Raw genomic sequence first — 57,467 nt, 5'->3', positions numbered from 1 at the left:
GATTGACCGACGGGTGCGCGTGCCCGGTTTCTACTGTCGTTGCTGTCGCCACGACCGACATTATGTCGGTCGCTTATCTCGCCCTCACTCCGGGGGGTGCCGTTCGGAGTGTCTGGGGGGTGTGTCCAGCCCATATGGCCCAGCCGAGCCCTGCCCGAGGCCCGTCCGCGCCGTGCGCGAACCGGTGTTGACGGGGTGTCGGGAGGAGTAGGCTCCGCGCCAACGACGCCCGCTACAGACGCCCCATGACAACGAGGTCTCGGAGGAACGATGCAGTCGACCGCGACGGTTCTGGTCTACAGCGATGACGCGAACACCCGCGAGCAGGTCCGGCTCGCGACCGGACGCAGGCCCGCATCCGACGCCCCCGAGGTCCAGTTCGTCGAGTGCGCGACGCTCCCGGCGGTCCTCAAGGAGCTGGACCGGGGCGGGATCGACGTCTGCGTCCTGGACGGCGAGGCCGTTCCGGCCGGGGGCATGGGGGTGTGCCGGCAGATCAAGGACGAGATCTTCCGCTGCCCGCCGGTGCTGCTCCTCATCGGCCGCCCGCAGGACGCCTGGCTGGCCACGTGGAGCCGCGCGGACGCCGCGGTGACGCTTCCGGTCGAACCGGTCGAATTCGCGGACGCACTGGCCTCCCTGCTGCGTTCCCGGCTCGCCGTCGGGGCCTGACACGCGCCGACTCCCGTACGCCATCGGCGTACGGGAGTCGGAAGTCTCACACCCGGATCGTGCCCGGCGGGCTCAGAGCTCCGGGCTGAGCCGGGCCTGCTGCGCCGGATCGGCCGTCTCGGTGGCCGTCAGCGCGCTGCCCTTGCGCCATTCCTTCCAGCCGAGGTTCCAGTCGCCGAACCCGTTGCCGAACGGGTCCATGTCCTCGCCGTAGCTGTTGACGACCTTGACGATGTCGCCCTTGCGGAAGGTGTCGAAGAACCACTCGGCGTTGCCGGTGCTCATGCCGGTGCAGCCGTGGCTGACGTTCTCGTAGCCCTGGGAGCCGGTGGACCAGGGGGCGGCGTGCACGTACTCACCGCTCCAGGTGACGCGGGTCGCGTAGTAGACCGGCAGGTTGTACGAGTCCGAGGAGCCCTCGGAGATGCCGATGCTGGTGCCGCGCATCCGGACGTAGTACTCCTGGCCGAGGACCACCTTGGTGCCGTTGCGGGTCTCGAAGCCGGGCTTGCCGGTGGTGATCGGGATGGAGTTGATCTCCTGCCCGTTGCGGTAGACCGTCATCCAGTGCGAGCCGGCGTCGGTGACGGCCACCATCTTGTTGCCGGTGGTGATGGTCAGCGGCTTGGAGCTGCCGCCCCACAGCCGGTCCGTGACCTTGAGGCCCTCCAGGTTGCTGTGGGCCGTGATGGTGGCGTTGGCGGGCCAGTACTCCTTGGGCCGGTAGTGGAGTTCCTTGCTGTCCACCCAGTACCAGGAACCCTCCGCCGCCGCGGGCTTGGAGTCGACCTTCAGGGCGCGCTCGACGATGGCGCGGGCCTTCTTGTCCTTGACGGCCTTGTTGAGCGTGGCGACCACGGGCTGGCCCACGCCGTACTTGCCGCCCTCGGGCCCGAAGGTGACCTTGAGGGCCTTCTCCTTGCTCGGGTTGCCGGTCTCGAAGGTGAGGACCTTCAGGCCGGGCGCCCCGTCCTCGTCCTCGGTACTGACGCGGACCGTGTACTGGGCCTCTGCGGCCAGCGGAGCGGTGGAGTGCCATCTGCGTCCGTCCGCGGTGAGTTCGCCCGCGACGTAGCGGCCCACGGCGTCCGTGGCGGTCACGTCGGTGATGCGCGCCTCGTCGCCCTGTGAGGTGACTTCCAGCGGCTTGTCCGGATCCGCCTTCTTGGCTCCCACGGGCCCGCTGAAGGAGATCTGGCCCGCCGCGTCGTACGGCTTGGCGGAGAGCGGGTGCGAGGAGCTGCCGCAGGCCGTGAGGCCCGCACCGAGGGCCGACACCAGGAGGGTGCAGCCCAGAACCGTACGGGTGCGCGGTGAGTGGTTCATGAAGAGAACCGTATGAAGGTTCATCAGGTCCGGCGCGGTGAGTGGGCCGCACGGGGCATACGGGGATCCCCGCGCAGCCGCCGCGGGCATGCGGAAGGGCCCGGACGCTCCCTCAGGAGTGTCCGGGCCCTTGCCGTGCGGAAGTTCAGGACCTACTGGGTCTGGTTCTCACCGCGGTAGTACTCGAAGACCCAGCCCCACAGGCCGAACGCGATGATCGGCGCCGAGAAGTAGATCAGCCACCAGCCGAAGACGACGCCCAGGAAGGTGAGCGCGCCACCGACGGCGAGGGAGAGCGGCTGCCAGGAGTGCGGGCTGAAGAAGCCCACCTCACCGGCGTCGTCCGCGACGTCGGCCTCCTTGTTGTCCTGCGCACCGGTGTCGACACGCCGGGCCGTGAAGGCCAGGTAGTAGCCGATCATGATGCACAGGCCGAACGCCAGGAAGAGCGCCGTCGTACCGGCCGGCTCCTTCGACCACACGCCGTAGACACCGGCCATGATCAGGACGAAGAGGCTCAGCCAGATGAACATCTTGCCTTGGACCTTCACTTGCCGGCCTCCTTGCCGCCAGCGAGCGCCTTGGAGCCGTGGCTGGAGTTCTCCAGCTGGTCCAGGGCCGCGATCTCAGGGTGATGCAGATCGAACGCCGGCGATTCCGAGCGGATGCGCGGCAGGGTGAGGAAGTTGTGGCGCGGCGGCGGGCAGGAGGTCGCCCACTCGAGCGAACGGCCGTAGCCCCACGGGTCGTCGACCTCGATCTTCTTGCCGTACTTGGCGGTCTTCCAGACGTTGTAGAAGAACGGCAGGATCGACAGACCGAGCAGGAAGGAGGAGATCGTCGAGATCGTGTTCAGCGCGGTGAAACCGTCGGCCGCGAGGTAGTCCGCGTAACGACGCGGCATGCCCTCGACGCCCAGCCAGTGCTGCACCAGGAACGTGCCGTGGAAGCCGCAGAACAGCGTCCAGAACGTGATCTTGCCGAGGCGCTCGTCGAGCATCTTGCCGGTGAACTTCGGCCACCAGAAGTGGAAGCCGGCGAACATCGCGAAGACGACCGTACCGAAGACCACGTAGTGGAAGTGCGCCACCACGAAGTACGAGTCCGAGACGTGGAAGTCCAGCGGCGGGGCCGCCAGGATGACACCGGTCAGACCACCGAAGGTGAAGGTGATCAGGAAGCCGATCGTCCAGAGCATCGGTGTCTCGAAGGACAGCGAGCCCTTCCACATCGTTCCGATCCAGTTGAAGAACTTCACGCCGGTCGGTACGGCGATGAGGAACGTCATGAAGGAGAAGAACGGGAGCAGTACGCCACCGGTGACGTACATGTGGTGCGCCCACACGGTCACGGAGAGACCGGCGATGGCGATCGTCGCGCCGATGAGGCCCGAGTAGCCGAACATCGGCTTCCTCGAGAACACCGGAATGATCTCGGAAATGATTCCGAAGAATGGCAGCGCGATGATGTACACCTCTGGGTGCCCGAAGAACCAGAAGAGGTGTTGCCATAGGAGCGCGCCGCCATTTGCGGCATCGAACACATGGGCACCGAACTTGCGGTCCGCCTCCAGGGCGAACAGCGCGGCCGCGAGGACCGGGAAGGCCAGCAGGACCAGCACCGCGGTCAGCAGGACGTTCCACACGAAGATCGGCATACGGAACATCGTCATGCCGGGAGCGCGCATGCAGATGATCGTGGTGATGAAGTTGACCGCACCGAGGATCGTGCCGAAGCCGGAGAAGGCCAGACCCATGATCCACATGTCGGCGCCGATGCCCGGCGAGCGGACGGCGTCCGACAGCGGGCTGTAGGCGAACCAGCCGAAGTCGGCCGCGCCCTGCGGGGTGAGGAAGCCACCCACCGCGATCAGCGAGCCGAACAGGTACAGCCAGTAGGCGAACATGTTCAGTCGCGGGAACGCGACGTCGGGGGCGCCGATCTGGAGCGGCATGATCCAGTTCGTGAAGCCCGCGAACAGCGGCGTCGCGAACATCAGCAGCATGATCGTGCCGTGCATCGTGAACGCCTGGTTGAACTGCTCGTTCGACATGATCTGCGTGCCGGGACGGGCCAGTTCGGCGCGCATGAAGAGCGCCATCAGACCGCCGACGCAGAAGAACGCGAACGACGTGACCAGGTAGAGCGTACCGATGGTCTTGTGGTCCGTGGTGGTGAGCCACTTGATCACGGTGGCGCCGGGGCGCTTGGGCCGCACCGGCAGCTCGTTCTCGTAGGAGTCGTCAGCTGCGGCGGCACCCTGGGGTTCGTTGAGGATGCTCACGTTGTCTTCGTCTCCCGGTTCGCCTCGTGGTCCGTCTGCGCGATGCCGGACGGGACGTAACCGGTCTGCCCCTTCTTGGCGAGGTCCTTGAGGTGCTGCTCGTACTTCTCCGGAGAGACGACCTTCACGTTGAACAGCATGCGCGAGTGGTCGACGCCGCAGAGCTCGGCGCACTTTCCGAGGAAGGTGCCCTCCTTGTTGGGGGTCACCTCGAAGGCATTGGTGTGGCCCGGGATGACGTCCTGCTTCATGAGGAACGGCACCACCCAGAAGGAGTGGATGACGTCACGCGAAGTCAGAACGAAGCGGACCTTCTCGCCCTTGGGGAGCCAGAGGGTCGGACCGGGGTTGTTGGTCTGCGGGTTCCGCTCGCCGGGGGTACCGACCTCGTAGACACCGCCGGCGTTGGCCGGGAAGTCCTTCTTGAAGCGCTCGGGGATACCCGAGAGCTCCTTGGAGGTCTTCGCGTCGCCACTCACACCCGGCACGTTCTCGACGTAGTTGAAGCCCCAGCTCCACTGGTAGCCGACCACGTTGATGGTGTGCGCGGGCTTGTCGTCGAGCTTGAGGAGCTTCGACTCGTCACGCGCGGTGAAGTAGAAGAGGACCGAGACCACGATGAGCGGAACCACCGTGTACAGCGCCTCAAGAGGCATGTTGTACCGGGTCTGGGTCGGAACCTCGATCTTGGTGCGGCTGCGCCGGTGGAAGATGATGCTCCACAGGATCAGACCCCACACCAGCACGCCCGTGGCGAGCGCTGCCGCCCACGAGCCCTGCCAGAGGGAGAGGATCCGAGGACCTTCCTCCGTCACCGGAGTGGGCATACCAAGACGGGGGAAGTCCTTGTATGTGCAACCGGTAGCGGTTACCAGGATCAGGCCCGCAGTCAGCACCTGCGGCAGCTTCCGCCGCATCGGGCGCCGCGACGAGCGGTCGGAGCCGTTGGGACTCACGTAGCGCCTTCCCGAGAGTCTCGCCCGCGCTCTTTGGTTGGCTACGGCCGCCATCTCGCTGGTCGCTCGCCGCCCTGGCACACGGGCAGGGGTTTGGATGTTTATGCGGACCAAACCCTACTGGACGCTATTTGGGGTCGCGCGGGGAGGGTGCCTAACGCGCCGCGGGTCACTCCGAAGAGGGGATCTGCCTGCGTCCTGGGGTTTCTGACGGGGGGTTGGGTCGCCCACCGGGGTGGGGGGATTTGTCCGGTTGGCGGGTGCGGGTTCCGGCGGGGCCGAGGGCGCCCCTGGCGGTGCCGCACCTGCCCGGCGCTTTAGCCTCGCTGCGTGTCGTACTTCGATGTGGCCTCGTCCGCTCCCCTGCATCCCGTTGCCCGGCAGGCCCTTCAGGCCTCCCTCGACGAAGGGTGGGCCGATCCCTCTCGGTTGTACCGGGAAGGGCGACGGGCGCGGATGCTGCTTGACGCGGCCCGGGAGGCGGCCGCCGAGGCCGTGGGATGCCGGGCCGACGAGCTGGTGTTCACCTCGTCCGGCACGGCCGCCGTGCACTCCGGGGTCGCCGGCGCACTTGCCGCACGTCGGCGTGTCGGACGGCATCTGGTGGTATCGGCGGTGGAGCACTCGGCCGTGCTCCATTCGGCGGCGTCCCACGAGGGCGCCGGCGGTGCGGTGAGCGAGGTCGGCGTGGGGCGGGAGGGCGCGGTCCGCGTGGACGCGTTCCGGGACGCGCTGCGCGACGACACCGCCCTCGCCTGCCTGCAGTCCGCCAATCACGAGGTGGGCACCGTGCAGCCGGTCGAGGAGGTCGCCGAGGTCTGCCGGGCGGCCGGGGTGCCGCTGTTCGTGGACGCCGCGCAGTCGCTGACGTGGGGGCCTGTGGCTGGTGACTGGTCGCTGCTGGCGGGCAGCGCCCACAAGTGGGGCGGGCCCGCCGGGGTCGGGCTGCTCGTCGTGCGCAAGGGCGTACGGTTCGCGCCCCAAGGGCCCGCCGACGAGCGGGAGTCGGGGCGCGCGGCCGGGTTCGAGAACATCCCGGGCATCGTCGCCGCGGCCGCCTCGCTGCGGGCGGTGCGGGCCGAGGCCGACGCGGAGGCGGCGCGGCTGCGGGAGCTGACGGAGCGGATCCGGGTGCGGGTGCCACGGTTCGTGCCGGACGTGGAGGTGGTGGGCGACGCCGTGCGGCGGCTGCCCCATCTCGTCACGTTCTCCTGCCTGTACGTCGACGGGGAGAGCGTGCTGCACGGCCTCGACCGCGAGGGTTTTTCCGTTTCATCTGGTTCGTCCTGCACGAGCAGCACGCTGACGCCCAGCCATGTGCTGCGGGCCATGGGCGTGGTGAGCGAGGGAAACGTCCGCGTGTCGCTGCCGCTCGGGGTGCCCGAGGCGGAGGTGGAGCGGTTCCTTGAGGTGCTGCCCGGGGTCGTCGCCGAGGTGCGCGAGAAGCTGGGCGTGACGGGGGTGCCGGGCCCCGGAGACGCCGATGCCGTCACCGTGGACGCCCTGGGGATGACGTGCCCGCAGCCGGTGATCGAGCTGGCGCGGGCGATCGGGCGGGTCCGGGCCGGGGGGACGGTGACGGTGGTCGCCGATGACGAGGTCGCCGCCGTGGACATCCCCGCGTGGTGTTTCACGCAGGGGCACGAGTACGTGGGGGCGGTGCCGGGCGCGGACGGGGCCGTCGCCTACGAGGTGCGGCGAGCTGTTTAGGGGCGCGGGGAACCGCGCGACCGGCCACGCGGCGTTCGGTGCGTGCTCTCAGGGGGGCTCCCCGGCCGAAGGCTGGGGGCGTGCCGGGTGCAAGGCTGTGCCGATGGCCCGGACGTACTGGGCCTTACGCCCGGCGCGGCGTGAGGGCGTGCCAGGCGTCGCGGGGCGCGAAGGACTGTACGGACCCGGCCCAGGGACGCGAGGGACTGTACGGACCCGGCCCAGGGACGCGAGGGACTGTACGGACCCGGCCCAGGGACGCGAGGGACTGTACGGACACGACCCAGGGACGCGAGGGACTGTACGGACACGACCCAGGGACGCGAGGGACTGTGCGATCGCGGCTTTCGTCGTGGCCGGTCGCGCCCACGCGGCAAAGCCGCACATCGATACGGCCCCGCGCCCCTGGCGGGGCCGTACTCAGCCCAGGTAGGACTCCACCTCGGCCGCGGCCTCGTGGCCGTAGGCCTTGCGGAAGCGGTCCATGAACGGCGCGCGGCGCAGCTCGTACTCCTGGGTGCCGAGGGTCTCGATGACCAGGGTGGCGAGCATGCAGCCGACCTGGGCGGCGCGCTCCAGGGAGACGCCCCAGGAGAGCCCGGAGAGGAAACCGGCGCGGAAGGCGTCGCCGACGCCGGTCGGGTCGACCTTCGCGTTCTCCTCCGGGCAGCCGACCTCGATCGGGTCGTCGCCGACGCGCTCGATGCGCACGCCGCGCGAGCCGAGCGTGGTGACGCGGTGGCCGACCTTGGCGAGGATCTCGGCGTCGGTCCAGCCGGTCTTGGTCTCGATGAGGCCCTTCTCGTACTCGTTCGAGAAGAGGTACGTGGCGCCCTCCAGGAGGGTGCGGATCTCGTCGCCGTCCATGCGCGCGATCTGCTGCGAGAAGTCGGCGGCGAACGGGATGGAGCGGGTGCGGCACTCCTCGGTGTGGCGGAGCATGCCCTCCGGGTCGTCCGCGCCGATGAGCACCAGGTCGAGGCCGCCCACGCGGTCGGCGACGGTCTTCAGCTCGATCAGGCGGGCCTCGCTCATCGCGCCCGTGTAGAAGGAGCCGATCTGGTTGTGGTCGGCGTCCGTCGTGCAGACGAAGCGGGCGGTGTGCAGCGTCTCCGAGATACGGACCGAGGCGGTGTCCACACCGTGGCGGTCGAGCCAGGCGCGGTACTCGTCGAAGTCGAAGCCGGCCGAACCGACCAGGATCGGGCCCGTGCCGAGCTGGCCCATGCCGAAGGCGATGTTGGCGCCGACGCCGCCCCGGCGGACGTCGAGGTTGTCGACGAGGAAGGAGAGGGAGACCGTGTGCAGCTGGTCGGCGACGAACTGGTCGGCGAAGCGGCCGGGAAAGGTCATCAGGTGGTCGGTGGCGATGGAGCCGGTGACTGCGATACGCACGACGAGGTCACGCTTCCTGCGGGGAGGGGATTGACAGTTCACGCTACCCGGTCGACGCGCCCACCCTGAAGTGCGGAAACTACCTGATAGTAGGGCTTTTTTCGCCGGGCGTTCCCTGCATACGGTGCGGACATGACCTACGACGTGTCCTTCATGACGCAGGACGGGCTCGCGGCGCTGCGCGGCGACTGTGCCCGGATGGTTCCCCACTGGGTGCTGCCGCGCTCGCCCTGGGAGGTGGAGCGGCCGGTCGTGCAGGTCGGGGCGGCCGGGATCCACGGGGTCGTGGTGCCCGCCTCCGCCGCGCGTCTCATCGACTCCCTGGCCGGTTTCGAGGACTGACGGCGCCCAGGAGGGAACCGTGCGCTCCCCTGCCGCGTCCCATCGCTGTCCCCTTGGGCTCTCCCCCATAAAGGGGATGCGGGATACGACGCGGCAGGCGAAGGAGCGATGCGGTGAGCACCGAAGAGCAGACGCAGGATCGGCACCGGCGGCGGCGCACGCTGGCGGTCGCCTCGGCCCTTGCGGCTGTCCTCCTCGCCGGCGGTGGCGGCGCCTATCTGGCGACGAGCGCGTCCGGGGAGAAGTCCCCGGCGGAGCCCGGCGGTGGCGGCACTCCCCCGCCGCTCGCTCTGGACGGCTACGGCGAGGGCGGCACCCCGGGCGCGACGAACGGGATCGCACCGGGCGAGCCCGACCCGAACGGTTCGCGGTACGAGGCCAAGGGCTCGCTGCCCGACGGGCCGGACGCGGCACCGGTCTTCCGGGCGCAGGGCACGGTCACGGCCGACGAGGTCACGGCCCTGGGCAAGGCCCTCGATGTGAGCGGCACACCGCGGCTCCAGGGCGGCACCTGGCGGCTCGGCCCGACGCCGGACGGATCGGGCCCCTCGCTGCAGGTGAACGAGAAGGCGCCGGGCACCTGGACGTACGCACGGTACGCGCCCTCGGCGAGCGGCCAGAAGTGTCCGAGCGACACCAAGTGCGCGGACCCGGTGGGCAGCGGCAGCGAGCAGGACGCGGTGAGCGAGGCCGCAGCGAAGAAGGCCGCAGCGCCGGTCCTGAAGGCCCTCGGGCAGGACGACGCGAAGATCGACGCGAGTCAGCTCATGGGTGCCACGCGCGTGGTGAACGCCGATCCGAGGATCGGCGGGCTGCCGACGTACGGCTGGTCGACCGGGATCCAGGTCGGCCCCGACGGTCACGTGACGGGCGCCAGCGGGCCGTTGAAGGCGCCGGTCAAGGGCGACACGTATCCGACGATCGGCGCGCGGCGGACGCTGGACCGGATGAACAGCGCGGAGGCCGGCGGGCGGGTGCCCTCGTCCGACGCGTGCGCGAGCGCGGCGCCGCTGGACGGCGGTTCGCCCGCGGTGGCGGACGGTTCCGGGTGCACTGCGTCGTCGCCGCGGCCGCCCGCATCGTCGACCGTCGCGGTCACCGGCGCCACGTTCGGGCTCGCCGCGTACTACACCGGGGGCGAGCAGGCGCTCGTACCGTCGTGGCTGTTCGAGGTGAAGCCGGCCGGGGCCGACAAGGCGTTCACGGTGACGCACCCGGCGGTGGCACCCGAGTTCCTTGTGGCGCCCGGGAGTTCGACGGCGTCGCCAAAGCCGTCGGCGCCCAGTCCGCGGCCGAGCACGTCCGCACCGGGCGAGCCGGGCACGGAGATCCGTGACATGCGGGTGGAGGGCTACCGCGTGGACGCCTCGGGGAAGAAGCTGACCCTGCACTTCACCGGCGGGGTGTGCGCGAAGTACACGGCGTCGGCCGAGGAGTCGGGGAGCACGGTGACGGTGCGGGTCACCGGCGCCCAGAAGAAGGGCACGGTCTGCATCGAGCTGGCGAAGTTCTTCACGCTGCCGGTGACGCTGCACGATCCGCTGGACGGGCGGAAGGTCGTCGGCACGGACGGGAAGACGGTGCCGGTCGCGGAGCAGAACCGGCCCGGCGGGGGCAGCGGGACCGCGCCGCGGGACTGAGACCGCGGCGGCCCGGGAACGGAAAGGGCCGGGGCACCCCGAGAGGGGTGCCCCGGCCCTTCGCCGTGCTGCTTGCGCGGCTCAGCTGAACGAGTCGCCGCAGGCGCAGGAACCCGTCGCGTTGGGGTTGTCGATCGTGAAGCCCTGCTTCTCGATGGTGTCGACGAAGTCGATGGAGGCGCCGCCCAGGTACGGGGCCGACATGCGGTCGGTGACGACCTTCACGCCGCCGAAGTCCTTGACGACATCGCCGTCGAGCGAGCGCTCGTCGAAGAAGAGCTGGTAGCGCAGGCCGGAGCAGCCGCCCGGCTGAACGGCCACGCGCAGTGCCAGGTCGTCACGGCCTTCCTGGTCGAGCAGAGCCTTGACCTTGGCCGCGGCGGCGTCGCTCAGGATGATGCCGTCGCTGACGGTGGTGGTCTCGTCCGATACGGACATCTACATCTCTCCCGGGTTGTACGGAGACTGCTTGCCGACCATTGCAACCGGCAAAGGCCCGGATCCATTCCGGATGAGGCCAAAACAGTTGAGGGCTGCGCACTTCTTGCTTTTCATGCTCGCACACCGGGAGCCGGGCGGGCACGGGCCGTCCCACGCGGATTGCGTCACATCGACGACATCGGCATCGTCAAACTGACGTGAACCACGTATGATAGATAGCGTCATTTCGACGAGAAGTGTTCTGCAGAACTCAAGAAAGGGTGCGTGACGTGACCACGGCCCAGACCCCCCAGGCCCCTGTCGACCTGGATGTTTCGCCTACACCGCTGGCGCTGCTCCTGCTCGGCCGGGACGCCGACCCCAAGAGCGAGCGCGGTGTGGAGTGCCCCGGCGACCTGCCCTCCCCGTCCGACCCGGACCTGGTGGAGCGGGCCCGCGCGGCCAAGGAGAAGCTCGGCGACAAGGTGTTCGTGCTCGGGCACCACTACCAGCGCGACGAGGTCATCCAGTTCGCCGATGTCACCGGCGACTCCTTCAAGCTGGCGCGCGACGCCGCCGCACGGCCCGAGGCCGAGTACATCGTGTTCTGCGGTGTGCACTTCATGGCCGAGTCGGCCGACATCCTCACCGGTGACGACCAGAAGGTCGTGCTGCCGGACCTCGCGGCCGGCTGCTCCATGGCCGACATGGCCACCGCCGAGCAGGTCGCCGAGTGCTGGGACGTGCTGACGGAGGCCGGCGTCGCCGAGTCCGTCGTGCCCGTCTCGTACATGAACTCGTCGGCGGACATCAAGGCGTTCACCGGCAAGCACGGCGGCACGATCTGTACGTCGTCCAACGCCGAGCGGGCTCTCAACTGGGCCTTCGAGCAGGGTGACAAGGTGCTCTTCCTGCCGGACCAGCACCTCGGGCGCAACACCGCGGTGCGGGATCTGGGCATGTCGCTCGACGACTGCGTCGTCTACAACCCGCACAAGCCGGGTGGCGGGCTGACCGTCGAGCAGCTGCGCGACGCGAAGATGATCCTGTGGCGCGGGCACTGCTCGGTGCACGGGCGGTTCTCGCTGGACTCGGTCAACGACGTGCGGGAGCGGATACCGGGTGTGAACGTGCTGGTGCACCCCGAGTGCAAGCACGAGGTCGTGGCCGCGGCGGACTACGTCGGGTCGACGGAGTACATCATCAAGGCGCTGGAGGCCGCGCCGGCGGGCTCCAAGTGGGCCATCGGCACCGAGCTGAACCTGGTGCGGCGGCTTGCCCAGCGGTTCGCGCCGGAGGGCAAGGAGATCGTCTTCCTCGACAAGACGGTGTGCTTCTGCTCGACCATGAACCGGATCGATCTGCCGCATCTGGTGTGGACGCTGGAGTCGCTGGCCGACGGGCAGCTCGTGAACCGGATCGAGGTCGACCGCGAGACGGAGCAGTTCGCGAAGCTGGCGCTCGAGCGGATGCTGGCGCTGCCGTAGCGGTCTCTCTCTGCGGGGCCGGGGAATGCGCCCCGCCAGGGGCGCGGGGAACTGCGCGCAGCAGGACCACCGGGGCGAGGCCCGCGACGTACATGGCCCGGCAGATGCTTGCCGGGCCCGGCACCGGGGCGAGCGCGCGATGAAGCGCTCGCCCCGCGCCGGGGGCCGGCCCAAGGCAGGGTCAGACGCCTGCTGTCTCCGGTTCCTTGGACGTGCCCTGGGACGGGACGCCCTTCTTCGCCGCGCGCTTCGCCGCCCGGCGCTCCTTGCGGAGCTCCAGCATCGCGTAGAGCGTCGGGACCAGGAGAAGGGTCAGGAGCGTCGACGTGATCAGGCCGCCGATCACGACCACCGCGAGCGGCTGCGCGATGAAGCCGCCCTCGCCGGTGACGCCGAGCGCCATCGGGAGCAGGGCGAAGATGGTCGCCAGGGCCGTCATCAGGATCGGGCGGAGCCGGTGCCGGCCGCCCTCGACCACGGCCTCGACGACCCCCAGGCCCTGACTGCGGTACTGGTTGATCAGGTCGATCAGCACGATCGCGTTCGTGACCACGATGCCGATGAGCATCAGCATGCCGATCATCGCCGGGACGCCCATCGGGGTGCCCGTGGCGATCAGCAGACCGAGCGCGCCGGTCGCCGCGAACGGGATGGAGACCAGCAGGATCAGCGGCTGGGCCAGCGAGCGGAACGTGGCCACCAGCAGCATGAAGACGATCGCGATCGCCGCGAGCATCGCCAGGCCCAGGTTCTTGAACGCGTCGTCCTGGTCGGAGGTGACTCCGCCGATCGTCGCCGTGGCGCCCTTCGGCAGGTCCAGGGCCTTGATCTTCGACTGGAGCTTGGTGCTGACCGCGCCCGTGTTGTCCCCGGTCGGCTTCGCCGTGATGGTCGCCGCGCGGGCGCCGTCGATCCGGGTCATCGAGACCGGTCCTTCCACCAGCTTCACCGTGGCGATGTCGCCGAGGGTCAGACCGCGCGGGCCCATGGGGAGCTTCTTCAGCTCGGCCATGGTGGTGGCGGGCTTCGCCGACTTGATCACGATGTCGCGCTCGGTGTCGTCGAGCGTCGCCTTGCCGCTGGTCGTGCCGCGCACGGCCTGGGTGACGGCGGCACCGAGCGTCGTGTCGTTGAACCCGGCCGCGGCCGCCTCGGAGTTGGCACGGACCGAGATCCGCGGGACCGACTGCGACAGGTCGCTGGTGACGTCCGTGACGTCGTCGAGCGAGGCGACCGCGGCGCGGACCTGCTCCGAGGCCTTGTCGAGGACCGAGCCGTCCGCGGCCTTCACGACCACGCTCAGGTCCTGGCTGCCGAAGCCGTCACCGGCCGAGATCGTCGTCGTACCGATGCCGGACAGCTTGCCGAGCTCGCGCTCGATGCGGTCCTGCGTGTCCTCGTACGACGCCTTGTCCTTCAGGGTGACCGAGTACGAGGCCTGGTTGGTGTCGGTGCCGCCGCCGAAGGCCGCCATGAAGCCGGACGAGCCGACGGTGACCTGGTAGTCCTTGATCTCGTCGATGCCCTGGAGCACCTTCTCGATCTTCTGCGCCGAGGCGTCGGTCGCGGCCAGGCTGGTGCCGGGCTTCAACTCCTGCTTGATGGAGAGGACTTCCTGCTCGCCCTGGTCGAAGAAGTTGGTCTTCAGCAGCGGGGCCATGCCGAACGTGCCGACGAGGACGACCACCGCGATCAGCAGGCTGGTGACGCGGCGCCGGGTCGCGAACCGGAGCACCGGGACGTAGATCCGCTGCAGCCAGGAGCGCGCCTCCTTCTCCTCGGCCCTGCGGCGGGCCTCCTCCGGGTCGATGCCCTGGATGGCCTTCGGGGCGCGCAGGAACCAGTACGACAGCACCGGGACGACCGTGAGCGAGACGAGGAGGGAGGCGAGGAGCGCCGCCGTGACGGTGAGGGAGAACGAGCCGAACAGCTCGCCCACCATGCCGCCGACCAGGCCGATCGGCAGGAACACCGCGACCGTGGTGAGGGTCGAGGACGTGACCGCGCCCGCGACCTCGCGGACCGCCGCCAGGATCGCCTCCTTGCGTTCCTCGCCGTAGCCGAGGTGCCGCTTGATGTTCTCCAGGACGACGATGGAGTCGTCGACGACGCGGCCGATCGCGATGGTCAGCGCGCCGAGCGTGAGCATGTTCAGGGACAGGTCACGGGTCCACAGGACGATCAGCGCGAGGACCACGGACAGCGGGATGGAGACCGCCGTGACGAGGGTCGAGCGCAGCGACGCCAGGAAGACCAGGATGACGATGACCGCGAAGAGCAGGCCGAGCGCGCCCTCGGTGGTCAGGCCCGAGATGGACTTGGAGACCGCCGGGCCCTGGTCGCTCACCACGGTCAGCTTCGCGCCGGAGCCGAGGTCCTGACGCAGGCCCGGGAGCTTGTCCTCGACGGCCTTGGAGATGGAGACCGCGGAGCCGTCGTGGTCCATGGTCACCATGACGGCGAGGCTGGGCCGGCCGTCGGTGCGGGTGATGGAGTCGGCCGTGGACGGCTGCTGCCGCACGGTGGCGACGTCGGCCAGGCGTACGGGCTTCTTGACGCCCTCGCCCGTGACCATCAGGTCCTCGATCTGGCGGAGCGAGGTGAAGCCGCCGCCGACCTGGACGGTGCGGTTCTTGCCGCTCTCGTCGAAGGAGCCCGCGGGCAGGGTGGCGCCGCCGGCCTGGAGGGACTGGCTCAGCGCCTGGACGCCGACGCCCGCCGCGGCCATCTTCTTCTGGTCGGGCGTGACATTGATCTGGAGGTCGCGGACGCCGTCGACCGTGACCTGGCCGACGCCGTCGATGTCCTTGAGGGACGGTACGACGGTCCTGTCAAGCTGGTCGGCGAGCGCCTGCTGGTCCTTGTCGGAGGTGACCGCGAGGACGACGGTGGGGATGTCGTCGGTGGAGCCCGCGACGACCTGCGGGTCGACGTCGTCGGGCAGCTGGGCGCGGGCCCGGTTGACGGCCTGCTGGACGTCGGCGACGAGTTGCTTGGTGCCGTTGCCGTAGTCGAACGAGGCCATCACCACGGCGTTGCCCTCGCTCGCCGTCGAGGTGACGCCGGTGATCCCGTCGACCGCGTCGATGGAGTTCTCCAGCGGCTCGACGACCTGCTTCTCCACCACGTCCGGGGACGCGCCCTGGTACGGGGCGATCACGGAGACCATGGGCAGTTCGATGGTGGGCAGCAGCTGCTGCTTGAGCTGGGGGATCGCGATCGCGCCGAAGACGATCGCGATGATCGACATCAGCCCGATCAGGGCGCGTTGGGCGAGGCTGAATCTCGACAGCCAGGACATGGGGCAGCTCTCCTGGGACGTGAGCGGAGGACGGGGCACCCTGAAACAGCCGTGCCGACGCAGACGTGCTGACACAGATGTGCTGACACAGACGTGCTGACACGGACGTGCTGACGCGGACATGCGCAGGGCCGTCTACACCCTCGGCCACGGGCGTGACGCGAATCGTCGCTCCCAGGTCCCGTTCTCAGCCGGCGCCTACTGCACTCGCAGTACGCGCACCGGCGCGCTCACTCCACCCGTGGGCGTACCAGGCCCGATTCGTAGGCAATTACCACCAGTTGGGCCCGGTCGCGGGCGCCCAGTTTCGCCATGGCGCGGTTGACGTGGGTCTTCACGGTGAGCGGGCTGACCTCAAGGCGTTCGGCGATCTCGTCGTTCGAGTGACCGCCCGCGACCTGCACGAGGACCTCGCGCTCGCGCCCGGTGAGCGCGGCGAGCCGCTTTGCGTGGGATCCGGCGGCCGGGTCCCCGTCCTCGTAACTCTCGCCCTGCGCGAGGAACTTGGCGATCAGCCCCTTGGTCGCGGCGGGCGACAGAAGGGCGTCGCCGGCGGCCGCGATCCGGACGGCGCCGAGCAGTTCGTCCGGTTCCGCGCCCTTTCCGAGGAAGCCGGAGGCGCCGGCGCGCAGCGACTGGACGACGTACTCGTCGACCTCGAAGGTGGTGAGCATCACCACGCGCACCTGGGCGAGTTCGGGATCGGCGCTGATCTCGCGGGTCGCGGCGAGGCCGTCGGTGCCGGGCATCCGGATGTCCATCAGGACGACGTCGGGCCGCTCGGAGCGCGCGAGCCGGACGGCCTCCGCGCCGTCCGACGCCTCCCCCACCACCTCCATGTCGGGCTCCGAGTCGACGAGCACCCGGAAGGCGCTGCGCAGCAGGGCCTGGTCGTCGGCGAGGAGAACCCTGATCGGGTCGGTCATCTGGCGGCGTCCCCTGAACTAGTGGCGTGAAGTCGTGTCGGTGGCGCGGTCCTTGACGGGAAGGATCGCATGGACGCGGAAACCGCCGCCGTAGCGCGGTCCCGCGGTGAGGGTGCCGCCGAGCGCGGTGACGCGCTCGCGCATGCCGAGCAGTCCGTGCCCGCCGTTCTTGTCGGGGCGGGCGGACACGGCGGCGGCTCCCGGACCGTTGTCGAGCACGCTGACCTCGACGTTGGGTCCCACGCGCACCACGCTGACCTCGGCCTTGGCGTCGCGGCCCGCGTGCTTCTGTACGTTCGTCAGCGCTTCCTGCACGATCCGGAACGCAGCGAGGTCTACGGCCGCGGGCAGCGGCGGGGCGTCCTCGGCGCGGGCCACCTCCACGGGCAGGCCCGCGTGCCGGAAGGTGTCGACGAGGTCGTCGAGGCGGTCCAGGCCAGGGGCCGGTTCGGTGGGGGCCTCGGGGTCGCCGGACTGGCGCAACAGGCCGACGGTGGCGCGGAGTTCGTTGAGCGCGGAGCGGCTGGCCTCGCGGACGTGCGAGAGGGCTTCCTTGGCCTGGTCGGGGCGCTTGTCCATGACGTGCGCGGCGACCCCGGCCTGGACGTTGACCAGGGCGATGTGGTGGGCGACGACGTCGTGCAGATCGCGGGCGATGCGCAGCCGCTCCTCGGCGACGCGGCGGCGGGCCTCCTCCTCGCGGGTGCGTTCGGCCCGCTCCGCGCGCTCCCTTATGGCGTCGACGAAGGCACGGCGGGAGCGGACGGCGTCACCGGCGGCCGCGGCCATGCCGGTCCAGGCGAAGATGCCGAGGTTCTCCTGCGCGTACCAGGGCAGCGGTCCCGCGAGCATGGCGGAGCCGGTAAGCACGGCCATCGTGGCCAGGCCCACGCGCCAGGTGGTGGGGCGGTCCGTGGTGGCGGCGACCGTGTAGAGGGCGACGACCGCGGACATCACGACGGGGGCGCGGGGCTCGCCGGTGACCAGTTCGACGAGGGAGACGGTCGAGGTCGCGGCGAGTACGTACATGGGGGCGACACGCCGGAAGACCAGGGCGGCGGCGCCGAGCACCATCAGCAGCAGGCTCAGCGCGTCCGGGGTGCGGGCGCCCCACGCGTAGCCCTGCGGGCTGTGCGGGTCGACGAAGGAGCCGGCGATCATGGAGAGCAGGACGCCGAGGGCGACGATGGCGTCCAGGGCCAGGGGGTGCGTTCTGGCCCACCGTACGAGGGGGGTCACCGGGGTCACGGTACTGGCCCCTTTCCGGTGGCCCTGGGCCGGGCTCGAGCGGTCGCGCCACGGTGGCCGGTCGAGTGGAGCGCTCGCCCCGCGCCGGGGAGTCTCCCCCGGACTCGGTCCGGGGGTCCCCACCGACAGCTGCCTCAGCCCGGGATCAGGCCGTCGTCGCTGAGCATCTCGCGGACCTCTTCGAGGGTCGCGTCCGGGGCCGGGAGGATCAGCTCCGACGGCTCCAGGGAGTCGTCGGGGAGCGGTTCGCCGAGACGGCGCACGGCGTCGAGGAGCGCCCCGAGCGTGCGCCGGAAGCCCTCCTCGTCGCCGGACTCCATCTCCGCGAGGAGCTCGTCGTCCAGCTTGTCGAGTTCGGCGAGGTGTCCGTCGGACAGGCTCACCTGGCCCTCCCCCATGATCCGTACGATCACGTCGGCCTCCTCGGGGTTGCTACTGCTTGTCGAAGCGCGGGGTGTCCTGGGGCTGCTGCGCCTGCTGGGGCTGGCCCTGGCCGCCCTCGATCGCCTGCTGCGAGGCCGAGGAACCGCCGGCCAGCTCCTGCTTCATGCGCTGCAGCTCCAGCTCTACATCCGTACCACCGGAGAGCCGGTCCAGCTCGCTCTGGATGTCGTCCTTGGCGAGACCCGACGGGTCGTCGAGGGCGCCGGAGGCGAGCAGTTCGTCGATGGCGCCGGCCCGCGCCTGGAGCTGGGCCGTCTTGTCCTCGGCGCGCTGGATCGCCATGCCGACGTCGCCCATCTCCTCGGAGATGCCGGAGAACGCCTCACCGATGCGGGTCTGCGCCTGCGCCGCGGTGTAGGTGGCCTTGATGGTCTCCTTCTTCGTACGGAAGGCGTCGACCTTGGCCTGCAGCCGCTGGGCCGCGAGAGTGAGCTTCTCCTCCTCGCCCTGGAGCGTCTGGTGCTGCGTCTCCAGGTCCGTGACCTGCTGCTGGAGCGCGGCGCGGCGCGAGAGCGCCTCGCGGGCCAGGTCCTCGCGGCCCAGCGCGAGCGCCTTGCGGCCCTGGTCCTCCAGCTTGGAGGACTGGCCCTGGAGCTGGTTCAGCTGCAGTTCCAGGCGCTTGCGGCTGGTCGCGACGTCCGCGACGCCGCGGCGCACCTTCTGCAGCAGCTCCAGCTGCTTCTGGTACGAGTAATCGAGGGTTTCGCGCGGGTCCTCGGCCCGGTCAAGGGCCTTGTTCGCCTTCGCGCGGAAGATCATCCCCATACGCTTCATGACACCGCTCATGGGCTTCGCGCGCCCCCTTCTGACAGATCAAACCGGCGGTCCAGCTCCAGCACTGCGACACAACCCACAGTACGGGTCCTGCATCTATTACCGCACTGCCCGGACGCGGATGCGCTCATCCCCAAGGACGACTGCGTCCCGCTCCGCTCCGGCGTGAGGAGTAGATGAAGCCCTGACACTCTCTGCACAGGGACGCAGGGTGTTGTCGGATCGTTCCCCACGGGCCTGTGGTCCATGCCCGGCCACCACGTACCCTTGGCTTTTGTGTTCCGTAGCCGATCGAAGGACGACAAGGCGCCGGCCGACAAGGCCCCGGTGACCGCCACCGCTTCGTCCAAGCAGACCCGTGACCCGCAGGCGCCCAAGGGCCGCCCCACGCCCAAGCGCAGCGCGGCTCAGTCGCAGCGCCGCAGCGTGGCCAACACCAAGATGACGCCGAAGGAGGCCCGCTCCCGTCAGCGGGACGAACGTCGTGCCGCGATGGAGAAGCAGCGCGCCGCGCTCGCCAGCGGTGACGAGCGCTACCTGCCGGCCCGCGACAAGGGACCGGTGCGGCGTTACGCACGCGACTTCGTCGACTCGCGGTTCTCCATCGCGGAGTACTTCCTGCCGATGGCCGTGGTCATCCTCGTCCTGAGCATGGTCCGCGTCGGCTCGTTGCAGTCCATCGCGCTGCTGCTGTGGCTGTTCGTCATCGTCGCGATCGTGATCGACTCGGCGATCACCGGCTTCCGCCTGAAGAAGCACCTCGCGGAGAAGTTCCCGAACGAGCGCCGCAAGGGCGCCGTCGCGTACGCCCTGATGCGCACGCTCCAGATGAAGCGCCTGCGCCTGCCCAAGCCCCAGGTCAAGCGCGGAGAGCGGCCCTGAGCACCGAAGCCTTCGCCGGTGACGCGGTCCGGTCCTGGCTGGACAAGCTGGGCGGACTGCGCAATGTCGTACGGCAGGAACTGGTGGCCCGGCAGCTCGACGAGCAGATAGCCGGGCGCTTCCCCGTCGGGCAGCGGCTGCGCGTGCTCGACGTCGGGATGGGCCAGGGCACGCAGGCCCTGCGCCTGGCCCGGGCCGGTCACAGGGTGACCGGTGTCGACCAGGACCCCGCGATGCTCGCCGCCGCCCGCACCGCGCTCGCCGCGGAGCCCGCCGGTGTGCAGGAGCGGGTCCGGTTCGTCGAGGGCAGCGGGGTGGAGACGGGGGTCCACTTCCTGCCCGGCAGTTTCGACGTCGTGCTCTGTCACGGCGTTCTGATGTACGTCGAGGAGCCCGACTCGCTGCTCGCCGGACTCGCCCGGATGCTGGCGCCCGGGGGCCTGCTCTCCCTGCTCGTACGGAACGCGGACGCGCTGGCCATGCGGCCCGGCCTGGCCGGGGACTGGGTCACCGCGCTCGGCGCCTTCGACTCGCTGAAGTACACCAACCGGCTCGGGCTCGACGTCCGCGCCGACCGGCTCGACGCGCTGACCTCGACCCTCGCGGGGATCGGGGCGCCGCTGCACGCCTGGTACGGGGTGCGGGTCTTCTCCGACCAGGCCGGCGACGGCACGGCCGTGCCGGAGCGCGGGGAGTTGCAGACGCTGCTCGCCGCCGAGGAGCGGGCCGGCCGCACCGACCCGTACCGGCGGGTGGCCGCACTCCTGCACCTGTGCGGCGTGCGGGGCTGAACCCAGGACCGGGCCTGGCCTGGCCCCGGCCCGACCCGGGACCGACCCGGGACCGACCCGGGATCGACCTCGGAACCGGCCCAGGAACGACCTCGGACCGAACCAGGAACGATCCGGGACAGACTCCGGACCGGCCCCGGCCCCCGAAGCCGGCCAAGGAACGACCCCCGGCCGACCCGTCGCCGGGCCAAGAACGACCCGAGACCGGCCCAGGAACGACCCGGGGCCGAGTCCGGAACCGCCTGGACCGACCCAGGACCGGTCCGGATCGACCCGGGACGGAGGACGACCCCCGCCGCGGCGGGGGTCGTCCTCTGTTCGGCCGCTCAGCGGGCGCGCGCCACCCCGGCGAACGTGACAATCCGGGCATGGATGCTTCCTCTTCCCGTTCCCGGCCGGCCCGGCCCGCCCTGACCCGGGCCGCGCTGCCGACGGCCGCCGCCCTCTGCGCGGCGGCGCTCCTCGGCGGCTGCTCCGACTCCGGCTCCTCCGACTCCGGCTCCTCCGCCGCCTCGCCGTCGTCCTCCGGTTCCACCACGCAGGCCGCCGCGGCCTCCTCGGGGAACGCGCTGCAGACCGCGTACCAGGACGTGATCAAGGACGTGCTGCCGTCCGTCGTGCAGATCCAGGCCTCGTCCGACCTCGGCTCCGGTGTCGTCTACGACGACCAGGGGCACATCGTGACCAACGCCCATGTGGTCGGCGACGAGAAGACGTTCAAGGTGACGACGTCGACGAGCGAGGACGAGCTGACGGCGAAGCTCGTCGCCGCGTACCCGGAGCAGGACCTCGCCGTGGTGAAGCTGGAGAAGGTGCCGGACGGGCTGAAGGCGGCGAAGTTCGGGGACACCTCGAAGGTGGAGGTCGGGCTGATCACGCTGGCCATGGGGTCGCCGCTGGGGCTGTCGTCGAGCGTGACGCAGGGCATCGTGTCGGCGACCGGACGGACCGTGAGCGAGGGCCGCAGCGGGGGCGGCACCGGGGCGACGATCGCCAACATGGTGCAGACGTCCGCCGCGATCAACCCCGGCAACAGCGGGGGCGCCCTGGTCGACCTGGACAGCGAGGTCATCGGCATTCCGACGCTGGCGGCGACCGATCCCGACCTGGGCGGCAGCGCGGCGCCCGGCATCGGGTTCGCGATCCCCGCGTCGACGGTGACGAACATCGCCGACCAGATCATCAAGGACGGCAAGGTGACGGACTCCGGGCGGGCCGCGCTCGGGATCACCGGGCGCGGGGTCGTCGACGGGGATCTGCAGGCGGCCGGGGTCTCCGTGGTGTCCGTGACCGCCGGGGGCCCCGCCGCCGATGCCGGGCTCAGGGCCGGGGACGTCATCACGAAGCTCGGCGACACGGAGATCACGACGATGACGTCGTTGCAGGAGGCGCTCGCCGAGGACAAGCCCGGGCAGAAGGTTCAGGTGAGCTATACGCGGGACGGCGGCAAGAAGACCGCCGAGGTCACCCTCGGGGAGATGTAGCAAGCGCCCCGTCGGGGGCGCGGGGAACTGCGCGCGGCCACGAAGAAGCCGCAGTCGCGTCTGCTGATCGACCGAGCAGACGCGACTGCGGCTTTTCACGGGTTGCTCCCGCTCCGCGGCGCAGCCGCCGATCGACACAGCCCCGCACCCCTGGCGGGGCCGAGCTCAAGGCCCGCTCTAAGCGGACGCGTCCTCCGCGTGCAGGCTCATCGGGCCGTAGATCTCCGTCGTGTCCTCGAAGAGGGTGACCTGGTCCGCCCCGCCGTCCGCGAGCTGCTTCCAGTACTCGCCGATCCAGGACTCCGCGTCACCCTGCGTCGGGAACTCCTCGGGCTGGACCGCCGGGGACACCTCTGTCCCGTCGGACTTCTCGAACCGCCACGTCCATGCCGCCATGTCAGCCTCCCGGGATCGGATGTCCGATGCGCGCCGATACACAGTTGTCCCTGGAAGCCTAGCCGGGCGCGCGGCTCCGGAAGCCGCGCGGGAGGATCTTCCTTGTGGAACTGACACTGCTCGGCACCGGTGCCCCCGAAGGACTGCCCCGCCCCGACTGCCCCTGCGCCGCGTGCGCGGGCGCCCTGGGCGCGAACGCCCGTGCCGCGACGGCGCTGCTGATCGACAAGGCGCTGCTGCTCGACCTGACGCCCGGCGCCGCGTTCGCCGCCGCGCGCGCGGGGCACAGCCTGGGCGGCGTACAGCAGGTGCTGCTCTCGCATCCGCACGACGGGCCCGCCGTGGAGGTCCCGGCGGGGCTGCCGCGGCCGGTGCGGGTGCCGGACGGGCGGGAGCTGGCGCTGATCAGCGGACACCGGGTGCGGGCGCTCGCCCTCGACGCCCCCGGTACGGGGTACGAGGTGACGGGCCCGGACGGTGAGCGGGTGCTGTATCTGCCGCCGGGGGCCGCGCTCGCCGGGCTCGACGAGGCGCGGGCGCCGTACGAGCTGGTGCTGGCCGATGTCGTGGGGCGGCCCGACGCCCTGGCGCGGCTGCGGGCCGCCGGCGCCGTGGGCCCGACCACCGATGTCGTCGCCGTGCACCTCGATCACGACGTACCGCCCGGCGCCGAGCTCACGCGGCGGCTCGCGGCGGCCGGGGCGCGGGCGGTGCCCGACGGGACGACCCTGGACGTCGGCGCGTACGAGGACGTGCCCGACGTGCCGCGCAGGACCCTCGTGCTCGGCGGGGCCAGGTCCGGGAAGTCCGTCGAGGCCGAGCGGCGCCTGGAGGCCTTCCCCGACGTGCTGTACGTGGCGACCGGCGGGACGCGCGGCGGCGACAGCGAGTGGGCGCAGCGGGTCACCGCCCATCGGGAGCGGCGGCCCGGCTCGTGGCGGACCGTGGAGACGTGCGACCTCGTGCCGCTGCTGAGCGACGCCGACGACTCCGCCCCCCTGCTCGTCGACTGTCTCTCCCTGTGGCTGACCTACGCCATGGACGAGGTCGGGGCGTGGGACGACGCCGAGTGGGCGGACGGCGGCGAGAAGGCGCTGCGGGAGCGGGTCGCCGGGCTGGTCGCGGCGGTGCGGGCGACGCGGCGGACCGTCGTCGCCGTGTCGAACGAGGTCGGCTCGGGGATCGTGCCGGCGACCGCGTCCGGGCGGCGGTACCGCGATGAACTGGGCCGGTTGAACGCCGCGTTCGCCGCCGAGTGCGAGCACGTGCTGCTGGTCGTCGCAGGGCAGCCGCTCGCACTGCGCGGCTGACGCGGGCCGCGAGCGCCGGGGATCGCGAACTCCCCTTCCCTCGCGAACCCCCTTCGGGGGAAGGGAGTTCAGGTCCTGTCAGGGGAAGCCGGTTCAGGTCCTGTCCGGGTTGCGGCGGGCGATCACCCGGTACGCGTTGGAGAAGGCGGTGCGGCTGATCGCGGGCGCCAGCAGCCGGTCGGCGCCGTACGCGGCGGCGAAGGCCGGGGCCGACGCGTGCGTCAGCAGCCGGCGGACCCGGCGCTGGAGGCCGGTGGGCGCCTTGGTGCGCCACGGGTCGTCGGCGTCGGGGAGGCAGTGCCCGAGGAGGAGGGCGCAGGCCGCCGCGAGGTCGAGGGGGACGTGCGGTTCGCGCCGGTCCACGGCCACCACCGTGTAGCCGAGCGCGGCCAGTTCGGTGCGGAGGTTGGCGAGCGGGATGAAGTGCAGGTGCTGCGGCTGGAAGTAGGAGACCCACCACTTGCCGAGCAGTTTCGCGTAGCGGCACTCGGGGTCGGGCACCTCGATCATCAGGTGGCCGCCGGGGCGCAGGACGCGGTGGGCCGCCTTGAGTTCCTCGCGCGGGTCGAGGGAGTGCTCCAGGTGATGGAACATGCTCATCGCGTCGTAGCGGCCCGCCAGCCGGGGCGCGAGGTCGGTGAGCAGTCCCTGGTGGGCCTCCTCGATGTGGCCCGCCCTGCGGCCCTCCTCGACGCCGTCGCTGACGTCGAGGCCGTCGAACGCCGTGTAGGGCAGGACCTCCTTCGCCACCGACGGGAAGTGGGCGCGGCCCGTGCCGACGTCGAGCCAGCTCTCCGGCTCCAGGTGGCGGGCGAGGGCGCGGGCCCGGGCCCGGTGGCGCTGCGGAGACGTCCGGGCGCCGAAGACCTTCTCGGCCCGGTCGGCGTGGAGGCCGTCGTAGAAGTCGCGGTAGTAGAAGTCCAGGCCCTCGGGGGTCAGCCGCGGGTTCTGGAACGAGTGGCCACAGGAGCGGCACTGGTCGATGACGAACGTGCCCGGCTTGCGCTGGAGCAGGTCCGTGGTGCGCAGTCGGGTGCGCAGCCCGGTGCGGCCGCACCAGGGACAGTCGGGGCGGCGCGGCTCGTGGAAGCGTTCGGTGCCCCGGGCGAGTTCGGTGAGGTAGGCGGGCCGGCGCTCGGCCACGGCCTGGGCTGTGGGGGTCATGATTCTGCGTCGGCTCCTGTCGCGTTCGGTGCTCCACCGCTGCGGTACGACAATCTGCTACAAACGCGAACGTAAGGGATCATCAGAATCCTGGCAATGACTCTCCGGAGCCCATGCATCGCATGGCGTAACTGTCCGTCAGGAGCCGTTCCCGGCCCGCCGCGGCGACGGGCGGGACGCCTGGACCCGTGCACCGGGACGGCCGGTACTGTTCGGCGAATGAGCTCGCTGAATCTCGACGACTTCACCGACCTGATCGAGCGCCCGGACGGCGGGATGCGCCGTGACGCCGAGGAGCGCAGGGCGCGCTTCGCCGTGCCGCCCGGCGCGCTCGGCCGCCTCGACGAGCTGGGCGAGTGGCTCTCGGCCGCCCAGGGCGCCGTGCCCGTGCGGCCCGTCGCGCAGCCGCGCGTGATCGTCTTCGCGGGCGATCACGGGGTGGCGAAGCTCGGCGTGTCGAAGCGGGACGTCGGCACCGCCGCGGACCTGGTGCGCGAGGCCGTCGAGGGCGGTTCCACCGGCGCGGTGCTCGCCCGCCGGCTCGGCATCGGCGTGCGGATCGTCGACGTGTCCCTGGACTGCGAGCCGGACGCGCTGCCGGAGTCGGTGGACAGCCGGCGGGTGCGGCGCGGTTCGGGGTGCATCGACGGCGAGGACGCGCTGACCCTGGAGGAGGCCGAGGAGGCGTTCCGCGTCGGCATGGCGATCGCCGACGAGGAGGCCGACTCCGGTACGGATCTGGTGGTGCTCGGCGATCTCAGCGTCGGCGGCACGACGGCGGCGAGCACGTTGATCGCCGCGCTGTGCGGCACGGACGCCTCCGTCGTCACCGGGCGCGGCGGCGACCCCATCGACGACCTGGCCTGGATGCGCAAGTGCGCGGCGATCCGCGACGCGCTGCGCCGGGCGCGCCCGGTCCTCGGTGACCAGCTCCAGCTGCTCGCCACGGCGGGCGGCGCCGATCTCGCGGCCGCGACCGGCTTCCTGCTGCAGTGCGCGGTGCGCCGCACGCCGGTGATCCTGGACGGTGTCGTCTCGGCGGCCTGCGCCCTGGTCGGCCAGCGCGTCGCGTTCCGCGCGCCCGACTGGTGGCTGGCCGCCCACGTCAGCGGCGAGCCCGCGCAGGCCAAGGCCCTGGACCGGATGGCGATGGAGCCGCTCCTCGACCAGGGCGTGCGGGTGGGCGGCGCGACGGGCGGCCTGCTGGCCCTGCCGCTGGTGCAGGCGGCGGCCGCGCTCGCCGCGGAGTTGCCGGAAGCCCCGTAGGGGCGCGACCAGCCACAACGCGAGCCGTGGCCGCGTCCGCTCACCGACCGGGCGGACGCGGCCACGGCTTTTCCGCAGCAGGCCGCGCCCTTCAACAGGACCCGAACAAATCACCCATAAGCTCCCGGCATGGGACCCGCACGGACAAGTACCGCCACCTCACGCCGCGCCGCAGCCTTCACCGTCTGGTACCTGCGCATCGTCACGTGCATCAATCTGCTGAGCGCCGTGTGGGTCTCCTTCGGCAACGATCTGCGCCGCCACAACTCCGAGAACTACTTCACCCCTTACCTGCTCGCCGCGGGCTTCTCGTCGGCGGTCGTCGCCTGGTTCCTGGCCATCACGATGCGCCGCCGCAAGCGCGCGGCCTGGATTCTCAACCTCGTCCTGAGCGGCCTGTTCTTCCTGCTGTTCGTCTTCGTGATGGTCTTCCCCGAGATCCGGCAGCACGCGCAGAACTGGATCTCGCTCGTCCTCACCGCCGCCTTCGTCGCGGCGCTGCTGCTGGGCCGCCGCGAGTTCTACGCGAGGGGCGACCGCTCCAACCCGCGGCTGGCGGCGGCCGTCGCGGTCGGCGGCCTGCTCGTGACGTCCCTGTTCGCGACGTTCCTGGTGACGGTCACCAACCAGGCGCACGACGCACACCGCTCCTCGTTCCTGGAGCGCTGGCGCTACGGCACGCTGCGGCTGATCTCGGTCGCCACCGACGACTCCCGCTTCCCGGGCATCTCCACCCCGAACTGGGTCAACGTCGTCATCAACATCCTCTCCACGGCCCTGCTGATCGCCGTCGTCTACGCCGCGTTCCGCTCCCGCCGCGCCGTCGACCCCCTCACCCCCGAGGACGACGCGAAGCTGCGGGCACTGCTCGACAAGGAGGGCGAGCGCGACTCGCTCGGCTACTTCGCGCTGCGCCGCGAGAAGAGCGTCGTGTGGTCCCCGACGGGCAAGGCCGCGGTGACGTACCGGGTCATCGGCGGGGTCTCGCTCGCCTCCGGCGACCCGATCGGCGATCCCGAGGCCTGGCCCGGCGCCATCGAGCCCTGGCTCGCCGAGGCGCGGGTGCACGGCTGGCTGCCCGCGGTGATGGGCGCGAGCGAGGAGGCGGGCACGATCTACGCCCGGCACGGCCTCGACGCCCTCGAACTCGGCGACGAAGCCGTCGTCGAGACAGGGGACTTCACGCTCGAAGGGCGGGCGATGCGCACCGTCCGCCAGGCCTACAACCGCGTCAGGCGCGCGGGCTACACGGTCCGCGTACGCCGCCACGAGGACATCCCGGCCGACGAGATGACGTACCTCCTCCAGCGCGCCGACGACTGGCGCGACGGCGCCACCGAACGCGGCTTCTCGATGGCGCTCGGCCGCCTCGGCGACCCGGCCGACGGACGGTGCATGATGCTCGAATGCACCGACTCCACCGGGGAGTTGAGGGCGCTGCTCTCGTTCGTGCCGTGGGGCCCGCACGGGCTGTCCCTCGATCTGATGCGCCGTGACCGGGACGCCGAGAACGGGCTGATGGAGTTCATGGTCATCGAACTCCTCCAGCGGGCCCCCGAGATCAAGGTCACTCAGGTCTCACTCAACTTCGCCATGTTCCGGTCCGTCTTCGAACGCGGTTCGCGACTCGGCGCGGGCCCGGTGCTGCGCCTGTGGCGCTCGCTGCTCAGCTTCTTCTCCCGGTGGTGGCAGATCGAATCGCTGTATCGGGCCAACGCCAAGTACCGGCCCATCTGGGAACCGCGCTTCCTGCTCTTCGAGAAGAGCGCCGACCTGCCGCGCATCGGCATCGCCTCGGCGCGCGCCGAGGGCTTCCTGGAGGTGCCGGGCCTGCCGAAGTGGCTGCGCCGCAGACGCCTGGAGCACCGATGAGGGAAGCGGCCCGCAGGGAGTGGGGGCCGCTGTACACCGCCGTACGGGACGGGCTCGCCGCCCGCCGGCTGCGCGCGATCCCGATGACGCTCGCCGCGGTGTGCCTCACGGCGGCCCTGCAGTACGTGCAGAACCAGTCCTGGGGTTACGGGTTCGTCCAGGACCTGGGCGCGGTACGGGCCGTCGACCCGATGTGGCTGGCCCTGCTGCGCACCCCGCTGTCGCTGTTCGTCCCGGCGCTCGACCTGCCGGTGTGGGGCGCGCTCGCGCAGATCCTGATCGTGTTCGGGATCGCGGAGATCTGCCTGGGCCGGTGGCGCACCCTGTGCGTCGCGTACGTGGCCACGCTCGGCGGCACCCTGTACGCGCGCCTCGCCATCGCCGCCGGCTGGCTGCCCGCCTCGGAGGCGTACGTCGTCGACACCGGCCCCTCCGCCGCGGTGGTCGGGCTCGCGGTGTACGTGTGCTGGCGCTACCGCGCCCGGTTCACCGGGGCCCTCGTCGTCGTCACGATGATCGCCGAGTGCGTCGTCAAGCCGAACCTCGCGGGCTGGGAGCACCTGGCCGCGATCGCCGCCGTGCTCATCGCGTGCGGGGCGCGCTCTGCGGTTCGCGGAATCCGCCGACCAGATCCTGGAAGCGCCGGCTGATCCGCAGCCAGCGCCGGTCGTGCCGGTAGGCCCGCAGCGTGGAGCGGGCCCGCGCCCGGTGCCGGTGACCGTAGCAGCGGCGGGCCCAGGACGAGCCGGGCCGGGCGAGCCGGACCGCGCCGAACCAGGCGACGAACGGCACCAGGACGCCGACGAGCGCCATCCGCGGTTTGCCCTTGAGCATCGTCAGGACGACGAGCAGGAAGTTCAGCACGAGCGTGACGATCAGGACGGTACGGTCCTGCTGCTCGTCCTGCGTCATGTCGTTGACGCCCAGCGGCGAGAACCCGCACACCACCAGACCGCCGAGCGCCGCCGCGAGCACCACCACCTCCACGCTCTGCCGGCCCTGGTCGGTCCAGTACACGTCGTCCAGGTGCAGCACCAGCGCGAACTCGTCGAGGACCAGCCCCACGCCGACGCCGAACAGGACGGCGAAGACGCACGCGCCGACGCCGCGGCGCTCGCTGCCCACCGCCCCGAACCCGCCGACGACCATCAGCACGATGCCGGGCACCACGTGGTGGATGTGCAGCCCGCCCGAGGTGACGTTGCGGAACGGGCCGCGGCCCGCCCGGATCAGCCGGGTCACCGTACGTGTGATCAGGAACGTGGCGATGAAGGACAGCAGCGCGAGCAGCACGGGCAGCTTGCCCGGCTCCGTGATGTTGCGGTACCACCAGTCGCCCATGGGGCCATCCTGCGGGCGGCGGGCGGGCACCGCCCGTCCGGTGGTCCGCCCCGGGTAACCTCCCCCGGTGCCCGCTACGAACTCCCGCGCCTCCCTCGCCGACGGCATACGTTTCGCCTTCGGCACCCTGACCGTCCTGCCCGTCACCGTCAGCCGCTGGGACCGGGACGCCGCCCGCGCCGGCATGCTCTGCGCGCCGCTCGCGGGCCTGGTCGTGGGCCTCGCCGCCGCGGCGCTCGGCGGAGCCCTGTCGTTCCTGGGCGCGGGCGCCCTGCTGTGCGCGGTCGCCTCGGTCGCCGTGCCCGCCGCGCTCACCCGGGGCCTGCACCTGGACGGGCTCGCGGACGTCGCGGACGGCCTGGGCAGCGGCAAGCCCGCCGAGGACGCGCTGCGGATCATGAAGCAGTCGGACATCGGCCCGTTCGGCGTCGTCACGCTGGTGCTCGCGCTCCTCGCCCAAGTGGCCGTCCTCGCCCAGCTCTACGCCGACTCGTGGACGCGCGGCGCCGTGGCGGCCGCGCTGTGCGGGATCACGTCCCGGCTCGCCCTGACCTTCGCGTCCCGGACTGGGGTGCCGGCGGCCCGCCCGGAGGGGCTCGGGGCCGCGGTCGCCGAGACCGTGCCGGTGCGCCGGGCCCTCGCGGCGGGCGTCCTGCTCGTCGCCGCGGCCGCCGCCCTCTCGGTACAGAGCGCGCTGGCCGTCGTACTGGCGTGCGGCGCGGGCGAGTTGATGCTGCGGCGGTGCGTGACGCGGTTCGGCGGGGTGACCGGCGATGTGTTCGGGGCGGTGGCCGAGGTGACCGGGACGGCGGCGCTCGTCGTGCTCGCGCTGGGCTGACCGCGCTCGCCCGGTGCCTCCTCGGGGCGTACCTCGACGGCGCGTTCCCGCTGACCCGGCGTAGGCTCGCTCAGGGGCCACACACCCCATGGGCCCCGGCAAAGAAGCCAGCCCCACCGATGAAAGAGGAACCTCACCACCGTGACTGCTCTGACTCTCAGCACCGCCGCGGCCACCGGCCTGCGGGCCGACGCGGTCGTCGTCGGCGTCGCCAAGGGCGCCCAGGGCCCGGTCGTCGCGCCGGGCGCCGAGGCCGTGGACAAGGCGTTCGACGGCAACCTCGCCTCCGTCCTGGAGACCCTCGGGGCCAGTGGCGCCGAGGGCGAGGTGACCAAGCTCCCCGCCCCCTCCGGGTTCAAGGCTCCGGTCGTGCTGGCGGTCGGTCTCGGCGGCGAGCCCGAGAAGGACGAGATCTTCGACGCCGACACGCTGCGCCGCGCCGCCGGTGCCGCCGCCCGTGCGCTCGCCGGTGCCAAGAAGGCCGCGTTCGCGCTGCCGATCGCGGACGCCGAGGACGCCGGTGCGATCGCCGAGGGCGTGCTGCTCGGCGCGTACTCCTTCGACGCCTACAAGGAGGTCGCTTCCTCGGGCAAGAACGCCAAGGGCCCGCTCGCCGAGGCCGCGCTCCTCGGCGGCAAGCCGCGCGACAAGGCCTACAAGGCCGAGATCGAGCGCGCCCTCGCCCTGGGCGAGGAGCTCAACCGCGCCCGCGACCTGATCAACACCCCGCCGAACGACCTGAACCCGGAGTCCTTCGCCGCCGTCGCCACGGCCGCGGCCAAGGAGCACGGCCTCAAGGTCCAGGTGCTCGACGTGAAGGCGCTGGAGAAGGGCGGCTACGGCGGCATCCTCGGCGTCGGCGCCGGTTCCGCCGCCGGCCCCCGCCTGGTGAAGATCGCCTACTCGGCCGGCCGCGGCAAGAAGCACCTCGCCTTCGTCGGCAAGGGCATCACGTACGACTCGGGCGGCATCTCCCTGAAGCCGGCCGGCCACAACGAGACGATGAAGTGCGACATGGCCGGCGCCGCCGCCGTGTTCGCCGCCGTCGTCACCGCGGCCCGCCTCAAGCTCGACGTCAACGTGACCGGCTGGCTGGCGCTCGCCGAGAACATGCCGTCCGGCTCGGCCACCCGCCCGGGTGACGTGCTGCGCATGTACTCCGGCAAGACCGTCGAGGTCCTCAACACGGACGCCGAGGGCCGGCTGGTGCTGGCCGACGCGATCGCCAAGGCCTCCGAGGAGAAGCCGGACGCGATCGTCGACGTCGCCACGCTGACCGGCGCCATGGTCCTCGCGCTGGGCAGCCGCACGTTCGGCATCATGGCCAACGACGACGCCTTCCGCGCCTCGATCCACGAGGTCGCCGAGGAGTCCGGCGAGCCGTCCTGGCCGATGCCGCTCCCGACGCACCTGCGCAAGGGCATGGACTCCCCCACCGCCGACATCGCCAACATGGGTGAGCGGATGGGCGGCGGCCTGGTCGCCGGTCTGTTCCTGCAGGAGTTCGTCGGCGAGGGCATCACCTGGGCCCACCTCGACATCGCGGGCCCGGCCTTCAACGAGGGCGCCCCGTTCGGGTACACGCCGAAGGGCGGCACGGGTTCGGCCGTCCGTACGCTGGTCCGCCTCGCGGAGCGCACCGCCGCGGGCGACCTCGGCTGAGGCCGTAGCCACCAGGAGCCGCTGATGACAGCCCCGGGGCACTGCTCCGGGGCTGTTCGCTTTCGACGAAATCCGCAGGTTCTGTCGCGGATGTCACTCCTGATTCCGGTGTAACAGCCGTCTCACCCCCCGGCCCGACGTCCCGCATGCCTTCGACAAGTGCGAGGATGGGGGGCGGCAGGACAGGGCCCCACCCGAGGGCCGAATCATCGAGCGGCCGAACACCAGCCGCCGCCCGGTCAGTGCAGACCGGCGTACGGCGCACATGCATGGAGGACGTGACGTGGCGAACGACGCCAGCACCGTTTTCGACCTAGTGATCCTCGGCGGTGGCAGTGGCGGTTACGCCGCGGCCCTGCGCGGAGCGCAGCTGGGCCTGGACGTCGCCCTGATCGAGAAGAACAAGGTCGGCGGCACCTGCCTGCACGTCGGTTGCATCCCCACCAAGGCGTTGCTGCACGCCGGTGAGATCGCCGACCAGGCCCGCGAGTCCGAGCAGTTCGGCGTGAAGGCCACCTTCGAGGGCATCGACATGCCCGCCGTCCAGAAGTACAAGGACGAGGTCATCTCCGGCCTGTACAAGGGCCTGCAGGGGCTGATCGCCTCCCGCAAGGTGACCTACATCGAGGGTGAGGGCACGCTCTCCTCCCCGACCTCCGTGGACGTCAACGGCCAGCGCATCCAGGGCCGCCACGTCCTCCTCGCGACCGGCTCCGTGCCGAAGTCGCTGCCGGGCCTGGAGATCGACGGCAACCGCGTCATCTCCTCGGACCACGCGCTGAAGCTGGACCGCGTCCCGCAGTCCGCGATCATCCTGGGCGGCGGCGTCATCGGCGTCGAGTTCGCCTCGGCGTGGAAGTCCTTCGGCACCGACGTCACCATCGTCGAGGGCCTCAAGCACCTCGCCCCGCTCGAGGACGAGAACAGCTCCAAGCTTCTTGAGCGCGCGTTCCGCAAGCGCGGCATCAAGTTCAACCTCGGCACGTTCTTCGAGAAGGCCGAGTACACGCAGGACGGCGTCCGCGTGACCCTCGCCGACGGCAAGACCTTCGAGGCCGAGCTCCTCCTGGTCGCCATCGGCCGCGGCCCGGTCTCCCAGGGCCTGGGCTACGAGGAGCAGGGCGTCGCGATGGACCGCGGCTACGTCCTGGTCGACGAGTACATGCAGACCAACGTGCCGACCATCTCGGCCGTCGGTGACCTCGTCCCGACGCTCCAGCTCGCGCACGTCGGCTTCGCCGAGGGCATCCTGGTCGCGGAGCGTCTGGCCGGTCTGAACCCGGTTCCGATCGACTACGACGGTGTGCCGCGTGTGACCTACTGCCACCCGGAGGTCGCCTCCGTCGGTATCACCGAGGCCAAGGCCAAGGAGATCTACGGTGCGGACAAGGTCGTCGCTCTGAAGTACAACCTGGCGGGCAACGGCAAGTCCAAGATCCTGAAGACCGCGGGCGAGATCAAGCTCGTGCAGGTCAAGGACGGTGCCGTGGTCGGCGTCCACATGGTCGGCGACCGCATGGGCGAGCAGGTCGGCGAAGCCCAGCTGATCTACAACTGGGAAGCGCTGCCGGCCGAGGTCGCCCAGCTCATCCACGCCCACCCGACGCAGAACGAGGCGCTCGGCGAGGCCCACCTGGCGCTGGCGGGCAAGCCGCTGCACTCGCACGACTGAGCCACGCCTGGCCGCGCCACTGTCGCAACTGGGCGCGACGACCGACCACACAGACTTCCGCACTGCGTTGCCGCGCACTGCACATCGTTAAGGAGCAACAGAAACCATGGCGGTTTCCGTATCCCTTCCGGCGCTCGGCGAGAGCGTCACCGAGGGCACTGTCACCCGATGGCTGAAGGCCGAGGGCGAGCGCGTCGAGGTCGACGAGCCGCTGCTCGAGGTCTCCACCGACAAGGTCGACACCGAGATCCCCTCCCCGGCCGCCGGCATCCTGGCCTCCATCAAGGTCGCCGAGGACGAGACGGTCGAGGTCGGCGCCGAGCTGGCCGTCATCGACGACGGCACGGGCGCCCCCGCCCCGGCCGCGGCTCCGGCCGCCACCGAGGCTCCGGCCGCCCCGGCCGCCCCGGCTCAGGAGGCTCCGGCCCCCGCCGCCGAGCCCGCTCCCGCCGCGCCCGCCGCCCCGGCCGGTGGCGCCTCCGGCACCGACGTCACGCTGCCCGCGCTGGGCGAGTCGGTCACCGAGGGCACCGTCACCCGCTGGCTGAAGGAGGTCGGCGAGGAGGTCGCGGAGGACGAGCCGCTGCTCGAGGTCTCCACCGACAAGGTCGACACCGAGATCCCCTCCCCCGTCGCCGGCGTTCTCCTGGAGATCGTCGTCGCCGAGGACGAGACCGCCGAGGTCGGCGCCAAGCTCGCCGTCATCGGTGCCCCGGGTGCCGCCCCTGCCGCCGCCGCTCCGGCTGCCCCGGCCGCCCCGGCCGCTGCCCCGGCCCCGGCTGCTCCGGCCGCCCCCGCCCCGGCTGCTCCGGCCGCCCCGGCTCCGGCTCCGGCCGCCCCGGCTCCGGCTGCTCCGGCTCCGGCCCCCGCGCCGGCCGCTCCGGCCGCCCCCGCGGCCCCGGCCAAGCCCGCCCCGGTCACCCCGGTGGACGACGGCGCCTACGTCACCCCGCTGGTGCGCAAGCTCGCCACCGAGCAGGGCGTGGACCTGTCCACCGTCAAGGGCTCCGGTGTCGGCGGCCGTATCCGCAAGCAGGACGTCATCGCCGCCGCCGAGGCCGCCAAGGCCCCGGCTCCGGCCGCTGCCGCCCCGGCCGCCGCGCCGAAGGCTCCGTCGCTGGAGGCCTCGCCGCTGCGCGGCCAGACGGTCAAGCTGCCGCGCATCCGCAAGGCGATCGCCGACAACATGACCAAGGCGCTGCACGAGCAGGCGCAGCTGTCCTCGGTCATCGAGGTCGACATCACCAAGCTGATGAAGCTGCGCAACAAGGCCAAGGACGGCTTCGCCGCCCGCGAGGGCGTCAAGCTCTCCCCGATGCCGTTCTTCGTCAAGGCCGCCGTCCAGGCGCTGAAGGCCCACCCGGTCATCAACGCCCGCCTGAACTACGACGAGGGCACCATCACCTACTTCGACTCCGAGAACGTCGGCATCGCCGTCGACTCGGAGAAGGGCCTGATGACCCCGGTCATCAAGGGTGCCGGTGACCTGAACATCGCGGGCATCGCCAAGAAGACCGCCGAGCTGGCCAACAAGGTCCGCACGAACAAGATCGCCCCGGACGACCTGTCGGGCGCCACCTTCACGATCTCCAACACGGGTTCGCGCGGTGCGCTCTTCGACACGGTCATCGTCCCGCCGAACCAGGTCGCGATCCTGGGCATCGGTGCCACGGTCAAGCGCCCGGTCGTCGTCTCCGACCCGGAGCTCGGTGACACGATCGCCGTCCGTGACATGACGTACGTGACGCTCTCCTACGACCACCGTCTGGTGGACGGCGCGGACGCCGCCCGCTACCTGACCACGGTCAAGCAGCTCCTGGAGGCCGGCGAGTTCTCCGCCGAGCTGGGTCTGTAACCAGGCGCGTCGGGTATCAGCGGCGGAGCCCCCGTCCGGAGTTCTTCTCCGGACGGGGGCTCCTTCGCGTTCCGGGCACCGCCGCGCCGGGCACGTACGACTCTGTAACCGGCATCACCCGTGGCAACAGCTGCCGTGCCCCTTCTGTCCTGGGGCTCGGCCGTATTGTCTAAGGGTCCCGCCGACCCACCGGGTCCGCACAGCCAAGGAGCCCACATGACCGCGCCCGTCATCCACTCGCTGCGCGAACAGATCCGCGAGCACATCGTGGAGGGGATCGTCAGCGGCCGCTGGAAGCCGGGCGAGCGGATCGTGGAGCGCCGGATCGCCACCGAGCTGGAGGTCTCCCAGACGCCCGTACGGGAGGCGCTGCGCGAGCTGGAGTCGCTGCGGCTGATCGAGTCCGCGCCGAACAAGGGCGTGCGCGTACGGAACCTCTCCGCGGCGGATCTGGAGGAGTCCTACCCGGTGCGAGCGGGCCTGGAGGCCATCGCCGCCGAGCTGGCCGCCGACCGGCTCGCCGAGGACTGCTCGGCCCTGGAGCCGCACGTCGCGGCGCTGTACGTGGCCGACCGGGAGGCCGACGGGACCGCCCAGGTGCGGCACACCGTGGGTTTTCACCGGGAGATGGTGCGGGCCGCGGGCAACTCCGTGCTGCTGCACACCTGGGAGGGGCTCGGCATCGAGGTCTTCACCGCGCTGTCCATCCGGTGGCTGGGGACCGTTCAGCAGTCCTATGCGGAGGAGCACGCCGATCTGGTCGCGGCCTTCCAGCGGCGGGATCCGGACATCGCCGCGCTGGTGAAGGCGCATGTTCTCGGGTGCGCCCCGCGGGCGTGATCCCGGTCTCACCCACCCGTGACCGTAGGTCGCGAAGTGCGGACCGAGCGTGGTCGCCCGCGCCGTTCCCCGCGTCCCTGAAGGGGCACTCCGTGCCCCTGTCAGTGGCACCTTGTGCCTACTTTCTCGATCTGAAGAGGTTTTGCCCTTCAACCCTTTGATCGATCATCGATCAGGGAGTTACAGTCGCCGACGGGTCCCCACCGGGACCTCGCCCTGTCCTGCCAAAGACAAAGGGCACCCCCAACCCCACCCCCTTCGACTCAGGAAGGCGTGCGGCGACTATGACCGACCCCATGCGCATCCAGCCGAGCGAGCTCGACCAGCTCCCGGACCGCGACCCGGAGGAGACCGCCGAATGGCAGGCCTCCCTGGACGCCGTTACCCAGGCGGCCGGGCCGCACCGTGCCGCGCAGCTGATGCGGCGCACGCTGGAGCGCGGCGAGGCCGGCGGCCTGCCGCTGCCCAAGCTCCTGTCGACCGACTACCTCAACACCATCCCCACCTCCGCGGAGCCGGACTTCCCCGGTGACGAGGAGATGGAAGCGAAGATCACCGCGTACAACCGGTGGAACGCCGCGGCGATGGTGACCCGTGGCTCGAAGCACGGCGTCGGCGGCCACATCGCCACCTTCGCCTCGGCCGCGTGGCTCTACGAGACCGGCTTCAACCACTTCTTCCGCGGGAAGGAGGGCGACGGCTCCGGCGACCAGCTGTACATCCAGGGCCACGCCTCCCCGGGCATCTACGCCCGTGCCTTCCTCGACGGCCGCCTCAGCGAGCAGCAGCTCGACAACTTCCGCCGCGAGGCGGGGGGCAACGGTCTGCCGTCGTACCCGCACCCGCGCCGCCTGCCGTGGCTGTGGGAGTTCCCGACCGTGTCCATGGGCCTCGGCCCGCTGTCGGCGATCTACCAGGCGCGGTTCAACCGCTACCTGACCGCCCGCAACATCAAGGACACGTCCAACTCCCACGTCTGGGCCTTCCTCGGCGACGGCGAGATGGACGAGCCCGAGTCGACCTCGGCGCTCACGCTCGCCGCCCGCGAGGGTCTCGACAACCTGACCTTCGTCATCAACTGCAACCTGCAGCGCCTGGACGGCCCGGTCCGTCCGAACTTCCGCGTGGTGCAGGAGCTGGAGGCGCAGTTCCGCGGCTCCGGCTGGAACGTCATCAAGTCGATGTGGGGCAACGCCTGGGACGAGCTGTTCCAGCTCGACACCACCGGCGCGCTCCTGGAGCGGCTCCGCGAGGTCCCGGACGCCCAGTTCCAGACGTACCAGACGCGCGACGTCGCCTACATCCGCGAGAACTTCTTCGGCACCAGCCCGGCGCTGATCGAGCTCGCCAAGGTCCTGTCCGACGACAAGATCTCCGAGTGCTTCCACGTCTCGCGCGGCGGCCACGAGCCCCGCAAGGTGTACGCGGCGTACAAGGCGGCCGTCGAGCACAAGGGCGCGCCGACGGTCATCCTGACCCAGACCGTCAAGGGCTTCACGCTCGGCAAGGGCTTCGAGTCCAAGAACGCCAACCACCAGATGAAGAAGCTGACGATCGACGAGTTCAAGGACATGCGTGACCTCCTTGACCTGCCGATCCCGGACAGCCGCTTCGAGGACGGTGTCGTTCCGTACGCGCGTCCCGCCGAGGGCTCCCCCGAGCTGCGCTACCTCGCCGAGCGCCGTGCCGCCCTGGGCGGTCCCGCGCCGGCCCGCCGCACGCAGCCGCTCGCGCCGCTGCCCGCCCCCGCCGACAAGGCGTTCGCCTCGTTCGACAAGGGCTCCGGCTCCCAGTCCGTCGCCTCGACGATGGCGCTCGTACGGCTCCTGAAGGACCTCGTACGGGACAAGACGTCCGGCAAGCGCTGGGTGCCGATCATCCCCGACGAGGCGCGCACCTTCGGTATGGAGTCGCTGTTCCCGTCGCTCGGTCTGTACTCGCCCAAGGGCCAGACGTACGACCCGGTCGACCGCGACCAGCTCATGTACTACAAGGAGTCGCAGTCCGGCCAGATCCTCAACGAGGGGATCAACGAGGCCGGCGCGCTCGCCGACTTCATCGCCGCCGCCACGTCGTACTCGACGCACGGCGAGCAGATGATCCCGCTGTACATCTTCTACTCGATGTTCGGCTGGCAGCGCACGGGCGACCAGTTCTGGCAGCTTGCCGACCAGATGGGCCGCGGCTTCGTCATCGGCGCCACCGCCGGCCGCACGACGCTGACCGGTGAGGGTCTGCAGCACGCGGACGGCCACTCGCCGATGATCGCGGCGACCAACCCGGCGGCCCTGACGTACGACCCGGCCTTCGCCTACGAGATCGCCACGATCATGAAGGAGGGCCTGCGCCGTATGTACGGCGAGGCCAAGCCGGGCGAGGACCAGGACGTCTTCTACTACCTGACCGTCTACAACGAGCCGATGCCGCAGCCGGCGAAGCCGTCGGTGGCCGGTCTGGACGAGGCCATCATCAAGGGCCTCTACCGCTTCAACACGGCGGAGACCGCGGGTCTGAACGTGGCGGCCGCGAACGCCCCGCGCATCAACCTGATCGGTTCCGGTACGGCCATCCACTGGACCCTCAAGGCGCAGCAGCTGCTCGCCGAGGAGTGGGGCGTCGCCGCGGACGTCTGGTCGGCCACCTCGTGGACCGAGCTGCGCCGTGACGCCCTGGAGGCCGACGAGGCGCTGCTCAAGGGCGAGGAGCGGACCCCGTACGTGCGTCAGGCGCTCGCCGGCGCGCAGGGCCCGGTGCTTGCCGTCTCCGACTACATGCGCCAGGTCCCGGACCAGATCGCGCAGTGGGTCGAGCAGGACTACACCTCGCTCGGTGCGGACGGCTTCGGTCTGTCCGACACCCGTGAGGATGCCCGCCGCCACTTCGGCGTCGACGCCGAGTCGATCGTCGTCGCGGCCCTCGCCCAGCTCGCCCGCCGCGGCGAGGTCAAGGCGACGGCCGTGAAGGAGGCGCGCGAGCGCTACGGCCTGTAGGCAGCCTGCCGACCATGCCCCCGCCGGTGACGGCGGGGGCGTTGTCGTACCCGGGTTGCATGATGGACGGCATGCGCGCTGCCCGACTGATCAAGATGGTGCTGTTGCTCCAGTCCCGGCCGTCCATGACCGCGGCCGAGCTGGCGCGCGAGCTGGAGGTCTCCGAGCGGACCATCACGCGGGACGCGCAGGCGCTGAGCGAGGCGGGCGTGCCGGTGTACGCGGACCGCGGCCGGGCGGGCGGCTACCGCCTCATCGGCGGGTACCGCACGCGGCTCACGGGCCTCGCGCGCACGGAGGCGGAGGCGCTGTTCCTGTCCGGGGTGCCGGGCGCGCTGCGCGAGATGGGCCTGGACGACGTGGCGTCGGCGGCCCGCCTGAAGGTGTCGGCGGCGCTGCTGCCGTCGCTGCGGGACGCGTCGCAGACGGCGGCGCAGCGGTTCCATCTGGACGCGCCCGGCTGGTTCCAGGAGCCGCAGACCCCGGAGCTGCTGCCGCCGGTCGCCGAGGCGGTGTGGGACGACCGGGTGCTGCGGGTCGGGTACCGGCGCGGGGACACGGTCGTGGAGCGGGAGCTGGAGCCGTACGGGCTCGTGCTCAAGGCGGGGGTCTGGTACCTGGCGGCGCGGGTGCGCGACGGGGGTGACAGGGGTGGCAGGGGTGACGGGGGTGACAGGGGTGACGCGGCAGGCGGGGGTTTCCGGGTGTACCGCATCGACCGGTTCACGAAGGTGGCGGCGGGCGAGCGGCCCGAGGACCGCTTCGTGCGGGACGAGAGCTTCGAGCTGCCCGCCTTCTGGGACGAGCGGGCCGAGCAGTTCGCGCGGGCGCTGTTGCGGGCCGAGGTCGTGGTGCGGCTGACGGCGGCGGGCGTACGACAGCTGCCGTATGTCGTCGAGCCGGTGTCCGCGCGGGAGGCCCTGGCGACGGTGGGGCCGCCGGACGCCGCGGGGCGGGTGGTGGTGACCGTGCCGGTCGAGTCGGAGGACGTCGCGTTCACGCAGCTCATGGCGCTCGGGCCGGAGGCGGAGGTGGTGGCTCCGGACGGGCTGCGGCAGCGGTTCGCGCGGGCGGCGCGGCGGATGAGCGGATGGTACGCGTGAGCTCGGGGCGGAGGGCGCGTGCCGTGCGCCGGGTGCCCTGGGCATGTGCATGCGTAACGAAGTGACGTTCCTCGTCCGCTCGGCGTGCGCCCCCAGGATCCAGGACCGATGCTTGTCCCGTGATGGACGAGACCGAGTTCTGGGAGATCGTGGACAGCACCCGCGAGGCCGCCGGGGGCGACCCCGAGGACCATGCCGAGCTGCTCGTCGAGAGACTGCTGCAGTCCGATCCCGATGCCGTGCTCGACTTCGCCCGTCACTTCGAGGCCCGCTACAACCGGGCGTACCGGTGGGATCTGTGGGGCGCCGCGTGGGTGCTGCTCGGCGGGGCCAGTGACGACTCCTTCGACTTCTTCCGGTGCTGGCTGATCGGGCAGGGCCGCGAGGTGTTCGAGGGGGCGCTGCACGATCCGGACTCACTGGCGGAGCTGCTCGACGGGTTCGACGACGAGGTGGACGGGGACGGGGAGGAGCTCGGGTACGCCGCGGACGAGGCCTACGAGGAGCTGACCGGCACGGTCATGTCGGACCTGGGCCTGCCGCCGGCCCCGCCGGAGCCCGAGGGGGCGCCGGTGGACTTCGAGGACGGCGGGGTCATGACGCGGCTGTATCCGCGGTTGACGGAGCGGTTCGGTTGACGTCCTCACCGCCCCGAGGGGCGGTGATTCCGGTCCGCACCGCTTCGGGTTCCTGCTTCATCGGCCGCTGCCCTCCCTTCCGGGAGTGGTCTTGCAGGGATTCCACGGGCTTGACGCCCCGCCCGTCCGGAGGGCCTTCACCTCCACCCCGAAGGGTGGGGCACTGGCCAGGCGTTCGGTAGCGGCGCCCCGCACGGCGAGCTCCGCTCGCCCGGGGCGCCGCCTCACGCAGCCCCGATGGCCTGCTCAAGTCCGGGGAACGTGAACTCGAAGCCCGACTCCAGCAGGCGCGTCGGGACTGCGCGGGTCGAGCCCAGGACGTCGCCCGCCATTTCACCGAGGACCACCCGGAGCACCGGCGCGGGGGCCGGGAACAGGGCCGGGCGGCGCAGGACGTGGGCCATCGCGGCCGTCACCTCGCGGTTGGTCGCCGGGTGCGGCGCCGTCAGATTCACCGGCCCGGAGACCGACTCCGTGTCCAGGAGGTGCCGCAGCGCGGCGACATGGTCGTGCAGCGCGATGTACGACCAGTACTGGCTCCCGTCGCCGAGGCGTCCGCCGAGTCCGGCCCGGAACAGCGGGAAGAGCTTGCCCCAGGCTCCGCCGTCCCGGGAGACGACCAGGCCGGTGCGGGCCAGGACGGTACGGATGCCGGCCTGGTGCGCGGGCGCGGTGGCCGCCTCCCACTCGACGCAGACCGAGGGCAGGAACCCGTCCCCGGCCGGCGCGCTCTCGTCGACGGCCCGCGCCCCGGTGTCGCCGTAGTAGCCGACGGCGCTGCCGTTGAGGAAGACGCGGGGCGGGGTGGGCAGCGCGGCCGCCGCCTCGGCGAGGACCGTGGTGCCCAGGACCCGGCTGTCGCGGATCTCCTGCTTGTACGCCGCCGTCCAGCGGTGGTCGCCGACCCCGGCCCCGGCGAGGTTGACGATCGCGTCGACGCCGGTGAGCCGGTCCGCGTCGACGTGACCGCCCTTGGGGTCCCAGCGGACCTCTTCGGCCGACCGGGGGTCCCGCCGCACCAGGCGCAGCACTTCGTGTCCGTCGTCGGCGAGGGAACGGACGAGAGCCGAGCCGATGAGTCCTGAGGCGCCCGCCACCGCGATACGTGTCATGCACCCCATCTTGCCGCGGGCCCGCCGGTCGTACAGTGACCCGCATGTCGCTGCCACAGCCCCGGATACGTTTCGCGGAACCGGAGGACGCCGAGATCCTCGGCAGCCTCGACCGCGCCACCTGGTCCCCTCTGCACGCCGTGAAGCCACAGGACCGCGAGCCCTACGCACCGTTCTTCACGGAGCGGTTCGGGCCGCGCGACCACATCGTCGCCGAGCTCGACGGCGGCCTCGTGGGCTTCGTACGCCTGGGGTACCCCACCCCGCTCGTCGCGAACGCGCACGTCCGGCAGATCCTGGGACTCGCCGTCGCCGACACGGCACGCGGCCGGGGCGTGGGCCGGGCGCTGGTGCGGGCGGCGGTCGGCCAGGCCAGGCGGCAGGGCGCCCGGCGGATCACCCTGCGGGTGCTCGGGCACAACACACCGGCCCGCAGACTGTACGAGGCCGAGGGCTTCGTCGTCGAGGGCGTGCTGCCGCAGGAGTTCCTGCTGGACGGCGAGTACGTGGACGACGTCCTCATGGGACAGGCCCTCTGAGGCTCGGAGCCGGTAACCGGGGTGCCGGTGATGCCCGGTGAGTCGGAAGATGTGAACGTAGAGGCCATGAAGCACCTGGGACCCCCGCGCCGCCCGGCGCACCGGCGCGCCACCGCCACCGCCTCCGTACTGCTGCTGCCGCTCGCGCTGTCGGTGCTGACCGCCTGCTCGGACGACGACGACACGGCCACGCCGCCGGTGGCCTCGCCCGCGGCGACGGCGAGCGGGGCGCGCTGCGACACGGATCCGATCGTGCCGGCCACGGACGGGGCCGCGGCCGCGCGGCCCGCGGCGACCGGGGCGTACACGCTGGACAGCGGCGCGAGCACGGCGCCGCGCAAGAAGGCGTTCAAGGCGACGGTGACCGACGAGTCGGCGGCTCTGGTGTCCGGCTCGGGGAAGCTGTCCACCCACGACTCCAAGGTGACGAAGAGCGGCGACACGTCGTCCCTTGAGGAGTCGGACGGCCGGGGCCTCAACGCGGCTCTGCTGGCCCGTGACGGCGGCGAACTCGACGTGTCCGGCGGCACGTTCACCACCGACGGCAAGGGTGCGACGGGCGTCGCCGCGGTGGGCGAGGACGCGCGGGCCGTGCTGAGCGCGGGCGAAATCACGGCGCAGGGCGTGTCCGCGCACGGGGTACTGGCGTCGTACGGCGGCGCACTCGATCTGACCTACGTCGAGATCGACACGGCGGGCGCCCAGTCCGCCCCGATCGCGACCGGGCCCGGCGGCGCGCAGGTGACGGTGTCCGGCGGCACGATGACCTCGGCGGGCTGCGGTTCGCCGGGGGTGCAGACGTCCGGCGACGTGTCGCTCTCCGGCACGCTCTTCGACCTCGCGAACTCGGAGGCGTTCACGGTGGAGGCCGGGGGCTCGCTGTCCCTGAAGAACGTACGGGCGTCGGCCGCGGCCGGCGGTGTGGTGCTGCGCGGCGACGGCGCGACGTCGTACTCCATGGACGCCGGGGCGCTGCAGGCCACGGACGGCGATGTGTTCAACGTCCGGCGGACCACGGCGAAGGTGGAGCTGACGGGCGGCGCGGAGGTCAGGACCAAGGACGGGAAGCTGCTGCGCGTCAAGGACGGGGGCGACGTGACGTTCACGGCGGACGGCGAGAAGCTGCAGGGTGACGTCACCGTGGCGGACGGTTCGAAGGCGGCCCTGGACCTGAAGGGCTCGACCAAGCTCGACGGGGCGGTGACCGGGGCGTCCTTGAAGCTCGCGGGCAGCGCGCGCTGGACGGTGTCCGGGGACTCGTCGCTCAAGGGCCTGTCGTTCGACGACGACACGGACGTGGCGAGGGAGATCGCCCGGGTGATCGACGGCAACGGCCACTCGGTGACGTACGACGCGGCGGCCAGCCCGGACCTGGGCGGGAAGTCGTACAAGCTGGACGGCGGCGGAACGCTGAAGCCCGCGTGAGCCCCGGGGCGTGTGGCGAAAGTCCCTCCCCCCGCCACCGCTGGGAGGTGCCCCGGCCCTTCGGGCGGACGACGGGACTTTCGAAACACGCCCTAACCGCGCCCCTGCAGCCGCGCCGCCCGCTCCCTGATCGACGGCAGCTCGGCCATCAGCGCGAGCCCGGGGCAGAACGTCTCGTACCCGTCCCGGTGCCCGGAGACCGCCAGGAAGTCGGCCCCGGTGCCCGCCTTGAAGCGGCTCTGGCTGTTGCTGGAGACGAGCCGCACGGTGGAGCGCGGGTCCACCCCGGCCAGGCCGAGCTTCCACGCGGCGACGGCGGCGATCGCGTCGGTCATGGCGCGCGGCACCGGCGTGCCCTCGGTGAACGTACCGATCGCGGCGATCCCGGCGGTGCCCTGGTTGAAGCCCTGGGTGTGCGCGCCGACGACGGGCCGCTCGACGCCGCCCGCCCGGCCCTCGTACACCGTGCCGCAGCGGTCGACGAGGAAGTTGTAGCCGATGTCGTCCCACGCCTTGCCGCCCGCCTGGCCCGCGTACAGGTAGCGGATGATGCGCGGTGTGTCGGCGCAGTCGTAGCCGTTGGGCGAGTCGGTGTGGTGGATGAAGACGGCCCGGACGCGGTCGGCGTACCGGATCGGGTCGCGGTGGTAGGTCTCGGCATCCGCGAGCCAGCGCTCGCGCGGCACGATCAGCGGCCGGATCCCGGCGTGCGGCCCGGCGGAGGCCGCATGGCCCTGCACGGGGAGCGCGGCGGCCGGCATCACGGCGCGCGCCGACACGGCCAGGGGCGGCGCGGGCCCGCCGCGGTCGATCCCGACGGAGCACAGCACGAGCAGCCCGAGGGCCAGGGCGCCGGGCACGCAGCACAGGGTCGTTCGCAGGGCACGCACGTCTCCACTGTCGGGCCCCGCGCGCTGTGCGGTCGGCCACTGTCTGCCAGTTGGCGGAACCACTGACGGGTCCACGGTCGTTTGTTACCGATATGGACCTGCACATACTCGACGTGGCGCTGATCGTGGTGGCACTGGCCTACGCGGCTTCCGGTTACCGCCGCGGCCTGCTCGCGGGCTGCGTGTCGCTGGCCGGCTTCGTCGGCGGCGCGGTCGTCGGGGTGTGGCTGCTGCCGTTCCTGATGAAGTCGGTGACGCCGGGGACGTCGACGGCCACGGTCGTCGCCGTCCTCACGGTGCTGCTGCCCGCGATCATCGGCCATGCCCTCGCGGGGCAGCTGGCGCTGCGGGTGCGCGGCGGCATGGACCGGGCACCGGGCCCGCTGCGGGTGGCGGACGGGATCGGCGGGGCGGCGGCCAGCACGGTCGCCGTCCTGGTGGTGGCGTGGGTGGCGGGCAGCGTCCTCGTGGCGTCGTCGTCGACGTCCCTGAACCAGGCGATCCGCGGCTCGTCGGTGCTCGGCGCGGTGCAGGACACGATGCCGTCGACGACCCCGGCGTGGTTCGCGCGGGCGACGGGCGCGCTCACCTCCGCCGGGTTCCCGCAGGTCTTCGACCCGTTCTCCAGCGAGCCCTCGGCCGAGGTGGCGAAGCCCTCCGGGGACAGCGTGACCAGGGCGGCGACCCGCGCGGCGACGCGCAGCACCGTCAAGGTGGAGGGTTCCGCGGGCACCCAGGGCCGCGAGGGCAGCGGTTTCCTGTACGCGTCCGAGCACGTGATGACCAACGCGCACGTGGTCGCGGGCATCGACGACCCGACGGTCCGGGTGGGCGGGGTCGGCCGCGCGTACCAGGCGCGGGTGGTGCTCTTCGACCCGGACAAGGACGTGGCGGTGCTGTACGTTCCCGGGCTCGACGCGCCCCCTCTGAAGTTCGACACCGGGGCCGCGCGGGGCGACGCCGCGGTCGTCGCCGGGTATCCGCAGGACGGCGGGCTCGATCTGCAGGCGGCGACGGTCGCCGACACGATCAGCGCGAACGGGCAGGACATCTACGGGGGCGGGACCGTCACCCGGGAGATCTACTCGATCCGCTCGACGGTGCGGCCGGGGAACTCGGGCGGTCCCCTGCTGACCACCTCCGGTGAGGTGTACGGGGTGGTCTTCGCCCGGTCGACGACGGACTCGGGGACGGGGTACGTGCTGACCGCCGACGAGGTGTCCGGGGACGCGGCGCGGGGCGCTTCGCTGACGTCGGCGGTCGACACGGGGGCGTTGGTGTCGTCGTAGGGGTGCTCCTGGCGGGCGGGCGCGGCTTTCGTCGTGGCTGGTCGCGCAGTTCCCCGCGCCCCTGAAGGCATGCGGCTCCGCCGCGCCTTCAGGGGCGCGCGGCGCGACCAGCGCCGGCGAGCAGGCGGGGCACCCCTCAGTAGTGCGTACCGCCGTCGATGCGCACCTCGGTGCCGGTGATGAACTTCCCGTCGTCCGACGCCAGCATCGCCACGACCCCGGCGACCGCCTCGGGCCCGGCGAAGCCCTGGCCCAGCGCGGGCGACAGCTTCGCGAAGAGGCTCCAGTCGGTGTCCTCGGGCAGGCCGGGGCCCTGGCTCTGCCTGCTCTCGCCGGAGCCGTCGGTCATGCCGGAGGAGATGGAGCCGGGCTGCACGGCGGTGAACCGTATGCCCTGCTTGCCGTACTCGGCGGCGAGTGCGTGCGTCATGGACTGGATGCCGCCCTTGCTCGCCGCGTAGGCCGCCATGTACGGGTGGGCGAACATCGCGGACGTCGAGCTGAAGTTCACGACGGCCGGCGCGTCGCCCTCCAGGAGCGCCGGGATCGACTCGCGGATCATCAGGAACGTCCCCGTGAGGTTCACCGTGAGCACCGCGGTGAAGTCGGCGAGGGACGTCTCGTGGGTGTGCGAGGAGCGCAGGATGCCGGCCGCGTTGACCAGCACGTCCAGGCCGCCGAGGGCCTCGACGCCGGCGGCGACACCCGCGCGCACGGACGCCTCGTCGGCGATGTTCACCACGACCGTGGTCAGCCGCGCGGCGTCCGCGCCCGCCTTGCCGACGGTGTCGCGCAGGCCCGCCTCGCTGACGTCGGCGGCGACGACCGTGCCGCCCTCCGCCAGCATGCGCAGCACGGTGGCCTGGCCGATGCCCGAGCCACCGCCGGTGATCAGCGCGCGGCGGCCTTCGTAGCGGTTCATGTCGACTCCCTGAGGTGTTCATTCGGTGATGCGGGATTCACCGTACGCCCAAGTGGCACGTTTTGCCACAGTGGCGTATTACGCCTACCTGGCGTTGCTCCGGCTACGCTTTCTCGGGTGAGCCGACCCGAGAACCAGCCCCTTTCGCTGACCGAGCGCCGCAAGGCGGCGACCCAGCTCGACATCGCGCACGCCGCGGCCGAACTCTTCACCGAGCGGGGCCCCGACGGCACGACGGCGGAGGAGATCGCGGGCCGCGCCGGGGTCGCCCTGCGCACCTTCTACCGGTACTTCCGCAACAAGCAGGACGCCGTGGGGCCGCTGCTCTCCGCCGGTGGCGCCGACTGGCGCGAGCTGCTGGCCGCGACGGAGCCCGGCACCCCGCTCCCCCGGGCCCTGGAGGCGGCGGCGGTGGCCACGCTGTCCCGGCCCGGCGAGGCCGCGGCGGAGGCGCTGCGCTGGACCCGCGGCCTGCTGCGGGCGGCGCAGGACGACCCGGCCCTGCGCGCGGTCTGGTACCGGGTCAACCAGGAGTCCGAGGAACAGCTGCTGCCCGTCGTGGCCCAGCTGGTCGGCCCGGACGCGGACGACCTGGAGGCCCGGCTGATCGCCGCCGCGGCGACGGACGCGATCCGGATCTCCCTGGAGGTGTGGGCGGCCTCCGACGCGGACGTCTCCGGCCCGGGCTCCCCGGCGGACCTGGTGGTGCGCGCTCTCAGGGGCGCGAGGACGGGGCACGGGGCCGCGGGCGCGCCGACCGAGTGATCCCGGCGACCCCGCGGGCCCGCGGGGCGCACCCGGCGGGCCCCGCGTGCGCCCGTGCCGCCCCGATGCGCGGACCCTCCTTTGCCTGAACCCCACCTACCCTCGACCCGAACTCAGGTATTCCGGGGCCGAGTCGGGGGCATAGGCCCCCCGCCAGCAGCCGCGCAACCTCGGGGAGGCGTACGTGCTTGAGCCCGCACACGCAGCAGCAGAGGCCGTCGTCATCGTGGGGGGCGGGGTCGCCGGCCTCTCGGCGGCCCAGCACCTGACCAGGGCGGGTGTGAGGCCGCTCGTCCTCGACGCCGCGTCGGACGTCGGCGGCCGGATGTCCACGGAGAAGGTCGACGGGTTCCGGCTCGACCGGATCGGACAACTGCTCTCGACCTCGTACCCCGAACTGCGCCACACGCCCGGTCTGGACGCCCTCGTCCTGCGCCCCTTCTCCCCCGGCGTGCTGCTGCACAGCGAGGGGCGCCGCCATCGCGCCGGCGAACCCACGGGCCCCCGGCGCGCGAGGGGCGCACTGAGTGCAGCGCGCGCCCTTGCAAGCGCCCCTCGTCCGGCACGGGGTGTCAGGCCCTCGCTCGGCGGCCCGCTCGACCATGCGCGGCTCGGCGCTGCGCTGGCCCGGATCGCCGCGACCGACCCGGCCCGACTGCTCGCCCGCCCCGAACTCCCCATCGGCCGCGCCCTGTTGGAGCGCGGCCTGCCACCCAGGACCCTGCACGGCTTCATCCGTCCGCTGCTCTCGGCCCTGCTCTGCGACCCGGATCTGACGACGTCCAGCCGGTGCGCCGAACTGGCCCTGCACGCGTACGCGAACGGCCGGCTCGCCGTGCCCGAGGGCGGCGCCGACACCCTGCCCGAACTGCTCGCGAGCAGCCTCCCGCCGGGCACCGTGCGCACCGGCGTCCGGGTCACCGCCATCGCCGCGAACCGCGTGACGACCGCCGAGCACGGTGAACTCCCGTGCCGCAGCGTCGTGTTGGCGACCGACGCGGCCGCGGCCGCCGAACTCCTGCCGGGATTGCGTGTGCCCCGCTTCCACGAGGTGACGGTCGTCCACCACGCCGCGCCCGAGCCGCCGCTCACCGAACCCGCGCTGCTCCTGGACGCCGACCGGCTCGGGCCCGTCGCCCACACCTCGGTGATCAGCCAGGTCGATCCGAGCCGTGCCCCGGCCGGCCGTGCGCTGGTCTCCTCGACCGTGCTCGGCCCGCCGCCCACCGAACGGGAGCTGCGCACCCAACTCGCCGCGCTCTACGGCACGTCGACCCGGAGCTGGGAGACGCTCGCCGTGCACCACGACGCCCGCGCCGTCCCCGCGATGCCCGCCCCGCACGACCCGCGCCGCCCGGTGCGACTGTTCGACGGCCTGTACGTGTGCGGGGACCACCGGGACACGAGCACGGTCCAGGGCGCCCTGCACTCGGGGCGCAGGGCGGCCCGGGCGGTCCTGACCGACCTGGGCCTGTCGGCCGCACCACGGGCCCCCGAGGAGGACCCCCCGGTGGAAAAAGCCGCCTGACCCAGCGCCGACCCGGGCAATCCGCCGCGGCAAGGCGGCACCCCGGCGCCGGCCAGGCGCCCCAGCGGGGCCCCGCCCACGGCGCGGGCCCACTTAGACCGCGCCCGTCTCCGTGGCACATTCCGGAGGCGGGCGCCCTCAACCCACCGCCGGACTCAGCCCAGGGCCGCGACCTTCTCCCGGTACCCGCGGACGGGCCCGGCGTCCCGGTACGGCTCAAGCCGCCGCTCGAACTCCCGCACATACTCGTGCGCCCGCACCGACCGCATGTCGGCCGCCGCCGCGGCCGCCTCCGCCCCGAGCGAGCACGCCGAGTCCAGCTCCCCGAGCCCGAGTCGCGCCGAAGCGAGCACCACCCGGCAGAACAACCGGCTGCGCGCATACCCGGGCGCCCGCAACTGCAGCGACCGCTCGGCGTGCTGCGCCGCGGCCCGGTACTGCTGGAGATCCCGGTAGCAGTGCCCGAACTCGTCGGCCAGCTGCGCCTCGTCGAAGAACCGTGCCCAGTGCGGGACTTCGTCCCCGGCCCGCACCGCGTCCAGCGCCCGCTCGGCCCGTACGAGCGACGACGTACAGGCCCGCACCTCGCCGAGCACCCCGTGTCCGCGCGCCTCCACGGCGTGCAGCAGCGCCTGGACGGCCGGCGGCGCCGACGTGCCGACGCCCTGCTGGGCGACCCGCGCGAGCTGCACGGCCTCGCGCCCGTGGCCGAGGTAGACGGCCTGGCGGCTCATGGTGACGAGGACGTACGACCCGTACATCCGGTCCCCCGCCGCCTGCGCGAGCCGCAGCGCCTGCACGAAGTAGCGCTGGGCGAGCCCGTGGGCCGCGATGTCGTACGAGGTCCAGCCGGCCAGCCGGGTCAGATCGGCGACGGCGGCGAAGAGCCGCCGCCCGGTCTGCTCCCCGTACGTGCCGCGCAGCATCGGCTCGGCCTCGTGCTCCAGGTATCTGACCAGGGCCTGGCGTGCGTGCCCGCCGCCGTAGGCGTGGTCGAGGGCGCGGAACAGCTCGCCGACCGAGCGCAGCGCCGCGATGTCGCCGGGCGTCACGCGCTGCCCGGGCCCGCGCTCGGTCTGGGTGCGCTGGCGGGGCACTGCGGGCCGCCCCTGCGGCGGGACCCGGGGCGGCAGCTCGCCGCGGCCCACCCGGTCGTCGGCGCGGCCGATGAGCCAGTCCCGGCTGGGCACGACGAGCCCGGCCGGGGTGAACGCGATCTTGCGGAGCTCGGCATGGCTGCCGGAGTCCTTGCGCCACAGGCCGCTGACGATGTCGACGGCCTCCTCGGGCGAGCCCGCGAACTCCAGGCCCGCGTACACGGGGGCACAGGCGTCGAGGCCGAGGTCCTGGGCGGAGAGTCGGCGGCCGAGGCGCCGGGTGAACACCTCGGCGATCAGTGCGGGCGTGGTGCCTCGCGGCTGCTGCCCGCGCAGCCATCTGGTCACCGATGTCTTGTCGTAGCGCAGGTCGAGACCGTGTTCCAGGCCTAGCTGGTCCACGCGGCGCGCGAGCCCCGCATTGGAGAAACCCGCCTCCGCGATGAGCGCGGCGAGCTGGCGGTTCGGGGTGCGCTGCGGAGGTCGTTCCGTCATCAGCTGTGCGGTCTCCTGCCTTCCGGGCCGGGGTGCAGCCCTCATGGAACGGCGCGACTGTAACGGCGATATCCGGCCTCGACAGAGCCTTCGCGGGGCCTTCATCCGATCGTGTGACGAACGGTGGGAGAGGTGGACACCGAGGGGGACGCCCGGAGGTCACGACGGAGGTCACGACGGAGGCCGACGGGAGGCGGTCGGCGGGAGGCGGTCGACGGGAGGCGGTCGACGGGCACGCGTCGCCCGGTCATACGATGCGTGTGCGCTACACCGGAAGGTTCAAGGTTCCCCGTGCCTCATATCGACCTCGACTACTCCGACTCCCTCGTCGGTTCGGTCGACGTACCCGCCCTGATGGCGGAGCTCCACCCGCTCGTGGTCGACCGTGTGCGGTCGGTCGGAGTCGGCAAGACGTTCGCGCGGTCGGCGCCGTCGTACGTGGACGGGGCCGCGGCCCCGTTCGTGCATGTGGCGGTCGGCCTGCTGCCGGGGCGTCCGCAGGCGATGAAGGACACGCTCTCCGAAGACGTACTGGCGCTGCTCGACAAGCACCTGTCCGGGGTCCCCGATGTGACGTACTCGGTCGAGGTGCGCGATCTGGACGCCTCGTACCGCCTCTACCCGACGCACTGAGAACCGCCGGAGCGGGGCGCCGTACCCTGGCTGCGGGCGCGATATGTGCACGGTGAAGGTTCGTAAGGAGGCGCTTGCCGTGAGTGAGTTCCGGTTCGTCCGGATGGGGTTCGGCGCGGACATGGTGGATTACCAGGTCGCCTGGGACGAGCAGCGTCGTGTGCACGCGGCCCGCTTCGCCGACGAGATTCCCGACACCTGTCTGCTTCTTGAGCACCCGCCGGTCTACACGGCGGGCCGTCGCACCGCGCCCGAGGAGCGCCCGCTGGACGGCACGCCGGTCATCGACGTGGACCGCGGCGGCAAGATCACCTGGCACGGCCCGGGGCAGCTCGTCGGTTACCCGATCCAGAAGCTGCCGCGCCCGGTGGACGTGGTCGCGCATCTGCGCCGCCTGGAGGACGCGATGATCGCGGTCTGCGCCGAGTTCGGCATCGAGGCCGCCCGGGTCGAGGGCCGCGCAGGCGTCTGGGTCCTGGGCGATCCGATCGAGCAACGTACGCATCTGGGCGGCCTGTCCCTCGACTTCAACCCGCGCCTCAGCAGCGAGGACGAGGAGTTCGACCACCGCCTGGTCGGCCCCGAGTACGCGCCCTCGAACGCCGGCCAGCGGCACGAGGACCGCAAGATCTGCGCCATGGGCATCCGCGTCGCCAAGGGCGTCACGATGCACGGCTTCGCGCTGAACGTGAACCCGGACACCTCGAACTTCGACAAGATCATCCCGTGCGGCATCCGCGACGCCGGTGTGACCTCGCTCTCGTACGAGCTCGGCCGCGAGGTCTCGATGGAGGAAGTGCTCCCGATCGCGGAGAAGCACCTCCAGGACGTCCTGGGCGGCGCCGACCTCAAGCCGCGCACCGTCGAGCGGGCCTCGGCCTGACCCCCGTACGCGGAAACCGGGGAGTGCGGGGAATGCACCCCCGTGGCCACAGGTTGGCCATCCGTGAGGGCCATGAACATCACGGGCGTACCCTGATGTACGCCGAGGAATCAAAGCTTTAGGGAGCCGGTCGTGTCCGCAGTCGCACCCGACGGACGCAAGATGCTGCGCCTGGAGGTCCGCAACGCCCAGACCCCCATCGAGCGCAAGCCCGAGTGGATCAAGACCCGGGCGAAAATGGGCCCCGAGTACACCAAGATGCAGAACCTCGTGAAGTCCGAGGGCCTGCACACGGTCTGCCAGGAGGCGGGCTGTCCCAACATCTACGAGTGCTGGGAGGACCGCGAGGCCACGTTCCTCATCGGCGGTGACCAGTGCACGCGCCGCTGCGACTTCTGCCAGATCGACACCGGCAAGCCCGAGGCCCTCGACCGCGACGAGCCGCGCCGCGTCGGCGAGTCCGTCGTCACGATGGACCTGAACTACGCCACGATCACCGGCGTCGCCCGCGACGACCTGGAGGACGGCGGCGCCTGGCTGTACGCGGAGACGGTCCGCCAGATCCACGCCCAGACCGCCGACCGCGCCGAGGGCCGCACGAAGGTCGAGCTCCTCGCCCCCGACTTCAACGCGGTCCCCGAGCAGCTGGCCGAGGTCTTCTCCTCCCGCCCCGAGGTCTTCGCGCACAACGTCGAGACGGTCCCGCGCATCTTCAAGCGGATCCGCCCCGGCTTCCGCTACGACCGCTCGCTCAAGGTCATCACCGAGGCCCGCGAGTTCGGCCTGGTGACCAAGTCGAACCTGATCCTCGGCATGGGCGAGACCCGCGAAGAGGTGTCCGAGGCGCTGCGCCAGCTGCACGAGGCCGGCTGCGAACTGATCACCATCACGCAGTACCTGCGCCCCTCCGTGCGGCACCACCCCGTGGAGCGCTGGGTCAAGCCGGCCGAGTTCGTAGAGCTGAAGGACGAGGCCGAGCAGATCGGCTTCTCCGGTGTCATGTCGGGCCCGCTGGTCCGCTCCTCGTACCGGGCCGGGCGGCTCTACCAGATGGCCATCGAGAAGCGGGGTTCGTACGTCGCCTCGCAGGCCGTGTGACCGCGGACTCTGTGAATTCGCGCACAAGAAACTACTGATCGGTATTGGCCGGTACGACGCGGCCCTGACCGTCCTCGCAGATGAGGGCGAACGTCAGGGCCGCGTCAGCGTTTCGAGCCGGCGCGTCAAGGCTTCATTGGCGTTTGACCGCCCAGTCACGCCCTGGTAACACCAATCAGTGACCCTGTAATCACCGCTCGTGCACCCATCGCCAAAGCTGTGATCCGTCTCTGAGGGGGGACCTCAACGATGCAGGCCGCGCCCGTACGCGCCACCGCCATCCCGACGTTCACCGACGCCCTGCGCGCCGTGGAGTCGCTGCTCATGAGCGGCGGCCAGCGCACCGCCCGCCGCAACGCATGGACCTCCGTCCTGGAGGACCGCCGCCGCGCCAAGGACCGCGTCGAGGCCCAGCGCGTCCTCGAAGCCGTCTCCGCCCGGGGCTGACACCCCGGCCGGGCCGGTCCGGGCCGTACTGCTGTTCATGCGGCGTCCCCGGCCACGTAGACTTCAGGCATGGCGAGGAAGGACACGGCAGCGAACGCTGCGAATCCAGGGCGACTCAAGCAGATCGCTCTGACCTACAAGATGACCAGCAAGGCCGATCCGAAGATCGGTCTTGTACTCGCGGCTGTGGGAATCGTCACCTTCGGTGTCTTCCTCGCGATCGGTTTCTTGATCGGTCACCCCATCTATCTCGGAATTCTCGGCTTCCTGCTCGCCTTCCTCGCGATGGCGATCGTCTTCGGACGCCGTGCCGAGCGTGCGGCCTTCGGGCAGATGGAGGGTCAGCCCGGTGCAGCGGCCGCGGTGCTCGACAACATCGGCCGCGGCTGGACCACGACCCCGGCGGTCGCGATGAACCGCAGCCAGGACGTCGTGCACCGCGCGGTCGGCAAGGCGGGCATCGTGCTGGTCGCCGAGGGCAACCCGAACCGGGTGAAGACGCTGCTCGCGGCCGAGAAGAAGAAGATGGCCCGTGTCGTGTCGGACGTCCCGGTCCACGACATCATCGTGGGCAACGGCGAGGGCCAGGTCCCGCTGAAGAAGCTCCGCACGACCATGCTGAAGCTGAACCGGGTACTGACCGGCCCCCAGGTGACCGCGACCAACGACCGGCTGCGCGCCATGGGCGACCTGATGTCGAACATGCCGCTGCCGAAGGGCCCGATGCCCAAGGGGATGAAGATGCCCAAGGGTGGCGGCAAGATGCGGTGACGCCGCCGCTTGTCCCTACGTGAACGAGGCGGGCCGGAACCTTCGGGTTCCGGCCCGCCTCGTTCGGGTTTCGTTGTCGGGTGCCGGTGGGGTGCGGCCGGTCGCACCCCGCGGCGGAGCCGCTGACGGACGCGCCCCCCCTGGCCGACAGCGGTCAGATTCGGACCTCCACGGACTTCGCGATCCGGTCGTGCAGCCCGCGGCCGTCGCGGTCCCAGACCAGCGCGGGGATGGCGACGCACAGCAGCACCGTGCGCACCAGGACCCGCCCGACGCCGAGCCGGCCCCCCGCCTCCGAGACGACCCGCAGGCCGAGGAGGCGCTTGCCCGGGGTGCAGCCGATCGTGCCGACCGTCAGCACGCTCAGCACGAAGAAGATGAGCAGCGCCCAGTTACTGGTCGCCTGGTTGTAGCCGTGCGTCACCAAGCCGTATGCGATCAGCATGCACAGCGCCCAGTCCACGACGAGGGCTCCGATGCGCCGGCCGGGGCGGGCGATCGAACCCGGGCCCGACTCCGGGAGGCCGAGCTGTTCACCGCGGTAACCGAAGTTCGCACCCGCGTTCTCCAAGGCTTCGCGCGGCCCCGACAGCCACGAGCCCATTGCTTCCCTGTTGTCCACGCATCCACGGTACTGCGGCGCGTTCCTCACCCCACCCTCCCCCCTGGTCCGGTTAACTTCGGCGAAACAAATGGGTCATGCTTGAGAAATCACGTCTGCCTATGGTCGGGTCCCAGCGTGTGCCACCGCACTGGCCGCACTGTCGAGCTGTACCGAGCTGCAACCCCGCCCCTCCCCGGGTGGGAGTAGGAGGAGTTGGATGTTCCAGAACGCCGATGACGCCAAGAAGTTCATCGCGGACGAGGACGTCAAGTTCGTCGACGTCCGGTTCTGCGACCTGCCGGGTGTGATGCAGCACTTCACGGTGCCGGCTGCGGCGTTCGACCCGACCGAGGAGCTCGCCTTCGACGGCTCGTCGATCCGCGGTTTCCAGGCCATCCACGAGTCCGACATGGCGCTGCGCGCGGACCTCTCCACCGCCCGCGTGGACCCCTTCCGCCGCGACAAGACGCTGAACGTCAACTTCTTCATCCACGACCCGATCACGGGCGAGCAGTACTCCCGTGACCCGCGCAACGTGGCGAAGAAGGCCGAGGCGTACCTCGCCTCCACCGGGATCGCCGACACCGCGTACTTCGGCCCCGAGGCCGAGTTCTACGTCTTCGACTCGGTGCGCTTCGAGACCTCCGCCAACAAGTCGATCTACGAGATCGACTCCGAGGCGGGCGCCTGGAACACCGGCGCCGTCGAGAACAACCGCGGTTACAAGGTCCGCTACAAGGGCGGCTACTTCCCGGCCCCGCCGGTCGACCACTTCGCCGACCTGCGCGCCGAGATCTCCCTGGAGCTGGACAAGAACGGCCTCCAGGTCGAGCGCCAGCACCACGAGGTGGGCACCGCCGGCCAGGCCGAGATCAACTACAAGTTCAACACGCTGCTGGCCGCGGCCGACGACCTGATGCTCTTCAAGTACATCGTGAAGAACGTCGCCTGGCGCAACGGCAAGACCGCGACCTTCATGCCGAAGCCGATCTTCGGTGACAACGGCTCGGGCATGCACGTCCACCAGTCGCTGTGGGCCGGCGGCGAGCCGCTCTTCTACGACGAGCAGGGCTACGCGGGCCTCTCGGACGTGGCGCGCTACTACATCGGCGGCATCCTGAAGCACGCCCCGTCGCTGCTCGCCTTCACCAACCCGACGGTGAACTCGTACCACCGCCTGGTCCCGGGCTTCGAGGCCCCGGTCAACATGGTCTACTCGCAGCGCAACCGCTCCGCGGCCATGCGTATCCCGATCACGGGCTCGAACCCGAAGGCCAAGCGCGTCGAGTTCCGCGCGCCCGACCCGTCCTCGAACCCGTACCTCGCGTTCTCCGCGCTGCTCATGGCGGGCCTCGACGGCGTCAAGAACAAGATCGAGCCGGCCGAGCCGATCGACAAGGACCTGTACGAGCTGGCTCCCGAGGAGCACGCCAACGTCCAGCAGGTCCCGACCTCGCTCCCCGCGGTCCTCGACGCCCTGGAGGCGGACAACGAGTACCTGCAGGCCGGCGGCGTCTTCACGTCCGACCTGATCGAGACGTGGATCGACTACAAGCGCACGAACGAGATCGCCCCGATCCAGCTGCGGCCGCACCCGCACGAGTTCGAGCTGTACTTCGACATCTAGAAATTACGCGGGTCAGAGCCCCGCGTAGCGCTCTGGGCCGTGCATGGGCCGTGGGTCGTGTCCTTCCCCGCCGAGGAGGAAGGACGCGGCCCACGGTCGTTTGAGGCGGTCGGAATCCCAACAACACGGCTCGCAGCCGCACGTATCCTCCGAGCCGTGGCACTGAAGCCACGCCGCCGTCATCGTCACGGCATCAGTGGCACCGCGATCGCGCTCACTGCTGTGGGGCACTCCGGCGAGCGTGCGGCGCCACGTGACCGACCTCAGACGGCTCCGAGGTCGACCGTGAGGCTGAAGGGTGCGACGGCCTTGA

General features: G+C 71.4%; 52 protein-coding genes (2 of these 52 cut by a window edge). 31 read left to right on the top strand and 21 right to left on the bottom strand.

All coding sequences use genetic code 11. The annotated features are described in order from the left end of the window. Positions 1–61, bottom strand: partial view of a heme-copper oxidase subunit III gene (locus tag J3486_RS19095; RefSeq protein WP_026246331.1) — the beginning only. Its footprint begins 560 nt before the window's first position; 61 of the gene's 621 nt are visible here — the first part of the coding sequence; its start codon is at positions 59–61; its stop codon lies beyond the left edge, outside the window. 209 nt (positions 62–270) lie between these two features. Between J3486_RS19095 and J3486_RS19090 the strand changes: the two genes are divergently transcribed. Next, complete coding sequence (locus J3486_RS19090; RefSeq protein ID WP_207821625.1) at positions 271–672, top strand: hypothetical protein; 402 nt, start codon at positions 271–273, stop codon at positions 670–672. Positions 673–744: 72 nt separating this feature from the next. Here J3486_RS19090 and J3486_RS19085 read toward each other — a convergent pair whose 3' ends face one another. The 4 genes from J3486_RS19085 to coxB form a co-directional block, all read right to left on the bottom strand. Then, positions 745–1,998 (bottom strand): Ig-like domain-containing protein, encoded by a 1,254-nt coding sequence (locus J3486_RS19085; RefSeq protein WP_207821624.1) that lies wholly within the window; start codon positions 1,996–1,998, stop codon positions 745–747. Positions 1,999–2,150: 152 nt separating this feature from the next. Next, positions 2,151–2,549 (bottom strand): cytochrome c oxidase subunit 4, encoded by a 399-nt coding sequence (locus J3486_RS19080; protein ID WP_207821622.1) that lies wholly within the window; start codon positions 2,547–2,549, stop codon positions 2,151–2,153. Continuing rightward, positions 2,546–4,282 (bottom strand): cytochrome c oxidase subunit I, encoded by a 1,737-nt coding sequence (gene ctaD / locus J3486_RS19075; RefSeq protein ID WP_207821620.1) that lies wholly within the window; start codon positions 4,280–4,282, stop codon positions 2,546–2,548. The genes J3486_RS19080 and ctaD overlap by 4 nt, the downstream gene beginning before the upstream one ends. Continuing rightward, positions 4,279–5,238: a cytochrome c oxidase subunit II gene (coxB, locus tag J3486_RS19070; protein ID WP_207821618.1), complete on the bottom strand. Its 960-nt coding sequence runs from the start codon at positions 5,236–5,238 to the stop codon at positions 4,279–4,281. The genes ctaD and coxB overlap by 4 nt, the downstream gene beginning before the upstream one ends. A 330-nt stretch (positions 5,239–5,568) precedes the next feature. Between coxB and J3486_RS19065 the strand changes: the two genes are divergently transcribed. Beyond that, entirely contained in the window at positions 5,569–6,948 is a 1,380-nt protein-coding gene (locus J3486_RS19065; RefSeq protein WP_207821616.1) for an aminotransferase class V-fold PLP-dependent enzyme, read from the top strand. Between the two features lie 420 nt (positions 6,949–7,368). Here J3486_RS19065 and J3486_RS19060 read toward each other — a convergent pair whose 3' ends face one another. Continuing rightward, a complete protein-coding gene (locus J3486_RS19060) occupies positions 7,369–8,343 on the bottom strand; it encodes a carbohydrate kinase family protein (protein ID WP_207821615.1) in 975 nt (324 codons plus the stop codon). A gap of 132 nt (positions 8,344–8,475) precedes the next feature. Between J3486_RS19060 and J3486_RS19055 the strand changes: the two genes are divergently transcribed. Together J3486_RS19055 and J3486_RS19050 are read left to right on the top strand one after the other, a co-directional pair. Beyond that, a complete protein-coding gene (locus tag J3486_RS19055; RefSeq protein ID WP_207821613.1) occupies positions 8,476–8,685 on the top strand; it encodes a hypothetical protein in 210 nt (69 codons plus the stop codon). Positions 8,686–8,798: 113 nt separating this feature from the next. Beyond that, a complete protein-coding gene (locus tag J3486_RS19050) occupies positions 8,799–10,325 on the top strand; it encodes a hypothetical protein (protein WP_207821611.1) in 1,527 nt (508 codons plus the stop codon). 81 nt (positions 10,326–10,406) lie between these two features. On the opposite strand, the gene J3486_RS19045 is transcribed toward J3486_RS19050, so the two are convergent. After that, entirely contained in the window at positions 10,407–10,763 is a 357-nt protein-coding gene (locus J3486_RS19045; protein WP_028805207.1) for an iron-sulfur cluster assembly accessory protein, read from the bottom strand. A 272-nt stretch (positions 10,764–11,035) separates the two neighbouring features. Between J3486_RS19045 and nadA the strand changes: the two genes are divergently transcribed. Continuing rightward, complete coding sequence (nadA, locus tag J3486_RS19040; RefSeq protein WP_207821608.1) at positions 11,036–12,232, top strand: quinolinate synthase NadA; 1,197 nt, start codon at positions 11,036–11,038, stop codon at positions 12,230–12,232. Positions 12,233–12,413: 181 nt separating this feature from the next. Here the strand turns inward: nadA and J3486_RS19035 are convergent, their stop codons facing one another. From J3486_RS19035 to J3486_RS19015, 5 genes are all read right to left on the bottom strand, one after another. Further along, positions 12,414–15,533, bottom strand: coding sequence for an efflux RND transporter permease subunit (locus J3486_RS19035; RefSeq protein ID WP_207821606.1), 3,120 nt, complete (start codon positions 15,531–15,533; stop codon positions 12,414–12,416). 230 nt (positions 15,534–15,763) lie between these two features. After that, positions 15,764–16,459: a response regulator transcription factor gene (locus J3486_RS19030; protein WP_207821604.1), complete on the bottom strand. Its 696-nt coding sequence runs from the start codon at positions 16,457–16,459 to the stop codon at positions 15,764–15,766. Between the two features lie 18 nt (positions 16,460–16,477). Continuing rightward, a complete protein-coding gene (locus J3486_RS19025; protein ID WP_374194747.1) occupies positions 16,478–17,707 on the bottom strand; it encodes a sensor histidine kinase in 1,230 nt (409 codons plus the stop codon). Between the two features lie 134 nt (positions 17,708–17,841). Next, a complete protein-coding gene (locus J3486_RS19020) occupies positions 17,842–18,120 on the bottom strand; it encodes a hypothetical protein (protein WP_207821602.1) in 279 nt (92 codons plus the stop codon). A 19-nt stretch (positions 18,121–18,139) separates the two neighbouring features. Beyond that, positions 18,140–18,937 carry a PspA/IM30 family protein gene (locus tag J3486_RS19015; protein WP_207821600.1) on the bottom strand — a complete coding sequence of 266 codons (798 nt, stop codon included), beginning with the start codon at positions 18,935–18,937 and terminating at the stop codon, positions 18,140–18,142. Positions 18,938–19,171: 234 nt separating this feature from the next. On the opposite strand from J3486_RS19015, the gene J3486_RS19010 reads away from it, so the two are divergent. From J3486_RS19010 to J3486_RS19000, 3 genes are all read left to right on the top strand, one after another. Then, a complete protein-coding gene (locus tag J3486_RS19010; RefSeq protein ID WP_207821598.1) occupies positions 19,172–19,807 on the top strand; it encodes a DUF3043 domain-containing protein in 636 nt (211 codons plus the stop codon). Positions 19,808–19,890: 83 nt separating this feature from the next. Continuing rightward, a complete protein-coding gene (locus tag J3486_RS19005; RefSeq protein ID WP_207821596.1) occupies positions 19,891–20,598 on the top strand; it encodes a bifunctional 2-polyprenyl-6-hydroxyphenol methylase/3-demethylubiquinol 3-O-methyltransferase UbiG in 708 nt (235 codons plus the stop codon). A 368-nt stretch (positions 20,599–20,966) separates the two neighbouring features. Further along, positions 20,967–22,082: a S1C family serine protease gene (locus J3486_RS19000; protein ID WP_207821594.1), complete on the top strand. Its 1,116-nt coding sequence runs from the start codon at positions 20,967–20,969 to the stop codon at positions 22,080–22,082. A gap of 177 nt (positions 22,083–22,259) precedes the next feature. Here J3486_RS19000 and J3486_RS18995 read toward each other — a convergent pair whose 3' ends face one another. After that, positions 22,260–22,478: a hypothetical protein gene (locus J3486_RS18995; protein WP_207821592.1), complete on the bottom strand. Its 219-nt coding sequence runs from the start codon at positions 22,476–22,478 to the stop codon at positions 22,260–22,262. 104 nt (positions 22,479–22,582) lie between these two features. Between J3486_RS18995 and J3486_RS18990 the strand changes: the two genes are divergently transcribed. Next, positions 22,583–23,788, top strand: a complete 1,206-nt coding sequence (locus J3486_RS18990; protein WP_207821590.1) for a bifunctional adenosylcobinamide kinase/adenosylcobinamide-phosphate guanylyltransferase — start codon at positions 22,583–22,585, stop codon at positions 23,786–23,788. Positions 23,789–23,881: 93 nt separating this feature from the next. Here J3486_RS18990 and J3486_RS18985 read toward each other — a convergent pair whose 3' ends face one another. After that, on the bottom strand, positions 23,882–24,952 hold the full coding sequence (locus J3486_RS18985; protein WP_207821588.1) for a class I SAM-dependent methyltransferase: 1,071 nt from the start codon (positions 24,950–24,952) through the stop codon (positions 23,882–23,884). Positions 24,953–25,171: 219 nt separating this feature from the next. Here J3486_RS18985 and J3486_RS18980 point away from each other — a divergent pair, with 219 nt between their 5' ends. The 3 genes from J3486_RS18980 to J3486_RS18970 all read left to right on the top strand — a co-directional run bounded on the left by J3486_RS18980 (position 25,172) and on the right by J3486_RS18970 (position 28,740). Beyond that, positions 25,172–26,218, top strand: coding sequence for a nicotinate-nucleotide--dimethylbenzimidazole phosphoribosyltransferase (locus J3486_RS18980; RefSeq protein ID WP_207821587.1), 1,047 nt, complete (start codon positions 25,172–25,174; stop codon positions 26,216–26,218). Between the two features lie 129 nt (positions 26,219–26,347). After that, on the top strand, positions 26,348–28,090 hold the full coding sequence (locus J3486_RS18975) for a phosphatidylglycerol lysyltransferase domain-containing protein (protein WP_207821585.1): 1,743 nt from the start codon (positions 26,348–26,350) through the stop codon (positions 28,088–28,090). Next, the gene (locus J3486_RS18970; protein ID WP_207821583.1) at positions 28,087–28,740 is read left to right on the top strand and encodes a hypothetical protein; all 654 of its coding nucleotides are present in this window, start codon (positions 28,087–28,089) and stop codon (positions 28,738–28,740) included. Before J3486_RS18975 ends, J3486_RS18970 begins: the two co-directional genes overlap by 4 nt. Here the strand turns inward: J3486_RS18970 and J3486_RS18965 are convergent. Beyond that, complete coding sequence (locus tag J3486_RS18965; RefSeq protein ID WP_207821582.1) at positions 28,673–29,431, bottom strand: hypothetical protein; 759 nt, start codon at positions 29,429–29,431, stop codon at positions 28,673–28,675. The genes J3486_RS18970 and J3486_RS18965 overlap by 68 nt on opposite strands. A 67-nt stretch (positions 29,432–29,498) precedes the next feature. Between J3486_RS18965 and J3486_RS18960 the strand changes: the two genes are divergently transcribed. From J3486_RS18960 to J3486_RS18925, 8 genes are all read left to right on the top strand, one after another. After that, a complete protein-coding gene (locus J3486_RS18960) occupies positions 29,499–30,269 on the top strand; it encodes an adenosylcobinamide-GDP ribazoletransferase (RefSeq protein ID WP_207821580.1) in 771 nt (256 codons plus the stop codon). Between the two features lie 141 nt (positions 30,270–30,410). Then, positions 30,411–31,931: a leucyl aminopeptidase gene (locus J3486_RS18955; protein ID WP_207821578.1), complete on the top strand. Its 1,521-nt coding sequence runs from the start codon at positions 30,411–30,413 to the stop codon at positions 31,929–31,931. A gap of 283 nt (positions 31,932–32,214) precedes the next feature. Next, positions 32,215–33,603: a dihydrolipoyl dehydrogenase gene (gene lpdA / locus J3486_RS18950; RefSeq protein ID WP_207821576.1), complete on the top strand. Its 1,389-nt coding sequence runs from the start codon at positions 32,215–32,217 to the stop codon at positions 33,601–33,603. 106 nt (positions 33,604–33,709) lie between these two features. Further along, positions 33,710–35,458, top strand: a complete 1,749-nt coding sequence (gene sucB / locus J3486_RS18945; protein ID WP_207821574.1) for a 2-oxoglutarate dehydrogenase, E2 component, dihydrolipoamide succinyltransferase — start codon at positions 33,710–33,712, stop codon at positions 35,456–35,458. A 216-nt stretch (positions 35,459–35,674) separates the two neighbouring features. After that, on the top strand, positions 35,675–36,298 hold the full coding sequence (locus tag J3486_RS18940; protein WP_207821572.1) for a GntR family transcriptional regulator: 624 nt from the start codon (positions 35,675–35,677) through the stop codon (positions 36,296–36,298). A gap of 284 nt (positions 36,299–36,582) precedes the next feature. Continuing rightward, positions 36,583–39,288 (top strand): pyruvate dehydrogenase (acetyl-transferring), homodimeric type, encoded by a 2,706-nt coding sequence (aceE, locus tag J3486_RS18935; protein WP_207821570.1) that lies wholly within the window; start codon positions 36,583–36,585, stop codon positions 39,286–39,288. Between the two features lie 71 nt (positions 39,289–39,359). Beyond that, positions 39,360–40,391 carry a YafY family protein gene (locus tag J3486_RS18930; RefSeq protein ID WP_207821568.1) on the top strand — a complete coding sequence of 344 codons (1,032 nt, stop codon included), beginning with the start codon at positions 39,360–39,362 and terminating at the stop codon, positions 40,389–40,391. A gap of 119 nt (positions 40,392–40,510) precedes the next feature. Beyond that, the gene (locus J3486_RS18925) at positions 40,511–41,029 is read left to right on the top strand and encodes a DUF4240 domain-containing protein (RefSeq protein WP_307804863.1); all 519 of its coding nucleotides are present in this window, start codon (positions 40,511–40,513) and stop codon (positions 41,027–41,029) included. A 224-nt stretch (positions 41,030–41,253) separates the two neighbouring features. On the opposite strand, the gene J3486_RS18920 is transcribed toward J3486_RS18925, so the two are convergent. After that, positions 41,254–42,150 (bottom strand): TIGR01777 family oxidoreductase, encoded by an 897-nt coding sequence (locus J3486_RS18920; protein WP_374194746.1) that lies wholly within the window; start codon positions 42,148–42,150, stop codon positions 41,254–41,256. A gap of 35 nt (positions 42,151–42,185) precedes the next feature. Here J3486_RS18920 and J3486_RS18915 point away from each other — a divergent pair, with 35 nt between their 5' ends. Continuing rightward, entirely contained in the window at positions 42,186–42,680 is a 495-nt protein-coding gene (locus tag J3486_RS18915) for a GNAT family N-acetyltransferase (protein ID WP_207821565.1), read from the top strand. A gap of 66 nt (positions 42,681–42,746) precedes the next feature. Continuing rightward, on the top strand, positions 42,747–44,105 hold the full coding sequence (locus J3486_RS18910) for a hypothetical protein (RefSeq protein WP_207821563.1): 1,359 nt from the start codon (positions 42,747–42,749) through the stop codon (positions 44,103–44,105). Between the two features lie 92 nt (positions 44,106–44,197). Here J3486_RS18910 and J3486_RS18905 read toward each other — a convergent pair whose 3' ends face one another. Next, on the bottom strand, positions 44,198–44,986 hold the full coding sequence (locus tag J3486_RS18905; protein WP_229378273.1) for a peptidoglycan recognition protein: 789 nt from the start codon (positions 44,984–44,986) through the stop codon (positions 44,198–44,200). A gap of 101 nt (positions 44,987–45,087) precedes the next feature. On the opposite strand from J3486_RS18905, the gene J3486_RS18900 reads away from it, so the two are divergent. After that, positions 45,088–46,284, top strand: a complete 1,197-nt coding sequence (locus J3486_RS18900) for a MarP family serine protease (protein ID WP_374194745.1) — start codon at positions 45,088–45,090, stop codon at positions 46,282–46,284. Positions 46,285–46,420: 136 nt separating this feature from the next. Here J3486_RS18900 and J3486_RS18895 read toward each other — a convergent pair whose 3' ends face one another. Next, positions 46,421–47,206, bottom strand: coding sequence for an SDR family NAD(P)-dependent oxidoreductase (locus tag J3486_RS18895; protein ID WP_207821561.1), 786 nt, complete (start codon positions 47,204–47,206; stop codon positions 46,421–46,423). A gap of 117 nt (positions 47,207–47,323) precedes the next feature. Between J3486_RS18895 and J3486_RS18890 the strand changes: the two genes are divergently transcribed. After that, positions 47,324–47,971 carry a TetR family transcriptional regulator gene (locus J3486_RS18890; protein ID WP_207821559.1) on the top strand — a complete coding sequence of 216 codons (648 nt, stop codon included), beginning with the start codon at positions 47,324–47,326 and terminating at the stop codon, positions 47,969–47,971. A gap of 184 nt (positions 47,972–48,155) precedes the next feature. Then, complete coding sequence (locus J3486_RS18885; RefSeq protein WP_207821557.1) at positions 48,156–49,499, top strand: NAD(P)/FAD-dependent oxidoreductase; 1,344 nt, start codon at positions 48,156–48,158, stop codon at positions 49,497–49,499. A 155-nt stretch (positions 49,500–49,654) separates the two neighbouring features. Here J3486_RS18885 and J3486_RS18880 read toward each other — a convergent pair whose 3' ends face one another. Continuing rightward, the gene (locus J3486_RS18880; RefSeq protein ID WP_207821555.1) at positions 49,655–51,091 is read right to left on the bottom strand and encodes a regulator; all 1,437 of its coding nucleotides are present in this window, start codon (positions 51,089–51,091) and stop codon (positions 49,655–49,657) included. Positions 51,092–51,382: 291 nt separating this feature from the next. On the opposite strand from J3486_RS18880, the gene J3486_RS18875 reads away from it, so the two are divergent. From J3486_RS18875 to J3486_RS18855, 5 genes are all read left to right on the top strand, one after another. Continuing rightward, positions 51,383–51,724, top strand: a complete 342-nt coding sequence (locus J3486_RS18875; RefSeq protein ID WP_207821552.1) for a 5-carboxymethyl-2-hydroxymuconate Delta-isomerase — start codon at positions 51,383–51,385, stop codon at positions 51,722–51,724. Positions 51,725–51,803: 79 nt separating this feature from the next. Further along, the gene (gene lipB / locus J3486_RS18870; RefSeq protein WP_207821550.1) at positions 51,804–52,607 is read left to right on the top strand and encodes a lipoyl(octanoyl) transferase LipB; all 804 of its coding nucleotides are present in this window, start codon (positions 51,804–51,806) and stop codon (positions 52,605–52,607) included. A 132-nt stretch (positions 52,608–52,739) separates the two neighbouring features. Further along, complete coding sequence (gene lipA, locus J3486_RS18865) at positions 52,740–53,705, top strand: lipoyl synthase (RefSeq protein WP_207821548.1); 966 nt, start codon at positions 52,740–52,742, stop codon at positions 53,703–53,705. Between the two features lie 249 nt (positions 53,706–53,954). Continuing rightward, entirely contained in the window at positions 53,955–54,152 is a 198-nt protein-coding gene (locus tag J3486_RS18860) for a hypothetical protein (protein WP_207821546.1), read from the top strand. A 69-nt stretch (positions 54,153–54,221) separates the two neighbouring features. Continuing rightward, positions 54,222–54,923 (top strand): DUF4191 domain-containing protein, encoded by a 702-nt coding sequence (locus J3486_RS18855; RefSeq protein WP_207821544.1) that lies wholly within the window; start codon positions 54,222–54,224, stop codon positions 54,921–54,923. Positions 54,924–55,077: 154 nt separating this feature from the next. On the opposite strand, the gene J3486_RS18850 is transcribed toward J3486_RS18855, so the two are convergent. After that, entirely contained in the window at positions 55,078–55,545 is a 468-nt protein-coding gene (locus tag J3486_RS18850; protein ID WP_207821543.1) for an RDD family protein, read from the bottom strand. A 199-nt stretch (positions 55,546–55,744) separates the two neighbouring features. Between J3486_RS18850 and glnA the strand changes: the two genes are divergently transcribed. Further along, positions 55,745–57,154 (top strand): type I glutamate--ammonia ligase, encoded by a 1,410-nt coding sequence (gene glnA / locus J3486_RS18845; protein ID WP_207821541.1) that lies wholly within the window; start codon positions 55,745–55,747, stop codon positions 57,152–57,154. Positions 57,155–57,417: 263 nt separating this feature from the next. Here glnA and J3486_RS18840 read toward each other — a convergent pair whose 3' ends face one another. Then, positions 57,418–57,467: the final stretch of a Uma2 family endonuclease gene (locus J3486_RS18840; RefSeq protein WP_207821539.1), read on the bottom strand. 517 nt of this gene lie beyond the right edge of the window; 50 of the gene's 567 nt are visible here — the last part of the coding sequence; its start codon lies off the right edge, out of view; its stop codon occupies positions 57,418–57,420.

The organism is Streptomyces sp. VRA16 Mangrove soil, assembly GCF_017377775.1.
Lineage (GTDB): Bacteria > Actinomycetota > Actinomycetes > Streptomycetales > Streptomycetaceae > Streptomyces.
This window is presented reverse-complemented; position numbering and strand designations above follow the sequence as displayed.

Bases quoted from the DNA above. Each gene is read 5' to 3' on its own strand.
- J3486_RS19090 (WP_207821625.1), top strand. From the start codon at position 271: ATGCAGTCGACCGCGACGGTTCTGGTCTACAGCGATGACGCGAACACC.
- J3486_RS19085 (WP_207821624.1), bottom strand. From the start codon at position 1,998: ATGAACCACTCACCGCGCACCCGTACGGTTCTGGGCTGCACCCTCCTG.
- J3486_RS19055 (WP_207821613.1), top strand. From the start codon at position 8,476: ATGACCTACGACGTGTCCTTCATGACGCAGGACGGGCTCGCGGCGCTG.
- J3486_RS19045 (WP_028805207.1), bottom strand. From the start codon at position 10,763: ATGTCCGTATCGGACGAGACCACCACCGTCAGCGACGGCATCATCCTG.
- J3486_RS19035 (WP_207821606.1), bottom strand. From the start codon at position 15,533: ATGTCCTGGCTGTCGAGATTCAGCCTCGCCCAACGCGCCCTGATCGGG.
- J3486_RS19030 (WP_207821604.1), bottom strand. From the start codon at position 16,459: ATGACCGACCCGATCAGGGTTCTCCTCGCCGACGACCAGGCCCTGCTG.
- J3486_RS19015 (WP_207821600.1), bottom strand. From the start codon at position 18,937: ATGAGCGGTGTCATGAAGCGTATGGGGATGATCTTCCGCGCGAAGGCG.
- J3486_RS19010 (WP_207821598.1), top strand. From the start codon at position 19,172: ATGCCCGGCCACCACGTACCCTTGGCTTTTGTGTTCCGTAGCCGATCG.
- J3486_RS19000 (WP_207821594.1), top strand. From the start codon at position 20,967: ATGGATGCTTCCTCTTCCCGTTCCCGGCCGGCCCGGCCCGCCCTGACC.
- J3486_RS18995 (WP_207821592.1), bottom strand. From the start codon at position 22,478: ATGGCGGCATGGACGTGGCGGTTCGAGAAGTCCGACGGGACAGAGGTG.
- J3486_RS18985 (WP_207821588.1), bottom strand. From the start codon at position 24,952: ATGACCCCCACAGCCCAGGCCGTGGCCGAGCGCCGGCCCGCCTACCTC.
- J3486_RS18980 (WP_207821587.1), top strand. From the start codon at position 25,172: ATGAGCTCGCTGAATCTCGACGACTTCACCGACCTGATCGAGCGCCCG.
- J3486_RS18975 (WP_207821585.1), top strand. From the start codon at position 26,348: ATGGGACCCGCACGGACAAGTACCGCCACCTCACGCCGCGCCGCAGCC.
- J3486_RS18970 (WP_207821583.1), top strand. From the start codon at position 28,087: ATGAGGGAAGCGGCCCGCAGGGAGTGGGGGCCGCTGTACACCGCCGTA.
- J3486_RS18965 (WP_207821582.1), bottom strand. From the start codon at position 29,431: ATGGGCGACTGGTGGTACCGCAACATCACGGAGCCGGGCAAGCTGCCC.
- sucB (WP_207821574.1), top strand. From the start codon at position 33,710: ATGGCGGTTTCCGTATCCCTTCCGGCGCTCGGCGAGAGCGTCACCGAG.
- J3486_RS18940 (WP_207821572.1), top strand. From the start codon at position 35,675: ATGACCGCGCCCGTCATCCACTCGCTGCGCGAACAGATCCGCGAGCAC.
- aceE (WP_207821570.1), top strand. From the start codon at position 36,583: ATGACCGACCCCATGCGCATCCAGCCGAGCGAGCTCGACCAGCTCCCG.
- J3486_RS18930 (WP_207821568.1), top strand. From the start codon at position 39,360: ATGCGCGCTGCCCGACTGATCAAGATGGTGCTGTTGCTCCAGTCCCGG.
- J3486_RS18920 (WP_374194746.1), bottom strand. From the start codon at position 42,150: ATGGGGTGCATGACACGTATCGCGGTGGCGGGCGCCTCAGGACTCATC.
- J3486_RS18915 (WP_207821565.1), top strand. From the start codon at position 42,186: ATGTCGCTGCCACAGCCCCGGATACGTTTCGCGGAACCGGAGGACGCC.
- J3486_RS18910 (WP_207821563.1), top strand. From the start codon at position 42,747: ATGAAGCACCTGGGACCCCCGCGCCGCCCGGCGCACCGGCGCGCCACC.
- J3486_RS18900 (WP_374194745.1), top strand. From the start codon at position 45,088: ATGGACCTGCACATACTCGACGTGGCGCTGATCGTGGTGGCACTGGCC.
- J3486_RS18895 (WP_207821561.1), bottom strand. From the start codon at position 47,206: ATGAACCGCTACGAAGGCCGCCGCGCGCTGATCACCGGCGGTGGCTCG.
- J3486_RS18880 (WP_207821555.1), bottom strand. From the start codon at position 51,091: ATGACGGAACGACCTCCGCAGCGCACCCCGAACCGCCAGCTCGCCGCG.
- J3486_RS18860 (WP_207821546.1), top strand. From the start codon at position 53,955: ATGCAGGCCGCGCCCGTACGCGCCACCGCCATCCCGACGTTCACCGAC.
- J3486_RS18855 (WP_207821544.1), top strand. From the start codon at position 54,222: ATGGCGAGGAAGGACACGGCAGCGAACGCTGCGAATCCAGGGCGACTC.
- glnA (WP_207821541.1), top strand. From the start codon at position 55,745: ATGTTCCAGAACGCCGATGACGCCAAGAAGTTCATCGCGGACGAGGAC.